The sequence below is a fragment of the Massilia niastensis DSM 21313 genome, assembly GCF_000382345.1.
Classification (GTDB): Bacteria; Pseudomonadota; Gammaproteobacteria; order Burkholderiales; family Burkholderiaceae_D; genus Telluria; species Telluria niastensis.
In genome coordinates this window covers 57,523-112,879 of sequence record NZ_KB908080.1, presented here as the reverse complement: position 1 = coordinate 112,879, position 55,357 = coordinate 57,523, and the positions used below count along the sequence as shown (strand labels likewise).

Genomic DNA, 55,357 nt, shown 5'->3' with positions numbered 1-55,357 from the left:
CCTCGAGCTTGAGCTGCTCGATCTCCATCGGGAACATCTCGGCCAGCTTCGGGTTGTCGATGCCCTTGACGATCTCGAAGGCGCCGTCGGCCTTTTCCTCGCCCGCCTTGAACAGCATGATCTCGTCCTTCAGCAGGTGGTAGACACCGCGGAAGTTCTTGCCCATGCCGATCGGCCAGGTCACCGGCGCGCATTCGATCTTCAGCACCGACTCGACCTCGTCGAGCAGCTCGAGCGGATCGCGGGTTTCGCGGTCCATCTTGTTCATGAAGGTCACGATCGGGGTGGCGCGCATGCGGCACACGTCGAGCAGCTTGATGGTCTGCTCTTCCACGCCCTTGGCGGCGTCGATCACCATCAGCGCCGAGTCGACCGCGGTCAGCACCCGGTAGGTGTCTTCCGAGAAATCCTGGTGGCCAGGGGTGTCGAGCAGGTTGACCACGTGGTCGCGGAACTCGAACTGCATCACCGAGCTGGCGACCGAGATGCCGCGCTGCTTCTCGATGTCCATCCAGTCCGAGGTCGCGTGGCGGCCGCTCTTGCGGCCCTTGACGGTGCCGGCGAGCTGGATCGCGCCCGAGAACAGCAGCAGCTTCTCGGTCAGCGTGGTCTTGCCGGCGTCCGGGTGGGAAATGATGCCGAAGGTACGGCGGCGCGCGACTTCGCGCACGATCGCGCCGGCCTCGCGGCTGGTGGTGGTGCCGGGGTCGGACGTGCCGTCCGCGGCGGAGATATCGGTGTCGTTGGCCATAGTCGAGCCCTTCAAGCGGCCCTCGGAAGAAAACCCTCGATTTTACCGTTTCCGCGCCACTCCGTGTGAACAGAATGGCGTGTGCGGGCGCCGGAGCGCCCGCACTGCCCGGCGGCGGCTCAACGACGGCGCATCAGTTGCGCACCCGGCGCCAGCCGGCGCGGCGCGCCTCCTGGGTCTTGGCCGGCTTGACCTCGGACGTGATGGTCTTGCCGTCGGCGGTGGTGGTGATCATCTTCAGGGCGCCCGAGGGCAGGCGCACGATGATGAAGCCGACCGCGGCCGAGTTGTTCGACAGCGTATGGCCGGCCAGGCCGTTGTCGAGCACCGCGCGGCCGTTGCAGACGTCGAGCTGGTAGACATTGCTGGTACCGCCCACCGAGCAGGCCGACGAGGAGCTCGGCAGGTTGGTGACCATGCTCAGGGTGCCGGACACGATCTTCGGATCCAGGTTGATGCGCTCGCCGGCATTGCGGTCGAAGTCGACGAACCAGCCGGCCTGGGTCGACAGGTCGACCGCGGCGCCGGAGATGGTGAACTCGTCGCGGCCGTTGTTCTCGAGCTTGGCAAGCTGGCGCTTGGCCATCGCCGACGCATTGCGCCAGTCCGCCACGCCGATGGTCTTGCCGCTGTCCTTCAGCACGTAGGCGCTCTGCATCGCGGTGGCGCTGACATCGGGCAGGTCGAGCAGGCGGCCGGATCCGAACACGACCACGCGCTGGGCCGAGGGCTCGGTCTCGCCGTCGACCACGGTGTCGACCTGGCACAGGGCCACGTCGGGACGGGTGGTGATCGGCTGGCCGGCGCCGGCGTCGCCCATCTTCAGGACCTCTACCTTGCCCTTGGTGGTGAAGTCGAAGCGCCACATCTGGCCCTGGTTGTCGCCGCCGTAGACATAGGTCACCAGCGGATCGGTATTCGGGTTGACCGTGATGGCCGTGATCCTGGCCAGGCCGGACGGCGTGGCGGTGTCGCCCGCGCCGGTCGTGACCAGGGTCGGCGTGCTGCCGGCGGCCACCGGGGCCAGGTTACGGTCGAGCACACGTCCGGTCGCCACGTCGACCACGAACAGGTAGCCCCTGCCGTCGCCGCCCGCCACGCCGTCGGTGCCCGGGATGTTGTTGTAGCCCGAGGTCAGGAACACCACCCAGCGCTCGGTGCCGGCGCCATCCTTCACGATGCCGAACTGCGGGTTGCCGAACGAGTAACCGATCTGCGGCTCGAGGTTGGCGCCGCTGCACACCGCCGGGTCGGCGCACAGTTCCCACAGCGCCTTCGGATCGTGCGGATCGGTCACGTCGAGCGCATAGTAGCCGCGCCCGCCCCCGTTCAGGCCGGCCACCAGGACCGTCTTCCAGACGCCGTTGATCTGGACGTCGGCCAGCTCGGGCGAGCCGTCGGTGGTGAACTGGTGGCTGGTGCCGTAGGTCGTGCCGGCCTGCTTGTGCAGCTTCTTCATCGTGATGCGCGGCGCGTAGGCCCACAGTTCCTCGCCGGTGCTGGCGTCGAACGCATGCAGCATGCCGTCGTTGGCGGCCGCGAACACCGTGCCCGGGCGATCCTCGTTCTCGACCTTGTAGTCGTTGTAGCCCTCGCGGTGGTAGCTCTTGCGCGGATCGCGCAGGTAGGCCGGCTTGGACGAGGCGATATCGCCCAGCACGATCGGCAGCGGACCTTCCGGGCCCGATTTCTCGGGATCGGTGCGCGTATAGGTGCGCAGCACCGTGTCGTTGGCGTACTGCTGGTGGCCGCGCAGCCAGTTGACGATGGTCTCGCCGCGGTTGACGATGGCCTGGTTGGCCGCCGACAGGTTGGAGCACTGGGCCAGCGCGCCGCACTTGTTGTCGAACCACGCCCGCTCGGCGGTGCTCAGGTCCTCGTAGAGGAAGTCCTTCAGGCCGCCGGTCGCGGTGTCGAGCATCTTGATGACGCGGGTATCGCTGCCGGCCGCCACCTTGCCGCCCACCTTGCGCGACGAGTTCCAGGTGTCGGTCGTGCTCACCTCGCCGGTCACGGTGTCGATCTTGCGGTTGGCCAGTTCGCCGTACCACTTCACGGTGGTGAAGGTGGCCGAGAAGATGTCGTTGTCCTGCTGCGAGATGTTGGGCGTGGAGGTCGCCGCGGCCGCCGCGGCGCCGACCTTGACTTCGATGTTCGACAGCGCCGAGCGCAGGCCGTCCACCACCTGGCGCGGGTCCGAGGCCGAGAAGTACTTGCCGTGGCCGTTGATGGCGGCATGCCAGAGGTCGTCCACGCGCGACTGGTAGGCGGCCGAACCGCTGTTGTCGCCCGTCTTCGGGTCGGGCCAGACATAGGCGCCGCCATTGTTCCATGGGCAGCCCGTGGTCATGCCGGTCACCAGCTTGTAGAAGTCGCCGGTCTGCGAGGGCGCGGTGTCGTAGTTCGCCTCGTAGTTCATGACCCCGTCCACGCCCAGGCCGAGCGCGTAGGTCTTCATGTGCAGGCGGGTGTTCTCGCCCGAGGCGGCGGGCACCACGCCGGGCTTGGTCCAGTCCTCCAGCGTCGGCCGCAGCGAGGTGGTCTTGTCGCTCGCGCCGCCGTTGTACCAGTACAGCGCCACGTCGGCCAGCGAGTTCGCGCTCTGCGTGCTGGTGTCGACGCAGCCGGTCGAGCGCAGGCAGAAGCGGCCGGCGTTCTCGCGGTTGTCGTTGTTGACGACATCGGCGGCGGCATTGCCGTTCCAGTAGCCGTCGGTGGTCACGAAGGTGAAGTTCTGCTGGCAGGGATACTGCACCACTTCCGAGCCCTTCGCGTAGTTGTACGGCGACAGGTTGGCGTACATCTTGCCGATCGCATGCAGGGCCTGGCGGATCGGGGTCGACTGGCTGCCGTTCATCGCGTACAGCGAGGTGTACCAGTCCGAGCGGTTGGTGCCCGAGAACGGTTTCGGGCGGTTCATCGTGCCCTCGGCGGCGGCGGTGGACAGCGACACCAGGCCGACGTTGTAGTTGTCGGTGATCGGCTGGAAAGCCTGGCCCACCGCGGTCTTCATCATCTGGTTGCGGGTCTTGTAGTAGCCGTGCCAGTTGGCGAAGTTGGTCATCTCCTCGTCGTAGGTGCAGGTCGACCCGGCGCAGTCGCTGCGGCTCGGATCCTTCGGATAGCTGTCGCGGGCCGGCACGATGTCGGTGCGCACGAATACCGAGGCGCCCATGGCGGTGGTGGCGGTGGGAACGCCGTCGCTGACGGCGACGCTGACGCTGAAGTCCAGGTAGGTCGACTTGCTGCCGTTGTTGCTGAGCGAACCGAGCGCGATGTTCTGCCCTTCGCTGTCGAGATTGGTGTTCACCAGGCAGACGGTGGCCCGTTCGCTGTCGTTGCTGGTGGCGGCGGCGCAGATCGGCGACACCGCATTCCCGCCCAGGTAGGCGGTGATGGTTTCCTTGGTGCCGATCTTGTCGCGGATCGCGATCGCCACCTTGCTGGCGGTCACGCCGCGCGCCAGCGCCAGCTTGCTCGAGAACAGCTGGGTCGTGCCGAGCGTTATGCCGCCCAGTTCCTGGGTCTTGCTGCTGTTGGTGCTGCCCTCGATGGTCAGCAGCGCGGTCGTGGTGGAACCCGAGGTCACCACCAGGTCGTCGCCGGCGCGCGCGCCATCCTTCACCGGCACGCAGGTGGCATTCGTCTTGGTCGAGGTAGGCGCCTCGCAGCTGATCGGGACCACGGCGACCACGTTGGTCGCGCTCAGGGTGATGCCGAAGCTCGAGCAGGCCGGCACGCTGGACAAGGTCGGGGTGCGCACGCAGGCGGTGAACGGCCGGGCCAGGCCGGTCCTGGCGATGATCGATGCCGCCAGCGCATTGGCCAGCGCGGCCTGCCTGGTCGCGGTATTGGTGCCGCTGGCCGCCTGCACCGCGCCGTTGGTGATGGTAAACGTGCCCGCGGTGCCGACCGCCTTCACGCTGTTGATCGTCGTCGCATTCGAGGTGCTCGACTGGCCGATCACGATGGTGCCGTACCATTCGCCGACCCGGTTCGGGTCGCCGTAGCGCGGATACTTGAAGTCGCCGACGTACTTGGCCTGGCAGTTGTCGAGCTTGCGCGAATCGCACCAGCGCACCCGGGCCGGCTCCGGATAGCCGGCCGGCGCCGGCGCGTTGACCGCGGTCGAGACGCAGGTGCGCAAGCTGGCGTCGGTGCAGTACTCGGCGACGTTGATGCTGTAGTAGTAGGGATTGGCCGTGAAGCTCTGCGGCGAGTAGCGCTCGTTGGTCGGGTAGACGTAGCCGGTGGTGTTGTAGCCGCACGCGCCGTTGCCGTCGCACCAGCGCAGGTCGGGGAAGCCGGTCACCAGGTTGGTGTTCTTGACGTCGTTGCCGAGCAGGTCGCTGTCGTTCACGCCGAAGCCGTCGGTCGTGACCGAGGTCCAGTTGGTGGTCGCGCCGCGGTTCAGGTTCGGGAACGAACTGCCGTCGGCCCGCACGGGCGGGCTGTAGCGCACCTTCGGGTTGTAGTACTGGCGGTTGAAGTCGCCGCTGTTGAAGGGCGGATCGCCCGGGCGGCAGCCGCGGGTGCCGCCCTCCAGGGTCGCGCGCGAGCGGCAGGTGCCGGTGTCGTCGACGTAGTCGGGCGTGAAGGCGCTGGCCATCGAGCCCGAGTTATCGAACAGGAGCATCAGGTTGGGCTTGACCGTGCCGCTGCCGGTGATGTTCAGCAGCGGCAGCTGGGAAATGCTGGTCGGGTCGGCCCAGGCTGGAAGCGCCGCCAGCGCCAGGGCGAAGGAAATGAGGATGCGATTCATGCGCTCTCCGTTGAACAATCAATCATTCGGGTCAGGCGCCGATCAGGACGACCAGCTGGTTGACCACGTTGCCGCCGCGGACGCCGACGATCCGGGCGGTGATCACGTAATGCACCTGCGGGGTGCCGGCAAAGGCCGGCGCATCCGAGGCCAGGCTCTCGCCGATGCCGATGGTGGTGCCCAGCTTCGCCGTGTTCGCGGCGGTCTGGACGCAGGCGTTCTTCTTGTCGTCGTAGGCCAGTTCGGCCCGGCACAGGCGGTGGATCACGTACTCGATCTGGCGCCCGGCGGGATCGGAAGGGTCGGCGATGGTGCGCGAGTTGGTCCAGAAGTCCCCGTCGCGCGGGGTGTATTGCGGGACCATCACCGCGTTGTAGCCCGCGTCCTGCTGCGCCGTGTTGAGCAGGCTGCGGTTGGTCGTCGCGGTCTCGCTCAGCCACTGGAAGCCGGTATGCAGGCCGAGGTCGACCGCGCGGCTGAGCGAGGCGTCATAGGCCAGGTTGGATGCGGACAGGGTGGTCGAATTGCTCGACTTGAGCAGGTAGATGCTGGTCACCAGCATCACCAGCATCATGATGAGCATGACGGGCAGCGCGATGCCGCGCTGGCGGCGCAGGGATGGTCGGATCATGCGGACGGCCTCCAGCCCGCGTTACGCAGCGGGACGATGGTTTCGAAAACGCGGTAGCGGTAGCAGCTCCAGGCGATTGGATCGTCCTCCACCTCGACCTCGACCTCCACCGGCGCCGCCGCCACGCCCTGCGGCTGTTCGCTGGCGAACACCGTCGGCTGCTCGAGCGTCGCGCTGCAGGCTCCCTTGGCGTCGGGACGCTCGGGATTCCTGGCGCGCGCCACCACGGCGATGCGCAGGGCCGCGATGCGCTGGTAGTCGCCCGCGCCGCCGGACACGCCATCGCCGTCGGCGTCGAGCATGTCGGACGACCAGCGCCCCACCTGCACGCCCTCTTCCGGCACGAAGTCCGCCTCGGCGCGCGTGTCGAAGCCGTACTGGGCCTTCAGCGACACGATGTTGTCCGCCACCGCCTGCGAAGCCGCGCCGGCGCCGGCCATGTTGGTGGCGCGCAGGCGCAGGTAGCCGTCCTCGACCGACCAGGTATGGAAGGCCAGGCCGGCCTCGGGGCCCAGGTTGAACAGGCGCGCGGCGCCGCCGGTGAACGCGGCGCCGAGCGAGCCGCTGTTGTAGCGCAGGCCGGCGCCGCCGATCATCAGGTACTGCAGCGCCGGCGGACCGGGCAGGTCTTCCGGCGTGTTCGAGATCTGGGCCAGCGCGCAGCCGGCCCCGGTGGTCTTTTCCGGCACCACGGCGATGACGTCGCCGCGCCGGAAGCCGAACGGCACGCGGTCGACGTCGATGCGGGTGCCGCCGATGTAGTCGGCGGTCAGGCGCAGGGTGGCGGTGCCGCTGGACGCGCTGCCGGCATACAGGGTCACGCGGTCGGACCCGGCGCCGCCCGGCTCGATGACGGCCGGCGCCAGCGGACGCACCGCGACGCCGCCGCGCTGCGCCGGGGCCAGCTGGTAGCCGTTGGCATCGGTCATCCGGGTGTCGCAGCCGTTGATCAGGGGGTCGTTCAGGCCATAGCCGGCCTGCTCGGCGTCGGCGCTGATCGAGAACATCGCCAGCATCCCGTTCTGCATCGAGTCGGAGCTGCCCAGGGCCGCGTCCTTGGTCTGCTCGGAACCGGTCATGATGCGGGTGGCGAACAGCACCGCCAGCAGGCCGATGACGACGCTGACCATCAGCTCGACCAGCGAGAAACCGGCGGCGCGGGAATTCAGGATGGGACCACGCTTCATGTCGACTCCGCCAGGTAGGCCGTCACGCGATGGGTGTTGCGCTGGCTCGCGGCGCTGCGCTGCCAGCCGATCGCGATGGTCACGGCGGTGCGGGTGGTGCCGCCCGCCCGGGCGAGCGTGACGGTGACCTCGGCGCCCGGGATGCGCGCGCGCGTGTCCTCGAGCCAGGTGGCCAGCTTCTCGTCCGGCTGGGCGCCCTTGGCGACGGCGTAGTCGTCCAGGTTGGCCAGGTCGGTGTTCATCATGCCGAGCAGCTGGTTGACCGCGATGGTCGCCTCGGCCCGCATGCCGGCTTCCGACAGCGCCGAGTAGGAACGGGCCTGCAGGCCGATGGTGCCGAGCAGGCCGATCGCCAGGATCACGGCCGCCAGCAGGGCTTCGAGCAGCGCGATGCCGCCCTGGCGCCGGATGGTCATGGGACGGCGCCTCATTGGGGGCACCTGCGCGAGTCGCCGGCCTCGGCGTCCGGCTTGCACCTGCTCGCCACGCCCGCCAGGGTCAGCACGATGCTGGAGGCCTGGAAGCCGGCATCGTGGCCGTCGGCCGGTTCGAGGTCGAGCCGGGTGAGCGGCAGCGCGCGGGCGCTGTCGACCCAGCCGAGCGCAGTGAAATACACGGAGCTGGCGCCGTTCACGGCCGGGGTCACGGTCAGCACGCCGGTGCCGGGCAGCGCGGCGGCGCTGCGCCGCACCGAGCGGAAACCGGTCTCCCCTTCGGGATCGTCCTCGGCGATCTCGTCGACGGTCGACCAGCGTGCGCTGCCGGGATCGCACGGCAGGCCGGCTTCCTCGAAGCAGATGTCGACCTGCCAGTCGAGCTGGCCGTTCCCCGCGTTGCGCGTGAAGACCACGCGGCTCAGGCTATTGTGCGACAGCGCCTGGGCGCGCGCCACCGCATACGCCTCGGTATAGAACTGGGTGGCGCCGGCGGCCTTGGTCGCCGACAGCCAGCCCGTGAGGTTGGGGACGCCGACCGCCAGCAGGATCGCCAGCACCACCAGCGCGATCATCGCCTCGACGACCGTGAAACCGCCCGCGGCCCGCATGCCCGGTGTGCTTACTCGGTGCACAGGCCCCCCTTGCGGTCGACCCAGCAGTTGTCATTCTTGGCCCAGCCTTCCGGCACCTTGGTGGTGGCGCGGTTGCCGGCCTGGTCGATCGTGTAGACGAAATCGGCCGCCGCCGCGCGCCCGGTGGCGATCACGGTGTAGCCGGAGGCGCTGGCGTCTTCCAGCGTGTAGGCGAAATTCTCCGTATCCGCCGGCATCTGGTTCACGCCTTCGGCGTCGAAATCCGCGAAGCTGCGGTTGTTCGACCAGAACTGCTCCAGGCGCGGCTGGACCGCGGCCAGCGCGCTGTGCGCCTCGGCCAGGCGGGCGCGCATCACGTAGTTGGTGTAGGACGGCAAGGCCACCGCCGTCAGGATGCCGATGATGACCACGCCGATCATGATCTCGATGAGGCTGAAGCCGGACTGACGCTGTTGCATGGAGTTCTCCCTGGGGGCGGAATGCCGCCAACATATGTTTCCACCAGGAATAATATCTCATGAACCTGTCATTTCCCTGAGGAAATCCTGACAAATCCCTGACAGTGGCGCGAATGCCTCGTCAGGATGACAAGGGAAAGCGCACCGCGAACACCGAACCGCCGCCCGGGCGGTCCCCGAGCTCGACCCGGGCGCCGTGGGCGGCCGCGATGTCGCGCACGATCGCCAGGCCCAGGCCGCTGCCGGCCACCTTGTCGTCCAGGCGCACGAAGCGCTCGAACACCAGCGCGCGCTTGGCCGGCGGGATGCCCGGCCCGGTATCCTCGACCGCGAACAGCGCACCCGGCCCCTCCTTGCGCACGATCACGGTGACGCTGCCGCCGCCCGGGGTGTAGCGCAGCGCGTTGTCGACCAGGTTGTCCAGCAGGTCGCGCAGCTGGAAGGGGTCGCCGCGCACCCGGGCGCTGGCCAGCTCGAAGCCGAGGTCGATGCGCCGGCGCGCCGCTTCCTCGACCAGGTATTGCACCGATTCCTGCACCAGGGCGGCCAGGTCGACCCGTTCCGCCGCCATGCCCGGCTGCCCCTGGCGCGCGCGCGCCAGCGCCAGCAGCTGGTTGACCTGGCGGATCATGCGTTCGTTGGCCAGCCGCATCAGGCCGAGCGAGCGCCGGGTGTCGGCATCGGCCGCATGGCGCGCGCCCATCCATTCGAGCTGGAGCTGCATGCCGGCCAGCGGCGTGCGCAGCTGGTGCGCCATGTCGGCCAGGAAGTCGCGCTGGGCGCGTGCGCCGGCTTCGGCCTTGTCGAGCAGTTCGTTGAAACCGGTCACGACCGGGGCGATTTCGTAAGGGACCTGTTCGGTCGGAATCGGCGCCAGGTCGCCGGCGCCGCGTCCCTTGATGTCGGCGCGGATGCGCGCCAGCGGCCTCAGTCCGTTGCTGACGGATAGCCAGACGATTCCTACAAGAGTCAGGGTGGCGAGCGTGACCAGGGAGCCCAGGGAACGCAGGATGGCCGAGCGCACTTCGGTCCGCTGGCGCAGGGTGCGCGCCACGCCGACCAGGCGCTCGCTCTCGCCCGTCGCCACCGCCAGCGCGGCCACCCGCACCGGTTCGCCGGCGATGCTGGCGTCGTAGGCGGAGACGCCGGGGCGCAGCAGGGGAAATCCGGCACTGCCGGCCAGGTGGTCGCCGTGGGCGTCGCGCACCACGAACCACAGGCGGTCGCGCCCCGGTGGACGCGGCGGCAGGCCGGCCGTGTCGCCGTCGGCCAGGCGCGCCGCGAGTTCGCCGGCGGTGTCGAGCAGGCCCTGGTCGAACGCGACCTGGGCCGGGGTCCAGGCCAGCAGGTAGACCAGGCCCGCCAGCACCAGGTTGACCAGCAGGATGGGGCCCAGCAGCCACTTGAGCAGCCGCAGGCGGATGCTCGTCATGCGCCCGCTTCGAGCAGGTAGCCGAAGCCCCGGATGGTGCGGATCGCCACGCCGGCGCCGTCGAGCTTGAGGCGCAGGCGCGAGACGTAGACTTCGACCGCGTTCTGGGTCAGGTCCTCGCCCCAGGGGAGGATGGCGTCGATGATCTGCTGCTTCGATACCACCCGCCCGGCGTGCTGCAGCAGGTATTCGAGCACGCCCCATTCGCGCACCGACAGCTCCAGGCTGCGCTCGCCGACGCGCGCGCGCCGGGTCGTATTGTCGAGGGAAAGCCGGCCCAGCCCGAGCACGGCCGGCCTGGGCGCGTTGCGCCGCGCCAGCGCGCGGATGCGCGCGATCAGCTCGGCGGTGGCGAAGGGTTTGACGAGGTAGTCGTCGGCGCCGGTTTCCAGGCCGCGCACGCGGTCCTCGACCGCGTCGCGCGCGGTCAGGAGCAGGACGGGAGTGGCGCCGCCGCGTGCGCGCAGGCGGCGCACGACCTCGAAGCCGTCGATGCCCGGCAGGCCGATGTCGAGCACCGCGACGTCCGGGCTGGCGCCCTGCAGCAGCCCATCGGCCGCCAGGCCGTCGCCCGCCAGGGTGACCGCCATGCCCTGCGCCTGCAGGGCGCGCATCAAGCCGTCGGCAAGGACGGTGTCGTCTTCAACCAGTAGAACCTGCAGGGCCATGTCATCCTGTATGCACGCAAAGGCCCATTATGCGGCATTTCAGTTGCTCGAACAAAAGAAAAGGCATGCACAGGGGCATCCTGTCCAGTAGGACTGGGATTACAAAAGACGATGCATACAGCCTACACTGGTGCGACTGCTAATCTTATGTTCGGCACCGGACTATAGCTTTAATGTACACACATCGCGATGAGGCAACGAAATAAGAGCCTCGAATCATCGCCCCCCGGAAGTACGTTAGATAAGAGGACAGAAAATGAACAACACTCAACTTGGTGGTGCCACGCAAAAAGCGAAGAACCAGATCCCAGCCACGAGTGAGGATATGAAATCTGCGTCCCGCCCCGTTGTCAGCTACAGCGGCACCCAGCAGAACGAACTGCTGGCCGCCCTCCCCCGTCAAGACCTGGAAACCCTGTTCGAGCACCTGGAACTGGTCCCGCTGCCTTTCGGGAAGGAGTTGTTCGAGTATGGCAGCAAACTGGAATACGTGTATTTTCCGACCACGGCAATCGTGTCGCTGCTGTATGTGATGGAAGACGGCGCCACCACCGAGATCGCCGTGGTGGGCCATGAAGGCGTGGTCGGCGTGTCGCTGTTCATGGGCGAACGTGCGATGTGCAGCGCCGTGGTCCAGAGCGCCGGCTATGGCTACCGCCTGAAGACGCAATACCTGCGCGATGCCTTCAACCGCGGCGGCGCCCTGCCCCAGCTGCTCATGCGCTACACCAATGCCCTGTTCGCCCAGATGGCCCAGAACGCCGTCGGCGGCCGCCACAGCTCGATCGAACAGAAGCTGTGCCGCTGGCTGCTCGACCGCCTCGACCGCTCGCCGAGCAATGAACTGAAAGTGACCCAGGAACTGATCTCGATCATGCTGGGTGTGCGCCGCGAAAGCATCACGGCCGCCGCCGGCAAGCTGCAGGACGAAGGCCTGATCCAGTACCGCCGCGGGAATATCACTGTCCTCGACCGCGCTGGCCTGGAAGAGTATGCCGGTGAATGCTACAAGGTCGCCAAGTCGGAATACGACCGCCTGCTCATGGATGTGGCGCGTTGATCCTGACCGGATCCGCTTCCGCCAGGACGGGAGGCGGATCCGGTGGCGCCTGGCCCGCGAATTGCGACAGGGCCGAGGCCGTATTCCCTTCCCCGCCTGGGGCCGTCGCCGGAATGGTGGCGCGCACGCAAGTCCCGATCCCGTTCACTCCCCTTTCCACCACCAGGGTGCCGCCCAGCAGCAAGGCGCGCTCGCGCATGCCCAGCAGGCCGTGCGATTTCGACTTGGTCATTGCATCCGGTGAGATGCCGATGCCGTCGTCGGTGATTTCCAGGTCCCAGCCCTCGGGCTCGCGCGTCAGGTTGACGATCACGCTGCGCGCCTTGGCGTATTTGGCAATGTTGTTCAGTGCTTCCTGGGTGATGCGGAACAGCGCGATGGCCTGCATCGGACCGGCCGTATCGGCCTGGTTGTCGATCAGCGCATCGCAGTCGAGTGCGGTGACCCGCGCATAATCGGCGCAATAACTCTGCAGCGCGGCCGACAGGCCCATGTTGTCCAGCAGGCTGGGACGCAGGTTCTCGATGATGCGGCGCTTGAGCTGCACCGTGTCGACCAGGGTGCGGCGCGCGCGGCCCAGCATCGACGCCAGTTCCGGCTGGGTGGCGCGCAGCCTTTCGCCGACCGTGGTCAGGTCCATCCCGATCGCGGTCAGGTTGGCGCCCATCTCGTCGTGCAGTTCACGCGCCAGGCGCGATTTTTCTTCCTCGGACACCCGGATCAGGTGGCGCGACAGCACCGACAGCTGCTCGGTGCGCTCGGCCACCATTTCCTCGAGCTGGTCGTTCGATTGCTGGAGCGCGCGCTCGGCTTCCCAGCGCTTGTGGAAGGCGCGCTGGATCAGCTTGTAGAACAGCAGCAGCACGACGATCGCGGCGGCGTTGATGCCCAGGCCCAGCAAGACCGTGTGGTGGTACTGCTTGTAGTAGGCGGCGGTGCGCGCGGTCAGCAGTTCGCTCTGTTCGCGCGACATGATGACCACCTGCAGGCGGATCTCGTCCATGTTGGCGCGCTCGTCGGGCGCCGCCGAGATGGCGACGATATCGACCAGGCCGCCCTGGCGGTAGACCTCGAGCGCCTGGTGCATCAGGCCGAGTTTTTTCTGTACCAGTGCGCGCAGCTGGGCGAGATTGCGGGATTGCGAAGGATTATCGGCGAGCAATACGCCGAGGGCGCGCAACTGGCCATCGATCTGCTGCGGCGCCGCATGCAGCGGTCCCAGGTGGACTTCGGAGCCGGACAGGAAATAGCCGCGCAGGCCGCTTTCGGCGTCGGTGACGAGCAGGTTCAGGTACTGGAGTTCATCGGACACCCGGGCGCTCTGGGTCTGCAGCGCATTGGCGGCACTCAGGTCGTCGAGATTACGTAGAAGGAAGACCCCGTTCACGACCAGCAGCACCACGCAGACGAGGCAAAGCAGGGTCTTGTGGAGCGGCAGACTACGTGCCGACTTGCCGGCCGGGGTGGTTGAAAAGTACATCCTGGGCTTCCTTTCGCGCAACTTATGCCGTCGGCCGATTATAGACCGACGGGGGGAATGTTGCATCGCGAAATTCCCTGGTGTAACGAATTCTTACCAACTGGTTGCGCAAGGGCTACATGGCTTGCGCTAGGGAAGCGCGCCGAAGCGCGCGGTCGCGAATCAATCGAGCAGATTGTTCTTCATTGCATAGTAAGTCAGGTCGCTGTTCGACTGCAAGCCCATCTTTTCCATGATGCGGGTGCGGTAGGTGGACACGGTCTTGATCGACAGCGACAGCGCGTTGCCGATATCGGACACGGTCGCACCCTTGGCAAGCCGCAGGAAAACCTGGAACTCACGGTCGGACAGTTCGGTGTGCAGCGCCGTGTTGGGGTCGCGGTCGAAGCTCTGGGCCAGCAGTTCGCCGACGGTCGAACTGACGTAGCGGCGCCCCTGGAACACGGTGCGGACGGCGGTCTTGAGCTCGTCGGCCTCGCACTCCTTGTTCAGGTAACCGTTGGCGCCCATCTTGAACAGGTTGAGCGCATATTGCTGCGCCGGATAACCGGACAGGATCAGCACCGGCAGATTCGGCTGGCCCTGGCGGATGGTGCGCAGGATGTCGATGCCGCTCTGGTCTGGCATCGCGATATCGAGCAGGAGCACATCGCAGATTTCGCGACGTGCGATGTCGAGGGCCTCGCGCCCGGTGGCGCCTTCGGCAACGACGTCGAATTCGCCCGACGACGAGAAAATCTGCTTGAATCCAGCTCGAACTATTTGGTGATCGTCACAAATGGCAACGCGTATCATTGTCTTCCCTTAAATTTTCCTTGCGCAGGAAAGTGCCGGGTCTGCAATGCCCGGCTTTGCATGCGTTGATTCAGCATTCCGCAAGTGACATTCTATCACTCCAGCGCAGACCTTCAACAGGAGCACGAATGCTTGAGCTACCTGGCGTCGCATGGGCGCCGGCATCGAGGGCGAGTGGCGGCGTCGCGGACGCCTCAGGCAGGCTGGGAACCGTACTTCAGCAGGTCGAGGATGCCCCGCAGGTCCGCGCGCAGCTTCTCGACATCGATCGCCGGCACGGGTTCGGGCAACTCCTGCTCTTCCAGCTCGACGCGGCCGCTGGCGCGGCTGTCGAGGCGGTTACGGGCGCCGCTGATGGTGAAGCCCTGCTCGTACAACAACTCGCGGATACGCCGGATCAGCAGCACTTCGTGGTGCTGGTAATACCGGCGGTTGCCGCGGCGTTTGACGGGCTTCAGCTGGGTAAATTCCTGTTCCCAATAGCGCAGCACATGGGGCTTGACCCCGCACAGATCACTCACTTCACCGATTGTGAAATAACGCTTGGCCGGAATCGGCGGCAGCACGGTCAGTTCGTTCTTGTTCGGACGGTCGTTCATCTACTCGCTCAAGCAGCGCGTGCCAGCGGTCCCGGAGGGTTGGTCTCTTCGACCATGCCCTTGAGCTTCTGGCTCGCGTGGAAAGTCACGACGCGCCGCGCCGTGATGGGGATCTCTTCCCCGGTTTTCGGATTGCGTCCCGGCCGCTGGGGCTTGTCGCGCAACTGGAAGTTGCCGAAGCCCGACAGCTTGACCGCTTCGCCTCTTTCGAGCGCATTACGGATTTCGTCGAAAAAGGTCTCGACCATGTCCTTGGCCTCGCGCTTGTTCAGCCCGACCTGCTCGAACAGCAGCTCGGCAAGCTCGGCCTTGGTCAAGGTCGGCAATGCCTGTTCCGCTTCCTTCCGCACCCGCGCCACATGCATCGCGCGATCCAGGTCGGCCGCGAGGGCCTCCTGGAATACGGCCGAATCAACGTCGTTGTTATTAATTTTGAAGCCCTGCCTTCAAGTCAAACGATGTTCTGGAGATGTTACGCACGCTGTTTCGCGTTGTGTTTTTGTAGCGCGGCACCCGCGACGGCGCCCATGATGGCGTCGACCGCCTCATCGTGCAGCGTCGATTGAGTATCTTGCAAGCTAAAGCGGAAAGCAAGACTTTTTTCATCCGTCTCCAGCCCTTTGCCGCGGTATTCATCAAACAAAACAACGGCTTGCACGATCTTACCACCTGGATTCGAAGCAATTTCGGCCTGGAATGCATCGAGCACATCCTGGGCCGCGACGTCCTGCTTGACGACCAGCGCCAGGTCGCGCGTGGCGCCCGGGAACTTCGAAATCTCGGCGTAGGCCGGCACGGCGCGCTGGCGCAGCGCTTCGGCATCGACCTCGAACAGCACCGGCGCCTGCGGCAGGTCGTACTTCTGCAGCCAGCGCGGATGCAGTTCGCCGATGAAGCCGATCTGCTTGCCGTCCAGTTCGACGATCGCGGACCGGCCCGGGTGCAGCGCCGGGTGGTCGCCCTTGGCGAAGCGCAGGCTGCGCGGGGCGAACAGCGCCTCGAGGTCGGCCTTGACGTCGAAGAAATCGACCGCGCGGGTCGGAGCGCCCCACTGCTCGTCGAGCGCCGGGCCGTAGGCGATGGCGGCGACGCGCTTGGGCTGGTCGAAGCCGGCCACGGTCAGCGGACCGTCCACGACCTGCGGATTGCGCTTGAATACGGCGCCGACCTCGAAGGCGCGCACGCGGCCGGCCTTGCGGTTGACGTTGTAGCGCACGTTGGCGACCAGGCTGCCGATCAGGTTCGAGCGCATCACGCTCATCTGGCTGGCGATCGGGTTCTGCAGGCGGATCGGCTCAGGGTTGGCAGCGAAATCCTGCTCCCAGGCCGCTTCCACGAAGCTCATGTTGACCACTTCCTGGTAACCCAGGTCGGCCAGCTGGTGGCGGATCGCGAACAGCGAGCGGGTGTCTTCCGGCTCGATCAGCATCGCCGATGGCGCGACCGGCGGCAGCGCCGGGATGTTCTCGAAGCCGTACACGCGCGCGACTTCCTCGATCAGGTCTTCCTCGATCTCGATGTCGAAACGGTAGGACGGAGCGGTCACCTGGAATACGCCGGCCTCGAGCGTGAACGGCAGCTGCAGGCGGCTGAAGATGTCGGCCACGACCTCGTCGGTGAGCGGCACGCCGATCACCTTCTGCGCGCGCGCGGTGCGCATCGCCACCGGGGCGCGCTGCGGCAGGTTGACGACCTGGTCGTCGACCGGACCGACCTTGGTATCGCCGGTGCCGCAGATTTCCACGATCAGGGAAGTGATGCGCTCGATGTGCTCGGGCACGGTGGCGTAGTCGACGCCGCGCTCGAAGCGGTGCGCCGCGTCGGTCGAGAAGTTGTAGCGGCGCGCGCGGCCCTGGATGGCGTTCGGCCACCAGAAGGCGGCTTCCAGGTAGATATCGGTGGTGTCGAGCGTGACGGCGGTGGAATCGCCGCCCATGATGCCGGCCAGCGATTCGATTTCCTTGTCGTCGGCGATCACGCCGACCCATTCGTCGATCTCGATGGTGTTGCCGTTCAGGAGCTTGAGGGTCTCGCCCTTGCGCCCCCAGCGCACATCCAGGCCGCCGTGGATCCTGGCCAGATCGAACACGTGCGACGGACGGCCGACTTCGAGCATCACGTAGTTCGAGATGTCGACCAGGGCCGACACCGAGCGCTGGCCGCTGCGTTCCAGGCGGCGCTTCATCCATTCCGGGGTGGCGGCGCGCGCGTTCAGGCCGCGGATCACGCGGCCGGCGAAACGGCCGCACAGGTCCGGCGCCGAGATCCGGGCCGGCAGGATTTCGTCGGTGCTGACCGGGACCACGCGGGCCGCCGGCAGGCTCAGTTCGGAGCCGGTCAGGGCCGCGACTTCGCGCGCCACGCCCAGCACCGACAGGCAGTCCGCCTTGTTCGGGGTCAGCTTGATGGTGAACTTCAGGTCGTTCAGGGCCAGGTAGTCGCGGATGTTGGCGCCGACCGGCGCGTCTTCCGGCAGCTCCATCAGGCCGTTGCTCTCTTCCGAGATCCCGAGCTCCCTGGCCGAGCACATCATGCCCTGCGACTCGATGCCGCGCAGCTTGCCGACCTTGATCTCGAAGGGCTTGCCGTCCGCGCCGGGCGGCAGCAGCGCGCCGGCCTTGGCGCAGATCGCCTTCATGCCGACGCGCACATTGGGCGCGCCGCACACGATGTTCAGCAGGGTGCCGGTGCCGACGTCGACCTGGCAGACGCGCAGGCGGTCGGCGTCCGGGTGCTTGACGACTTCCTTGACTTCCGCGACGACCACGTTCGAGAACGGCGGCGCGACCGCTTCGACCTCTTCCACTTCGAGGCCGGACATGGTGAGCAGGTGGGCCAGTTCGTCCGAATTCATCTTCGGATCGACCATGGAGCGGAGCCAGTTTTCGGAGAATTGCATATTCGTTTGCCTTCTTGTTGCTACGAGGGTTTAGTTGAACTGCTTCAGGAAACGCAGGTCGCCTTCATAGAACAGGCGCAGGTCGTTGATCCCGTAACGCAGCATCGTCAGGCGCTCGAGGCCGGAGCCGAACGCGAAGCCGATGAACTTTTCCGGATCCAGCCCGAAGTTGCGCACCACGGTCGGGTGCACCTGGCCGGCGCCCGAGACTTCCAGCCAGCGGCCCTTGAGCGGACCGCTGCCGAACGCGATGTCGATCTCGGCCGACGGTTCGGTGAACGGGAAGTAGGACGGACGGAAACGCACCTGCAGGTCGTCGGTCTCGAAGAAGGCCTTGACGAAGTTCAGGTACACACCCTTGAGGTCGGCAAAGCTGATGTCTTCGCCGATCCACAGGCCTTCGACCTGGTGGAACATCGGCGAGTGGGTGGCGTCGCTGTCGACGCGGTAGGTGCGGCCCGGCGCGATCACCTTGATCGGCGGGGTATGGGTGCGCGCATAGCGCACCTGCATCGGGCTGGTGTGGGTGCGCAGCAGCAGCGGCTTGCCGGTGCTGTCGTCGCCCTCGATATAGAAGGTGTCCTGCATCGAACGCGCGGGGTGGTTTTCCGGGCTGTTCAGTGCGGTGAAATTGGTCCAGTCGGTCTCGATCTCGGGGCCGTCGGCCACGTCGAAGCCGATGGAGCGGAAGATCTGCTCGACGCGCTCCCAGGTGCGCATCACCGGGTGGAGGCCGCCCTTCGAGCGGCCGCGGCCCGGCAGGGTGACGTCGATCGCTTCGAGGTTGAGGCGCGCCTGCAGCTGGGCATCGGCCAGCGCATCGCGGCGGGCGGTCAAGGCCTGTTCGATTTTTTCTTTGGCGGCATTGATCAACGCGCCCTGCGCCTTGCGCTGTTCGGGGTCGAGCTTGCCGAGGCCCTTCATGAGGTCGGTCACCTGGCCGGTCTTGCCCAGGTAGCGGGCTTTTGCATTTTCGAGCGCGGCGGCGTCCGCTGCGGCGGCAAAGTCAGCCTGGGCCGCGACGACGAGTTCTTCCAGCGAGTTCATGCTTATTCTTTTCCTGTTTTACGTTGGCGGGAGACGCCACAATCAAAAACGGGGCACAGGTGTGACCCTTGCCCCGCTTCTCTCGCGCCGCCGTATTGCTACCGCGGCGCCGGTCTTGCCTGCAGACTGCTATTAGGCAGCCAGCTTGGCCTTGACGGTGTTGACAATCGCGGCGAATGCCGGCTTGTCATGCACAGCCATGTCGGCCAGGACTTTACGGTCCAGTTCAATCGCGGCTTTCTTCAGGCCGTTCATGAATGCGCTGTAGGTCATGCCGTGCGAACGCGAAGCCGCGTTGATACGGGTGATCCACAGTGCGCGGAAGACGCGCTTCTTGTTGCGGCGATCGCGGTAGGCGTACTGGCCAGCGCGCATGACTGCTTGCTTGGCAATACGGAATACCTTGCTGCGACGGCCACGGTAGCCTTTGGCAAGTTCAAGAACCTTCTTGTGACGGGCACGTGCAGTAACCCCACGTTTTACTCGAGGCATATTAGCTCCTTAGTGTGAGATTAAGCAGATGGCATCATGCGGTAGACGCTCGTCACGTCCGACGCATTGATGTTGCGGGTGCCGCGCAGCTGGCGCTTGTTCTTGGTGGTCTTCTTGGTCAGGATGTGACGCTTGAACGCCATGCCCGACTTCACGGTACCGCCCGGACGCACGCGAAAACGTTTCTTCGCGGAGCTCTTGGTTTTCATTTTTGGCATAGTCTTCTGTCTTTTTACAAGACAGCTCCATATGTTTAACAGGATTGCAGGTGGCAGCAACGCTGCTCTTAGATGCCTGCTTTCACTTGTTTTGCAGCGGAAGCGAGTCCACTACAGCCTGTTTCTAAAAACAGGAACCGCAGATTGTAGCACAGGTTTGGGGAAATGGATGGGTGGCGGAGGCGCCGGAGGGAAGAGCCTTGCACGGCGGCGGGCCCCAGCCCTGCGCGAAACCGAACCGCACGGACGAACGGAAGCCGGGCCGGCTCGCAGGGATTATCTGCAAGCCAGACCCGGCCATCACCATCCTGACGCGAAGAATTACTTCTTCTTCTTCGGCGCGACCACCATGATCATCTGGCGACCTTCGAGCTTCGGGAACTGTTCGACCTGGCCGTACGGCTCCAGGTCGCCCCGCAGCCGCTCGAGCATGCGCATGCCGATGTCCTGGTGCGCCATTTCGCGGCCACGGAAACGCAGGGTGATCTTGGTCTTGTCGCCCTCTTCCAGGAACTTGATGAGGTTGCGCAGCTTGATGCTGTAGTCGCCTTCATCGGTGCCCGGACGGAACTTGATTTCCTTGACCTGGATGATCTTCTGCTTCAGTTTGGCTTCGTGCGCCTTCTTCTGCTCCGAATACTTGAACTTGCCGTAGTCCATCAGGCGGCAGACCGGCGGGACCGCGTTCGGCGCGATCTCGACCAGGTCGACGTTCTTTTCTTCAGCCAGACGAAACGCCTCGGCCAGGGTCACAATACCCAGCGGCTCGTTGTCCACCCCATTCAAACGCATTTCGGGGTGGGTGATTTCGCCATTGATGCGGTTCTGCTTGTCAGTAGCTATGTTGTTTCCTTTTGAGGTTATTGAAGGTTCGGCCGGGATTACTTCGCCTTGGCAGCGACTTCGCCTACCAGGCGCTCCACGATCGCGTCGACGGACATTACGCCCAGGTCGACATTGCCGCGGGCTCGGACGGCCACCGTATTGGCGTCCCGCTCTTTATCCCCAACAACGAGGATATAAGGGAGCTTCTGGACGGAGTGCTCGCGTATTTTATAAGTTATCTTCTCGTTCCGCAAATCAGCGTGGACGCGCAGGCCCGCCTTCTTCAGCTTCGCCTCGACTTCCTTCACGTAATCGGCCTGCGCATCCGAGATGTTCAGGATGGCAACCTGCACCGGGGCCAGCCACAGCGGCAGCGCGCCGGCGTAGTTCTCGATCAGGATGCCGATGAAGCGCTCCATCGAGCCCACGATCGCACGGTGCAGCATGACCGGCACCTTGCGGGTATTGTCTTCGGCAACGTACTCGGAGCCGAGGCGGCCCGGCATCGAGAAGTCGACCTGCATGGTGCCGACCTGCCATGGACGGCCGAGGCTATCCTTCAGGTGGTACTCGATCTTCGGGCCGTAGAAGGCGCCCTCGCCCGGCAGCTCGGTCCAGTTCACGCCGCAGGCGCGCAGCGCCGAGCGCAGCGCTTCCTCGGCCTGGTCCCACACCTCGTCCGAGCCGATGCGGCTGTCCGGGCGCAGGGCGATCTTGACGTCGATGTTGGCGAAGCCGAAGTCGTCGTACACTTCCATCGCCTGGGCGTGGAAGGCGGTCACTTCGCCCTCGATCTGCGCCTCGGTGCAGAACACGTGGCCGTCGTCCTGGGTGAAGCCGCGCACGCGCATCAGTCCGTGCAGCGCGCCGGAAGGCTCGTTGCGGTGGCACTGGCCGAACTCGCCGAAGCGCAGCGGCAGCTCGCGGTAGGAACGCATGCCGGCGTTATAGATCTGCACGTGGCCCGGGCAGTTCATCGGCTTGAGCGCGTACGAACGGTTCTCCGACTCGGTGGTGAACATGTTGTCGCGGTAGTTTTCCCAGTGGCCGGTCTTTTCCCACAGGCTGCGGTCGAGGATCTGCGGCGCCTTGACTTCGCTGTAGCCGTTCACCTGGTACTTGTGGCGCATGTACTGCTCGACCTGCTGCCACACGGTCCAGCCCTTCGGATGCCAGAACACCAGGCCCGGGGCTTCTTCCTGGAAGTGGAACAGGTCGAGCGCCTTGCCCAGCTTGCGGTGGTCGCGCTTCTCGGCTTCTTCCAGCATGTGCAGGTACTGCTCCTGCTCTTCCTTCCTGGCCCAGGCGGTGCCGTAGACACGCTGCAGCATCTCGTTCTTCGAGTCGCCGCGCCAGTAGGCGCCGGCCAGCTTCATCAGCTTGAAGACCTTCAGCTTGCCGGTCGAGGGCACGTGCGGGCCGCGGCACAGGTCGGTGAACTTGCCTTCCGAGTACAGCGACACGTCCTCGTTGGACGGGATCGAGGCGATGATCTCGGCCTTGTAGGCTTCGCCGATCGAGGTGAAATAGGCCACGGCCTCGTCGCGCGGCAGCACCTTGCGGGTGACCGGCTCGTCCTTCTTGGCCAGCTCGACCATTTTCCTCTCGATCGCCACCAGGTCTTCCGGGGTGAACGGGCGCTTGTACGAGAAGTCGTAGTAGAAGCCGTTCTCGATGACCGGGCCGATGGTGACCTGGGCTTCCGGGAACAGTTCCTTGACCGCATAGGCCAGCAGGTGGGCGGTCGAGTGGCGGATGACGTCCAGGCCGTCCGGATCCTTGTCGGTGACGATGGCCAGCTCGGCGTCGTCCTCGATCAGGAAGGAAGTGTCGACGACCTTGCCGTTGACCTTGCCGGCGAGCGCCGCCTTGGCAAGGCTCGGGGCGATGTTTTGCGCCACCTGGGCGACCGTGACGGGACCGTCGAACTGGCGACTGGAACCATCGGGAAGTCGAACGTTGAGCATGCTGTTCTCCAATGTGGCGCACGGCGCCGTTGAGTAAAAGGAAAGATCAAAAGTATGGACGAAAAAAAACGCGGACTAGCCGCGTTTTTCCGTTGTGTTGAGCAAAAGCACACCCCTTCGCGCCTAGCGATTCCCCCACAACCAGGTTGTAGTTCGCGGTGTCATAACCGTCGGTGCCTTTCTCGCTCTTACATGCATTGTGGGACTCGAAAAACCTGCTGCGACACTGCTGCCGCTCGCCACGGTTTTTCGAACCCCATATTCTGGTGGGCGGTGCAGAATTCGAATCTGCGACCCCTTGGATGTCGACCAAGTATTCTAACCAGCTGAACTAACCGCCCAATACGGCCATTATAGGGACCAGGCTCCCGATAAGCAACCCTCCTACCCCAAAAAAGTTGCCGGCAAGCCCAGTTCTCGTCCGCCGCCGGCATTTGCTTTACACTGCCGACTTGACCAGACAACCACGTTCACGATGACTTCCCGGCCCGTCGATCCCGCCCACCTGCACGCCCACCTCGATGGCGACGCCCGCCATTCGCACTTCATCGAGGCGCGCAGCCAGACCGCGCTGTCGGTCGCGCTGTGCCTGACCCTGCTGTTCGCGGTGATCGAGGTCGTCACCGGTTTCATCTCGAATTCGCTGGCCCTGATCTCGGACGCCGGCCACATGGTGACCGACGCCGCCGCGCTCGGCCTGGCCCTGCTGGCCCAGCTGATCGCCAAGCGCCCTCCTTCGGCCCGCCACTCCTTCGGCTTCGTGCGCGCCGAGGCCCTGGCCGCCTTCGTCAACAGCCTGGCGATGCTGGCCCTGGTGGCCTGGATCGGCTGGGAAGCGACGCAGCGCCTGCTGCATCCGGAACCGGTGCAAGGCGGCATCGTGCTGGTGGTGGCGGCCATCGGCGCCGGCATCAACATCCTCGTCGCCTGGGTCTTGTCGCGCGACAACACCAGCATCAACACCCGCGCCGCCCTGGTGAATGTCATGGGCGACCTGCTGGGCTCGCTCGCGGCGATCGCGGCCGGCGCCATCATCTATTTCACCGGCTGGGTGCGGGTCGACCCCATCCTGTCGATCTTCGTGTCGCTGCTGATCCTCAAGTCCACGCTGGGCGTCCTGCGCGAGTCCTACCATTTCCTGATGGAAGGCGTGCCGCAGCACATCGACTACGTCCAGGTCGGCGCCGACATGGCCGACGTCGAGGGCGTGCTGGCGGTGCACGACCTGCACGTCTGGGACATGTCGCCCGGCGAGCCGGCCCTGATCGGCCACCTCGAGATCCGCAGCCTGGAGGAATGGCCTCCGGTACTGGAAGCGGTGCGCGCCATGCTGCGCGCGCGCCACGGCATCGACCATGTCACCCTGCAGCCGGAAGCGGCGGGCGGCAAGTCGCTGTAAGCCGCCTCTTACCCGGCACTGGCGCGCACGCCGATAGGTGCGGCGGCGCCGGGTCCGGATAATCGGCGCATGGATACCAACCTGACCATCTACGACACCCTCATCATCGGCGGCGGCCCGGGCGGGCTGACGGCCGCCATCTACCTGCAGCGCTTCACGCGCACCGTCGCCCTGGTCGACAAGGGCCGCAGCCGGCTCGGCTGGATTCCCGTCTCCCACAACTATCCCGGCTTCCCCGAGGGCATCAATGGCGCGGAGCTGCTGGACAGGCTGCGCGCCCAGCTCGCCAATTACGGCGGGCGCGTCATCGCGGGAGAGATTACCGGCTTGCGCATCGAGGATGGCCTGTTCGTCGGCGATTTCCTGAGTCCCGCGGGCGACACCGGACAACTGCGCGCCCACACCGTGCTGCTCGCGACCGGCGTGGCCGATGCCGGCATGCCGGTGGAGCGCTGGGATGAAGCGGTGGCGGCCGGCGCGGTGCGGCTGTGCCCCGTGTGCGACGGCTTCGACGTGATCGACCGGCGGATCGGGGTCGTGACCTCGGAAGTCAATCCGGTCGGGCACGCGCTGTTCATGCGCAGTTTCAGCACCGAGGTGCTGCTGTTCGAGCGCAGCGCGGAATCCACCCTGACCGACGAAGACCGGCGCCAGCTGGCCGCAGCGAACGTGCGCCATGTGTTGTCGCCCCTGGTCGGGGTGTCGATGAGCGCCGACCTCAAGCCGATCCTGCACACGGCCGACGGCGAGGCTTATCCCTGCGATGTGTTCTATCCGATGCTGGGCGAAACCGCGCGCTCGGACCTGGCCGCCGCGCTCGGGGCGGAGACCGTGGAGTGCCAGAAGCTGCTGGTGGACGAACGCCTGCGCACCACGGTGCCGGGCCTGTATGCGATCGGCGATGTGACGCGCGGCCTGAACCAGATCGCGGTGGCGGCCGGGCAGGCGGCGATTGCGGCCACCTGCATCCACAATACCCTGCCGTGGAGCTTGCGGCAGCGGCCTTGATGCGGCGCGCAGGCGGCGCTAGCCCACCGTGTCGAGCAGAAAATCGCGCAACAGCCGCGCACTCGGGCCGATGCGTTGTGAATGGACGAGGTAGATCTCCAGCGGCCCCGTCTCGACCTCGGGCAGCAGCCGGATCAGCTCACCCGACGCAAGCAGCGCGGCGGCGTCATAGGCAGGCAGGCGCGCCACGCCGTCCCCGGCCAGGACGAACGCCAGCCGCGAGGCCGCGCTGTCGGTCACCACATCGCCCCGCACCGGCACCTGGATGTCCCGGCCGTCCGCATGGACGGTGAGCCTGCGCTGGCCCGGCGGGTAGATGACCCAGCGATGCTGTTCGAGCTCCGCCACGCCGGCCGGCGCGCGATGGCGGCGCAGGTAGGCCGGCGCCGCGCACAGCATGGTCGGCTCGCTGACCAGCCGGCGCGCGACCAGGTCGGAGTCGGCCAGCGGCCCGGCGCGCACGGCCAGCTCCATCCCGTGGTGAACCAGATCCACATTCGCGTCGTTCATCGCGACGTGCAGCCGGATCGCCGGGTAGCGCAGCCGGAAATCGAGCAGCGCGGGGAGGATGCGCTTGCTGCCGAAATGATGCGAGCAGGTGATCCGCACTTCGCCACGCGGTTCCGCGCGCAGCAGTTCCATGCCGCGGATCCCGTCGCGCGCCTCGTCCAGCAGGCGCTCGCAGTGCACGCGGAAGGCTTCCCCGGCCGGCGTCAGGCTGAAGCTGCGCGTGCTGCGCTGGGCCTGGCGCGCAGCCGCAAGCTGTCGGACCTCGACGTCCTCGACTACGACGCGATCTTCTTCCCCGGCGGCCTCGGCCCGATGGTGGACATCGCCACCGATCCGGAGGTGAAGCGCGCCGTCGCCCGCGCCTGGGATGCCGGCAGGATCGTGGCCGCCGTCTGCCATGGCCCCGCGGCCCTGCTGGGCGTGACCCTCGAGGACGGCGCCCCACTCGTCCGTGGCCGCAAACTGACCGCGTTCTCGAACGAGGAAGAAGCCGGCTACGCGCAGGCCGACGTGCCCTTCAACCTGGAGGACGCGTTGCGGGCCGAGGGGGCGGACTATGCGGCGGCGGCGGCCTGGCAGGAGAAAGTCGTGGTCGACGGGCGCCTGCTGACCGGACAGAACCCGGCATCGGGCGGTCCGCTCGCGGAGGCGATCGTCGATGCACTGCGCAAGGAAGCGCAGTGAGCGCGCCCGGCCCGGTCACCGTGCTCGCCCACTGGCAGCCCAGGGAAGGCGCGCTCGGCGAGGTGCTCGCCATGCTCGCCGAGCTGCGCCCGACCTCGCTGGCCGAGCCGGGTTGCCTCGGATACGAGGTGTATCACGGACCGGGGGCGCCCGCCAGCCTGCTGCTGCTGGAACGGTACCGCGACATGGAGGCGCTGGCCGCGCACAGGGAGTCGGGGCACTATCGCACGCTGGTGACGGAACGCATCCTGCCGCTGCTGGCGCAAAGGCGGGTCGAACTTCTCCAGGCGCGGGCCGCGGCCTGAGCCGGCCGATGATGCGAAGCCCGCAGCTGGCGGGCTTCCTTTGTGGAGCCAGGCGAAAAGCCGCTCCGGCGGGAGGCCTAGCGCTGCCCGGACGCCAGCGCGATCCTGCGCCGGATCTGCTGCGCAGCCCCCGCATCCCCGGCCGCCTCCGCACGCTGCGCCTGCACCCCGAGCCAGGTCAGCAGCGGCCGCCGCCAGCCCTGCTCCGACGCCGTATCGACCGCCAGCGCGATGCCTTCCGGCGTCATGCGCCCCGCCTTGAACAGCGCCCCGGCGGCCACCATGCGCGCCAGCGGATCGGCGACGCCGGCGAGCTGGCCGCCCGCCAGCACCGGCCGGTGCTGCTCCGGCAGCAGCGATGCATCCAGCCCCTGCCAGCGTCCGGCGAGGTAATCGGCATAGGCGCGCTGGGCCGGCGTGGCGTCCGCGGCCAGCACCGCGTAGCCGGGACATTCCTCGAACACCAGGCTGGCCGCCTGCGCCGCGCAGCGCACCAGCTCGACCTGGGCCACCAGGTCGGCGCGGCCGGTGGCGGCCGTCTCGCGCCTGGCTTCGCGGAACTGGGCTTGCGCCGCCGGCGTATTGCCTTTCAGGTAGTCGTCGGTGAAGCCTTCCAGCGCACTCCGGGCGTTGCCCTGCCAGTCGGGCGCCGGCGGCTTGCTGGCGCAGCCGGCCAGCAGCGCGGCGACGATCAGGGATGGAATTCTCATGGCAGCTTGATCTCCTGGTTGCTGCGGGCAAACGGCCACTTGCGGTTGATCTCGTCGACCAGGCGGTTCACCTTGCGCAGGCTGGCGTCGACCTCGCCGCGCAGCGCGCCCAGGTCCTCGGTGGCGGTGCGCGCATTCGAGCCGACCGCCTGGGCCTCGACCAGCACCGCATCGACCTTCTTGAGGGTGGCGCTGGCGTCCTTCAGCACCACGTTCAGCTGCACCACGGCGGCCTGGGCATCGTCCATCACGCCCTGCTTGCCGAACACGCGCTGGTCGGCCTTGGCCAGCAGCACGTTGACCCGCTCCAGCGATTCGAGCAGCTTGCGCGCCTCGTCGTCGCCGCCGAGCGCCCCGCCCAGCACGCCGTAGCGGCCGGACATGCGCCCGGTCAGGGTCTCGATGTTGCCCAGGCTCGAATTGATGTCGGAACCGGCGGCCGTCATGGTCTCGAGGTTCTCCAGCAGCGCGCGCGCGGTGGCGACGATGCGCGGGATCTCGGCCGAGGCGTCGCCGCGCAGCACCATGCGGGTGGCGTTCGGCGGCAGCGCCGGATCGGTCAGCACGCCGCTATAGGCGCGCAGGCGGGTCTCGCCGACGATGCTGCTCTCCAGGGTGAACACGCTGGAGGTGCGCAGCCACCGGGCGTCCTTGCTCTGCACGTCGACCAGGATCTGCACCTTGCCGTCCTGGCCCAGGTCGACCTGGCGCACGCGCCCGATCGGGAAGCCGGCGAAGCTCATGTCCATGCCCGGGATCACGCCCGAGGAGTCGTCGGTGACCAGGGTCAGGCGCTGGGTCGGCTCGAACACGCCGCGCGCATACATCACATACAGCACGAAGCCGGCGATCAGTGCGCCCATCAGCACCAGCAGGATCACTGCCTTGGCCTCCACATGGGCGGGTTCGTCGGGTAGCGGTTCCGTCATGAATATCCTTCTTTACTTGCAGGGTCAGATGTATTTGAGCGCCAGCGAGGCCGCCTCGATCACCAATAGCACGAACAGCAGGCGCAGTGCGCCCGGCTGGACGGTGAAGAAGATGCGGCGCGGGTAGCGCTGCAGCTCGAGGATGGCGGCGGTCGGGATGACCGCCACCGCGAGGCCGAACAGCACGGTCTTGAGCACGAAGCCGGCCGTGACCACCGGCGCGAACACGCGCCCGACGGTGCGGGTATAGTCGCCCAGCCCCCAGGGCGACACGCCGTAGACGTTCAGGTAGGCCAGCACCAGCACGATGGTGCTGGTGACCATGGCCAGGCTGAGCACCGAGACCGCGTTGGCGATCAGCTGCGGCACGATGTCGCGCCGCAGCCGGTTCAGGGCTTCCTCGTTGGCCGCCTGCGGCGACAGCCCGGCGCGCGCCAGGCCGAGGGCCGAGGCGTCGAAGGCCATGCTGGCGCGCAGGGCGACGAACATGGCGGCCGACAGCGGGATCAGCTCCAGCACCAGCACCCGGACCACCATCTCGAGCGCGTAGTTCGACAGGCCGTAGCTCTTGGCCGTGACCAGCACGATGCGGATGATGACCAGGCTGATGAGGGCCGAGGCGAGCGTGAACCAGGGCAGCACCTGCCAGGTGCTGGCATAGATGTAGCGGGAGGTCGCAAGCCGGTTGGCGCGGTGGTAGGTCGAGGGCGAGAGCGCCATCACGATGGCGACGGCGCCCAGGTGGATCATGTACCACCAGCTGCGCACGTAGCGCAGCAGCGCGAGGCCCCACAGGCTCGGGCGGGCATAGAGATTGATGGTTCGGCGCATGGGGGTGAATGATACCGGGTTGGAGCGATTGTTACGAGGGCGAAGACATATGGATACGTTTTTGGACTGCCGGAAAAACTGGCGGGAACGATGCCGGGCATCGTTCCCGCCAGCGCAGGACCCAGGTTCGCATGCACGGCGCAGGCGCGCCTACTGCCTGCGCGCCTCCATCACTCCCGACACTTCCCCGATCGCCGCCAGCGCCTTCTGCAGCTGTCCGGTCGACCCGATCTCCGCCGTGAACACCATGCGCGCCTGTCCCCTGGCGCTCTGGGTGTTCACCCCGGTCACGTTGATCTTCTCGCGCGAGAACACCTCCGAGATATCGCGCAGCAGCCCCTGGCGGTCGCCGGCCAGGATGAACAGGTCGACCGGATACACGGTATCGATGCCGGCCGCGCCCCATTCGGTCTGGATCACGCGCTCCGGCGCCTTGGCGCGCATCTCGGCGAAGTTCTTGCAGCTCAGGCGGTGGATCGACACCCCCTTGCCGCGCGTGACGAAGCCGACGATCGGATCCGGCGGCGCCGGCTTGCAGCACTTGGCCAGCATGGTCATCAGGCCCTCGGTGCCGACCACCAGCACTCCGCTCTTGGCGCCCTGCTCCACGCTCGACGCGCGGCTCTTGTTGACCACCGCGGTGTCGTCCGGCGGCGGCGGCTCGGGCGCCTCGTGCAGGGCCGCTTCCACGTGGCGCAGGCTGAACTTCTCCTTGCCGACCTGGATGAACAGCTCGTCCACCTTGGCGAAGCCCAGCTTGTGCGCCAGCGCTTCCAGGTTCACCGCGGTCTTGCCTTCGCGCTGCAGCGACTTCTCGACCAGCGCCCTACCCTGGGCCAGGGTCTCGGCCTGGTCCAGCGCATGGAACCAGGCGCGGATCTTGGAGCGGGTGCGGCTGCTGACCGTGTAGCCGGCGCTGAGCCAGTCGCGCGACGGCCCCTGGCTGCCGGCCGGTCCCTTGGCGGTGATGACCTCGCAGGTCTGCCCGTTCTTCAGCGGGGTGTTCAGCGGCACCATCACGCCGTCGATCTTGGCCCCGCGGCAGCGGTGCCCGACCTCGCTGTGCAGGTGGTAGGCGAAGTCGATCGGCGTCGCCCCGACCGGCAGCTCCAGCACCCGCGCCTGCGGCGTGAGCACGAAGATGCGGTCGTCCAGGGTGGTGGCCTTGAGCTTTTCCACCCACTCGCGCTGCACTTCCTCCTGCCCGGCCACGACGTCGGCGACGTCGCTCTTCCACGCCAGCAGCTGGCGCAGCCAGGCGATCTTCTCGTCGTATTTCTGGCTCTTGAAGTTGGAGCCGCCCTCTTCCTTGTAGCGCCAGTGCGCGGCGATCCCGTACTCGGCGAAGTTGTGCATCTCCTGGGTGCGGATCTGCACTTCGAGCGGACGGCCGTCCTCCGCCGTCACCACCGTGTGCAGCGACTGGTAGCCGTTCGGCTTGGGACGCGAGATGTAGTCGTCGAATTCCTTCGGGATCGGGGTCCAGATGTTGTGGACCACGCCCAGCACGGTGTAGCAGGTCTTGACGTCGGCCACGATCACGCGGAAGGCGCGCACGTCGTACAGTTCGCTGAAATCGAGCTCCTTGCCGCGCATCTTGTTCCAGATGCTGAAGATGTGCTTCGGCCGTCCGGACACCTCGGCCCGGATCCCGGCCGTCGACAGCTCGTGCTGCAGGCGCTCGATCGAGAAGGCGACGAAGCTCTCGCGCAGCATGCGCTTTTCCTCGAGCATCTTGGCGATGCGCTTGTAGGTCTCGGGTTCGATGAAGCGGAACGAGAGATCCTCGAGCTCCCACTTGAGCTGCCAGATGCCGAGCCGGTTGGCCAGCGGCGCGTAGAAGTCGAGCACCTCGCGCCCGTAGGCGCGGGTGACCTCGTCGAAGCGCTTCTGCTCGGCGAAGTAGCGCAGCATGGCCGCGCACGAGGCCAGGCGCATCAGCACCACGCGCATGTCGGAGGCCATCGCCAGCAGCATCTTGCGCAGGGTCTCGACCTGGGCCGCGGCCTGCTGGGCCGCGTTCTTGCCGCTGCCGACCGGCGCCTGGCCGACGGTCAGGTCGCGCAGCCGGATCAGCTGGTAGACGCCGCGCACCAGGTCGGACACTTCCTTGCCGAATCTTTCCTCCAGCCTGCCGGCCGCGGCCGGCTCCATCATCGCCAGCTCGAACAGCAGTCCGGCGATGCGGGTCTCGGTGTCGGTGTTCAGGTAGGCCAGCGTGCCGGCCACGCCGAGCGAGAACTCGAAGGCGTTCTGGCCCGAGGCCGCGGCGCGCTCGCCATAGGCCTCGGCGGCGTAGTCGAGCGCGGCGTTCACGCGCGCGCAGTCTTCGGCGCCCAGCCCCTGGACGAGCTGGGTCCGGGCGTCGCCGAGTACGGCGGTAGATACCATCGGATTAACGCAGGGCGGCGGTGATGCAGACCTCCACCAGGCATGCGGGATTGGCCAGCTTGGCCTCGACGGTGGCGCGCGGCGGGGTGTGGCCCTGGGCGACCCACTCGTCCCAGACGGTGTTCATGGCGGGGAAATTCGCCATGTCGGTGATGAAGATCTGGCACATCAGGATGCAGGACTTGTCGCTGCCGGCATCGGCCAGCAGGCGGTCGACGTGGCCGAGCACCTCGCGCATCTGGTCCTCGATGCCTTTCGAGGTGTCTTCGGCGATCTGGCCTGCCAGGTAGACGGTATCGTTGTAAATAGCGACCTCGGACATGCGTTTGCCTACGTGGAGTCGTTTGATTTCCATGGGTGTCTTTCTAAAAAAAATGGCTGTTCAGCCGATCAAAAATTCTCGCGCGATGGCGATCTGGTGGGCCTGGATGAAGGTCGGCGCGTGGCCGACACCCGGGATCTCGACGACGCGCGGGCGCGGCCCGCGGGTGGCCATCAGGGCCGCGGTCTCGCGCGACAGCAGGTCGGAGTGCTCGCCGCGCACCAGCAGGGTCGGGCAGCGGATCGCGTCGAAGGCGGTCCACAGCGAGGCCTCGTCGGCGCTGGCGCGCTCCGGCGTGAGGGCGCGGAACGGCTGGGCCAGGCCGAGGTCGTAGTGGCGCACCCACCGGCCGTCCGCATCCTGGCGCAGCACGTCGCTGCACAGCTTGTGCCACTCTTCCTCGGTGTGCGGCCCGAAGGACATCGACACCGTCTTCACGTACTCCGCCCCGGTGGCGAAGTCGGGAAAGCGCAGGTCCTGGCCGATGTACTCGGCGATGCGCTGCATCGCCGTCCCATCGAGCACGGGTCCGATATCGTTCAGCACCAGCCTCTGGATCGGGCTGTTGTCGAGCGAAGCCAGCACCATGCCGATCAGGCCGCCCATCGAGGTGCCGAACCAGTGCACCCCGTCGGCGTCGCCCGGCGCGGTGACCCGCGCCACCAGGGTCACCATGTCGGCCACGTATTGCGGGATGGTGTAGAACTCCGGATTGCGCAGCCGGTCGGACCGGCCGCGGCCGACCACGTCCGGGCACACCACCCGGTATTCGTCGCACAGGGCGCGCGCCAGATGGTCGAAGTCGTCGCCCACGCGGGTCACGCCGTGGACGCACACCAGCACCTTCGGATTGGCGGGATCGCCCCATTCCTTGTAGGCGACGCGATGCAGGCCCGCGGGCGAGCTGCATTGTACGGTTTTTAACCTGGCGTCAAACATCCTGCACTCCGTCATCACAAAATTGGGGTCTCTTCATCGCAGCGCACCATTTTACCGGGCGTTGCGATTACAATTCTACCAATTCCGAGGCAAGCTCTCCGATCACCTTCACAAGAGGACCCAATGAAATCCAGCATGTTAAGCGGCAAAACGGCTCTCGTCACCGGTTCGACCTCGGGCATCGGCCTCGGGATCGCCCGTACCCTGGCGGAACAGGGCGCCAATATCGTGTTCAACGGCTTCGGCGACGCCCAGCAGATCGAGAAGCTCTACACCGACATCGGCGCCGAATTCGGCATCCAGACCGCCTACCACAACGCCGACATGTCGAAGCCGGAGCAGATCGAGGCCATGATGCAGTTCGCCACCGACAAGTTCGGCGGCGTCGACATCCTGGTCAACAATGCCGGCATCCAGCACGTGGCCGCGGTCGAGGATTTCCCGGTCGAGCGCTGGGACGCGATCATCGCGATCAACCTGACCTCGGCCTTCCACACCACCCGCCTCGCGCTGCCGGGCATGAAGCAGAAGAACTGGGGCCGCATCATCAACCTGGCTTCGGTCCACGGCCTGGTCGGCTCGGCGCAGAAATCGGCCTATGTCGCGGCCAAGCACGGCCTGGTCGGCTTCACCAAGGTCACCGCGCTCGAAACCGCGCACACCGGCGTGACCTGCAACGCGATCTGCCCGGGCTGGGTCCTGACCCCGCTGGTCCAGAAGCAGGTCGACGACCGCGCCGCGCGCGAGAACCTGAGCAACGACGCGGCGCGCAAGGCGCTGCTGGCCGAAAAGCAGCCTTCGGGCGAATTCGTCACGCCGGAAGAACTCGGCGCGCTGGCGGTGTTCTTCTGCAGCCCGGCCGGCAACCAGGTGCGCGGCGTGGCCTGGAACATGGACGGCGGCTGGGCCGCCCAGTAAGACTCGCAGGATGGGCGCACCAGCCGCCCATCCAACCGGCATGACAAGCACGAGGAGGACATCCATGCGCACCCGGGCCAAGACCTTCGCACTGAGCACCCTCGCGCTGCTTGCGTCCCTCGCCCATGCGGCGGACGTCCCTCCCGCGCAGCGCAAGCCGGTCCTCCTGACGGCCGACCGGGTCTGGACCGGCGAAGGCGCGCCGCAGCGCGGATGGGCGGTGCTGGTCGCGGACGGCCGCATCGCGGCGGTCGGCCCGCTCGACAAGGTGCAGGCGCCGCCGGACGCGCAGCGCATCGACCTGCCCGGCAAGACCCTGATCCCGGGCCTGATCGACCTCCATTCCCACGTCCTGCTGCATCCCTATAACGAAACCGTCTGGGACGACCAGGTGCTCAAGGAGCCGGTCGCCTACCGCATCATGCTGGCCGGAAAGCACGCTGCGGCCACCCTGCAGGCGGGCTTCACGACCCTGCGCGACCTCGGTACCGAAGGCGCGGGCTATGCCGACGTCGGCATCAAGCGCGCCATCGACGAGGGCGTGGCGCCGGGACCGCGCCTGTTCGTCGCCACCCGCGCCATCGTGGCCAGCTACAGCTACGGGCCGTCCGAACGCGACTACCGTCCCGACATCGAACTGCCCTACGGCGCCCAGCCCGCGACCGGCATCGACGAAGCCGTGAAAGCGGTGCGCGAGCAGTCGGCGCGCGGCGCGGACTGGATCAAGATCTATGCCGACTACAGCACCGGCATCGGCGGCGCCACGCGCCCCACCTTCACGCTCGAGGAACTGAAGGCGATGGTGGCCGCCAGCCGCGTCACCGGCCGCAAGGTGGCGATGCACGCGACCAGCGACGAGGCGATCCGGATGGCCGTGCTGGCGGGCGCCGACACCATCGAGCATGGCTATGGCGCGTCGGAGGCGACGCTCAGGCTGATGAAGGAGCGCGGTACGGCCTACGTCCCGACCCTGACGGCGCCCGAGGCGATGGGCGAATACTTCGAGAAGCACGTGCGCGGCGGCGCCCCGACGCCGTCGATGCAGCAGTCGCAGCGCGCCTTCCGGCTGGCGCTGCGCGCCGGCGTCAGGATCGGCAACGGCAGCGACGTGGGCGTGTTCACGCATGGCGACAACGTGCGCGAGCTGGCCTGGATGGTCCGCCTCGGCATGACGCCGCTCGAGGCCTTGCGCGCGGCGACCTCGGTGGCGGCCGACATCCTGGGAAAGTCGAAGGAACTGGGACAGCTCAGGCCGGGGTTGCTGGCCGACGTGGTCGCGGTGGACGGCGACCCGACCGCGGACATCCAGGCCGTCGCCAGGGTCGCCTTCGTGATGAAAGGCGGCGCGATCCACCGGCAACCTTAGCGTTTTCTCATCCTTATGCGGGAACCCGCCCTCTCCACGGCGGGCGATTGGTGTTTACCCGCATGCGGATTTCCACAATAGCTGCCCTGCAGTGATTCAGCGAAGATGGCATCACCACCAACCTCGTTGAAGAGTTGTCATGAAAAAGCCATTCTATAAAATCCTGTATGTCCAGGTGCTGTTCGCCATCTTCGTTGGCGTGCTGCTCGGGGTGTTCTACCCCGAACTGGGTACGGCGATGAAACCTTTGGGAGACGGTTTCATCAAACTGATCAAGATGATCATCGCCCCCGTGATCTTCTGTACCGTCGTCGCCGGCATTGCCGGGATGCAGGACATGAAGAAGATCGGCCGCGTCGGCGGCAAGGCGCTGTTGTATTTCGAAGTCGTCTCGACCTTCGCCCTGGCCATCGGCCTGGTCGTCGCCAACCTGGTCAAGCCGGGCGCCGGCTTCAACGTCGACGCCGCCCACCTCGACGCCAGCTCGATCGCGCAGTACACCGCCAAGGCCCACAGCCAGAGCACGACCGACTTCCTCATGAACATCATCCCGAACACCTTCGTGGACGCGTTCGCCAAGGGCGACATCCTGCAGGTGCTCCTGATCGCCATCCTGTTCGGCTTCTCGCTGTCGCTGATGGGCGAGCGCGGCCGTCCGATCACCAAGCTGATCGACGACTTCTCGCACGTGATCTTCGGCGTCGTGAACATCGTCATGAAGGTCGCCCCGATCGGCGCATTCGGCGCGATGGCCTTCACCATCGGCAAATACGGCCTCGACTCGCTGCTGCCGCTGGCCAAGCTGATGGGTTCGTTCTACCTGACCTGCGCGCTGTTCGTGTTCGTCGTGCTGGGCTTCATCGCCAAGATGACCGGCTTCTCGATCGTCCGCTTCATCAGCTACATCAAGGAAGAACTGCTGATCGTGCTCGGCACCTCTTCGTCCGAAAGCGCCCTGCCGGCCCTGATGCGCAAGCTGGAAAAGCTGGGTTGCTCGAAGCCGGTGGTCGGCCTCGTGGTCCCGACCGGCTACTCGTTCAACCTGGACGGCACCAACATCTACATGACGATGGCGGCCCTGTTCGTGGCCCAGGCAACCAACACCGACCTGACCCTGACCCAGGAACTGACCATCCTGGCGGTGGCGATGCTGACCTCGAAAGGCGCATCGGGCATCACCGGCGCCGGCTTCATCACCCTGGCCGCGACCCTGGCCGTGGTGCCGACCATCCCGGTCGCCGGCATGGCCCTGATCCTCGGTATCGACCGCTTCATGAGCGAAGCCCGCGCCCTGACCAACTTCATCGGCAACGGTGTGGCGACGGTCGTGGTGTCGAAGTGGGAAAAGGAACTCGACACCAAGCGCATGGACGATGTCCTCCACGGCCGCGCACCGGTCGATGGCGACAAGGGCCTGCACGAAGTGCGCGAAGCTGCCTGATCCGACCTGCTCCCCAAAGAGACCGCGCTACGGCGCGGTTTTTTTTCGCCCCTCCCCCGATTAGACACCAAAGTCTAATCCCCCCTTCAGGGTCAGGTCTGTCATTCGGACACCGATCACACACCTTTGATCCATATCAAAACCTGATTTGTCTAATCCAATGCGTCAGCTGCTCGGCTCGTCGTTGTTTCGAGCAGATGGAGAGAGCCTGGACGGGAAAACGAGTGTCAGCAAATTCAACGACGTTCTGAAATATCGCAAGGCTTGGGCGTCCATGTCCGAATGACAGACCTGACCCTGAATGGTTGCCCCTGAATGGTAGGTGCGCGATACCAATCAGAATTTAGTAGACACATCTGTCTAGACCGATTAATCTAGAGGCTGGCCAAGACCAAGGAGGATGCCATGCCCCGCCCCACCGACGCCCCCAAGCCCACTCCGGCCGAACTCGACCTGCTGCAGGTCCTGTGGCCGCTCGGCTCCGCCACCGCCAAGCAGGCCCACGAAGAGATGCTGAAACAGCGTCCGGACGTGACCTACGCCACCGTGCTGCGCCTGATGCAGGTGATGCACGGCAAGGGCCTGCTGATCCGCGACGAGAGCGAACGCTCCCATGTCTACGCCCCGGCCCACGCCCGCGACGCCCTGCAGGGCAACCTGCTGAAGGACCTGATGCAGCGCGCCTTCGCCGGTTCCGCCAAGGCGCTGGTGCTGGCGGCGCTGAAGAGCGGCATCTCGAAGAAGGAGCGCGACGAGATCGAGCAGTTGCTGCGCGACGACAAGGACAAGCAATGAGCGCCGCCGGGGTGATCGCCGCACTGGGCTGGACCCTGCTGCACTTCCTCTGGCAGGGCGTGCTGGTCGGCTGCGCCACCGCGGTCTGCCTGGCGCTGCTGCGCAACGCCCGCGCCGAACAGCGCTACCTGGTGGCCTGCGCCGGCCTGTTCCTGTGCCTGGCCTGGCCGGCGCTCGACCTGGTCCTGCGCCTGCGGGACGGCGCGGCGGCGACAGGGGCCGCCGGCCTGTTCGCAGCCCAGGCCGAGGCCGCCGGCACGGCGGACGACGGGATCTGGACCACGCTGCTGCGCGAGCACCTGGCCGGCATCGTGCTGTGCTGGGCGCTGTGCGCGCTGCTGCTGGCGCTGCGCATGGCGATGGGGCTGCTGTGGATCAGGCGCGCCGCCAGGGACGAGGCCAGCGATCCGGCCTGGCAGGCGCGGCTGGATCGGCTGGCCGTCCGCTTCGACCTGACCAGGACGGTGCGGCTGCGCGTGGTCGCCGGCCTGGCCAGCCCGGTCACGGCCGGCTGGTGGCGCCCGGTCGTGCTGGTGCCGGCGGCGCTGGTGTCCGGCATGCCGGCCCACCTGCTGGAAGCCCTGCTGGCGCATGAACTGGCGCATATCCGGCGCCACGATTACCTGGTCAACCTGGCGCAGAACCTGGTCGAGACCCTGCTGTTCTACCACCCGGCGGTGTGGTGGATCTCGGGTCAGGTGCGTCAGGAACGTGAACACATTGCAGACGATTTCGCAGCAAGGATACTCGGCGAACCGCGGCGCCTGGCCCTTGCCCTTTCCGAGCTGGAGCGCATCCAGTTCTCAACCCACCACCTGGCGGTTCCCGCCAACGGAGGAGATCTTATGTTCCGCATCAAACGATTGGTTCGTCCCGATACGCAAGCATTGAACTGGAAAGCCGCGATTCCCCTGCTGGGTATCGCCGTGATGAGCACCGCGCTGTTTGCCCATGCCGCACCTGCACCGCAAACGACTGCCGAGCCCGATACCTATGCCAGCGTCGACTTCCCGAGCTGCAAGAAGCCGGTCTATCCGCACGAGGCACTCAAGTTGAAGCAGCAAGGCACGGTCGCCTTCGACTTCCTGGTCGGTACCGACGGCAAGGTCAAGGATTCGAAGGTCCTGGATTCGAGCGGTCATCCGGCGCTGGACGACGCGGCACTCACGGCGATCAGCAAATGCAGCTTCTATCCGGGACGCAAGGCCGGCCTGCCAGTGCAGTCCTGGGCCAAGGTCAAGTACGTCTGGTCGGTGGATTAAAAAAAAGCCCGGCAGGGACGCCTGCCGGGCTTGTCGAGCGGCCCCGGGCGGGCCGTCTTGTCGTTTACACCGCCGAGGTATCGAGTTCGCAGCCGGTCGCGGCCACGATCTGTTCCTTGTTCACGCCCGGCGCCAGTTCCACCAGCTTCAGGCCGGTCTCGGTCACGTCCATCACGCCCAGGTCGGTGATGATGCGGTCGACCACGCCCACGCCGGTCAGCGGCAGGTCGCATTTCTTGAGGATCTTGTGCGAGGTCGAGCCATCCTTGGCGGTGGCGACGTGTTCCATCACGACCACGACGCGCTTGACGCCCGCCACCAGGTCCATCGCGCCGCCCATGCCCTTGACCATTTTGCCGGGAATCATCCAGTTGGCCAGGTCGCCGCGTTCGGACACCTGCATCGCACCCAGGATCGCCAGGTTGATCTTGCCGCCGCGGATCATGCCGAAGGAATCGGCCGAGCTGAAGTAGGCTGAGCCCGGCAGTGCGGTGACGGTCTGCTTGCCGGCGTTGATCAGGTCGGCGTCGACCTCCTCCTCGGTCGGGAACGGGCCGATGCCGAGCAGGCCGTTCTCGGACTGCAGGAACACCTCGATATCCTGCGGTACGTAGTTGGCGACCAGGGTCGGCAGGCCGATCCCCAGGTTCACGTAGAAGCCGTCCTGCAGCTCCCGTGCCGCGCGCGCGGCCATTTCATCACGAGTCCATGCCATGTTCTGTCTCCGAATCGGTCTTGGTTAGGTGCGCACGGTGCGCTGTTCGATGCGCTTTTCCGGCGTCGGATTGTGGACGATGCGGTGCACGAAGATGCTCGCGGTGTGCACCTGGTCCGGATCGATCTCGCCGATCTCGACCAGCTTCTCGACTTCGACGATGCAGACCTTGCCTGCCATGGCCACGTTCGGATTGAAGTTGCGGGCCGTCTTGCGGAACACCAGGTTGCCGGCGCGGTCGGCCATGTAGGCCTTGACCAGCGAGACGTCCGGCACCAGGCTGCGTTCCATCACATAGTGTTCGCCGTCGAACTCACGGGTTTCCTTGCCTTCGGCGACAATGGTGCCGTAGCCGGTCTTGGTGAAGAAGGCCGGGATGCCGGCGCCGCCGGCGCGCAGCTTCTCGGCCAGGGTGCCCTGCGGGGTGAATTCGAGTTCCAGTTCGCCGGCCAGGAACTGGCGCGCGAACTCCTTGTTCTCGCCCACGTAGGACGAGATCATCTTCTTGATCTGGCGCGTTTCCAGCAGCTGGCCGAGGCCGAAGCCGTCGACGCCGGCGTTGTTCGAAATCGCGGTGAGGTTCTTCACGCCGGAATCGCGCAGCGCTTCGATCAGCGCCTCCGGAATGCCGCACAGGCCGAAGCCGCCCACGGCGATGGTCTGGCCGTCTTGGACGATGCCGGCCAGGGCCGACCGCGCATCAGGATAAACTTTATTCATACCCGTCCCTTTTATAGTTAAGCCCAAAAGCTCTTCTGTACCCCAGAAACCTCGAACAAGCTGCTGCGCGTTGCACTGTCGGCCTGCGAGGCTCGCTGTACTTCTCGTACAGCTGCGCTTCTCGGCCAACATTGCTGCCGCTCGCGACGCTTGTCCAAGCTTTCCTACAAGAGTAGATTCTCAGCATAAAATACAGGGCACCGAAGCACAATACCGTAGAACTACGGCCCCCACCTCGATGAACACAGCAGTCGATCTCCCCCAGATGAACCCATCATACGCCATCGATTACCAGATGATCTTCCAGCATGCCCCGGTCGGCATGTGCATCTCGGTCAACCGCGTGATCCAGGCCTGCAACGAGGCGCTGGCCGCGATGTTCGGCTACGAGCGCGGCCACCTGGACGGAAAATCGTTCTGCGTGCTCTATCCGACGATGGATGAATTCCTCAGGACCGGCGACCGGATCATCCCGATCATGAATGCCAGGGGGCGCTATTCGGACGAGCGCATCATGCGCCGCGCCAGCGGGGAACTGTTCTGGTGCCACGTGACGGGACGGGCGCTGAATCCGGCCGAGCCGCTGGGCGCGGGGGTGTGGACCTTCGAGGACGTGAGCGAGAAAAGGCCGGTGACGGCGGAGCTGACGCCGCGCGAACGCGAGATCGCGGCGCTGCTGGTGGAGGGCAAGACCAGCAAGGTGATCGCGCGCGAGACCGACCTGTCGCCGCGCACGGTGGAGATGCACCGGGCCAGCCTGATGCGCAAGTTCTCGGCATCGACCTCGTCGGAGCTGGTGCACAAGCTGGTGGGCGTGGCGAGGTAGCCCGCGCCTGCGGCTGCGAATGGGCAGCCGCGAACCCCGCTCTACTCAGCCGAAAGCAGCACCGCCCGCAAGGCCTCCGGCAAGGGCGCCGACTTCTCCGCCGCGAAATTCACCCACACCACCTTGGCCGCCCCTTCGGCATGCAGCGCCCCCGCCTGCCCGTCCGGCCCCACGAGACGGATCTCGTGCGACACCTCGACACTCGAGCGCCCCGGCGGCGCCACGAAGGTGCGCACCTCGATCTCGCCCGGATAGGTCAGCTGCTTCAGGAAACTCATCGAGGCATGCACGATCACCGGGCCTTCGCCGCGCGGATCGGGCATGCCGCCCACCTGCTCCAGCCACGCGATGCGGGCCGACTCGATATAGCGGAAATAATTGGTGTTGTTGACGTGACCCATCGCATCCATGTCACCCCAACGGATAGGCATGCGGATCGCATGCACGAACTTCCTGCTGCTCATTGCTTCCTTCTTGACTGCGTCTTTACTGCGCCGTCATGCCGTCGTCGGCAGTGATGATGGCGCCATTGATAAAATGGGCTTCCTCCGCCGCCAGCAGCAGCAGCAGCCCGTCGAGGTCTTCCGGCCTGCCCGGGCGTTTGCGCGGCAGCATCTCGATCAGCTTGCGCCCCTGCTCGGTATCGAAGTAATCCTCGTTCATCTCGGTCGCGATGTAGCCGGGGCAGATGGCGTTGACGTTGATGCCGTAGCGGCCCCACTCCACCGCCATCGCCTTGGTCATCTGCACCACGCCCGCCTTGCTGATGCAGTACACGCCGATCTGCGGCAGCACGCGCAGGCCCGCCACCGAGGCGATGTTGACGATCCGGTGCTGCTTGCGCGGGTCGCCCTTGGCGCGCGCGATCATGCGCTTGGCGGTCTGCTGCGCCATGAAGAAGGCGCCGCGCAGGTTGGTGTCCATGATGTAGCCATAGTCGTCCTCGGACACGTCCAGCAGGCGCTGGGTGCTCGAGACCCCCGAATTGTTCACCAGGATGTCGATCGGCCCGGCCTCGGTCTCGGCATGCGCGATCGCCGACTTGATACTGTCCAGGTCGGTCACGTCGAGCCGCACCACGTGCGCCGCGCCGCCGTCGGCTTCGATCTCGGCGCGCAGCTCCTTGAGCCGCTCGACGCGGCGCGAGGCCAGCACCACCTGCGCGCCCGCACCGGCCAGCGCTTTTGCAAACCGTGCCCCGAGACCGCTCGAGGCCCCCGTGACCATCGCAATCTTTCCTTCGAAATTGACTTCAATACCCACGTCGGCTCCCCACGTTGTCCCACGCATCGCTGTTGCGAAAGCATAATGATGTCACAAAAGCCCAGTATTAGATTGCCGCATCTAATATTGCCCGTAAAATGGCGGCAATAGTTGCAAACAGCGTTAAAAAACCGCACACTCGTGCTTAAATTTTTCTATCCTTATAAAAATTATGACTGAGGCAATCAACATTCTCGAACAATACGGACCGCGCGAAGCCATGGAATACGACGTGGTGATCGTCGGTGGCGGTCCCGCAGGCTTGTCCAGCGCGATCCGCCTCAAGCAGCTGGCCGCCGAAAAAGGCCAGGACGTGTCGGTCTGTGTGCTGGAGAAAGGCGGGGAACTGGGCGCCCACATCCTGTCGGGCGCCGTGATGGATCCGCGCGCAATCAGCGAACTGATCCCGGACTGGAAGGAAAAAGGCGCGCCTTTGACCACCGCGGTGACGGAAGACCGCGTGCTGTTCCTGACCGAGACCAAGTCCTACGCCACGCCCGGGTTCGCGATTCCGCCCGCGCTGAAGAACCACGGCAACTACGTGATCTCGCTGGCCAATGTGGTGCGCTGGCTGGGCCAGCAGGCCGAGAGCCTGGGCGTCGAGATCTTTCCCGGCTTCGCCGCCGCCGAGATCCTGTACCACGACGATGGTTCCGTGAAGGGTGTCGCCACCGGCAACATGGGCGTCAATCGCGAGGGAGAACCGACCGACGCCTTCCAGCTCGGCATGGAGCTGCACGCCAGGTACACGCTGTTCGCCGAAGGTTCGCGCGGCCACCTCGGCAAGCAGCTGATGGCGAAGTACGACCTGAACAAGGGCAAGGATCCGCAGACCTACGGCATCGGCATCAAGGAACTGTGGGAGATCGATCCCGCCAAGCACCAGCCCGGCCTGGTGATCCACACCGCCGGCTGGCCGCTCGACAACGCCACCTATGGCGGCTCCTTCCTGTACCACCTGGAGAACAACCTGGTGGCGGTCGGCTTCGTGGTGGGCCTGTCGTATGAAAACCCCTACCTGTCGCCGTACGAGGAATTCCAGCGCTATAAAACCCACCCGGCGATCCGCGGCACCTTCGAAGGCGGCAAGCGCATTTCGTATGGCGCACGTGCGATCACTGCAGGGGGTTTGCAATCCCTGCCGAAGACCGTGTTCCCGGGCGGCGCCCTGATCGGCGACGACGCCGGCTTCCTGAACACCAGCCGCATCAAGGGCAGCCATGCCGCGATCAAGACCGGCATGCTGGCGGCCGACGCCGCCTTCGAGGCGCTGGCTGCGGGCCGCCAGGGCGACGAGCTGACGGCCTACCCGGCCGCCTTCGAGAAGTCGTGGCTGCACGAGGAGCTGCACATCGCGCGCAACTTCAAGCCCTGGATGAGCAAAGGCCTGGTGCTGGGCACGATCATGGTCGGCATCGACCAGATCGTCTTCCGCGGCAAGGCGCCGTGGACCCTGCGCCACCATCACGCCGACCACGAATGCCTGAAGCCGGCCGCGCAGTTCAAGCCGATCGTGTATCCGAAGCCGGACGGCAAGCTGACCTTCGACCGCCTGTCGTCGGTATTCATCTCGAACACCAACCACAGCGAAGACCAGCCGGTGCACCTGACCCTGAAGAACCCGAGCATCCCGGTGGACGTCAACCTGGCGAAGTTCGCGGGACCGGAACAGCGCTACTGCCCGGCCGGGGTGTACGAGTTCGTGAAGACGGATGCGGGCCAGGACCGCCTGCAGATCAACGCCCAGAACTGCGTGCACTGCAAGACCTGCGACATCAAGGATCCGACCCAGAACATCGTCTGGGTGACGCCGGAAGGCGGCGGCGGCCCGAACTACCCGAACATGTGAGGCCGGGATGCGCAAACCGACGTCCCGTGCCTGCCACGCACTGCTGGCCTGCGCGCTGGCGGCCACAGCCCTTTCCGCGGCGGCGCAGGACGACCTGCGCACCGCCGTGCTGCTCAGCCATACCCAGACGGTCGAGCCGAATGTCACTTACCTCACCGCCAGCGGGCAGGCGCTGAAGCTGGACCTCTACCGGCCGGTCGCGCCAGGCGGGCAGCCGCTGCCGGTGGTGCTCCATTTCCATGGCGGCGGCTGGGTCGCCGGCAGCCGCGAGGGCACGGTGCTGGACGTGCTGCCCTGGCTGCGCATGGGCTTCGCGGTGCTCAATGTCGAGTACCGGCTGGCCCGGACCGCGCTGGCGCCGGCAGCGGTCGAGGACACGCTGTGCGCGCTGCAGTGGGTCGGCCTCAATGCCAAACGCTACAACCTCGACCTGGCCAGGGTCGTCACCACGGGTGGTTCGGCCGGCGGCCACCTGGCGCTGGCGACGGCCATGCTGCCGCCCGACTCGCCGTTCGCCAGCCAGTGCGCGGCCAACGAGCCGGCATGGAGCGGCCCGTACGTCAATCCCGCGCCGAAGGTCGCCGCCGTGGTCAACTGGTTCGGCATCACCGACGTGGCCGACATGCTGGAAGGGCCGAACATCCGCTCCTATGCGGTCGCCTGGTTCGGCAGCATGGCCGGACGCGCCGCGCTGGCGCGCTCGCTGTCGCCACTAACCTACGTGCGTCCTGGCGGCCCGCCGGTCTTCACGATCCACGGCGATGCCGATCCCATGGTGCCATACGCGCATGCGATGCGCCTGAAGATCGCCCTGGACAAGGCCGGCGTGCGCAACGCGCTGCATACCATCAAGGGCGGCGACCACGGCGGGTTCAGCCTGGACCAGCAGGTCGCCGCGTTCGAGGCTGCGCGCGATTTCCTGCGCGGTCTCGGCATCGTCCCCGCGCCGGGCGCGCCGCAGGCCAGCCGCTGACTTTGTCCGACTGATCCTACGGCAAGGGCGTCCGTGCTCCGATAGCCCTTGCACGCAGGAGGATTACCATCGAGTTTCCGTTTCAACAGCAAAGGAGACGAGTATGGCTGAAAACAAGGGCAAAGGCACGAAAGGCCGTAGTTACGATGAGCTGGGCGGCGTCGGCACCAGCGCGGCTGGCATCCATGGCGTGAGCGGCAACCTGAGCGACGACGTGCAGGACGACGTCGGCAATCGCCAGTCTGTCAGCCAGGGCAACCAGCAAAGCGACAGCGGACAACGCCAGCAACCAGGCCAGCAGCAACCGGGCCAGAGCCAGCAATCCGACCAGAGCCAGCAGTCGGGCAAGAAGCAGCAACCCGGCCAGAAGCAGCAGCCGGGCCAGAAACAACCGGGCCAGAACCAGCAGTCCGGCCAACAGAGCGGTAACCGCTAGCGGGCGCCGCAACCTAGACGTTCCAGCTCGGCGGCCGTCATCGGGCCGCCGAGCATGTATCCCTGCGCGTAATCGCAGCCCGACTCGCGCAGCAGCGCGCGCTGGACTTCGGTTTCCACGCCCTCCGCCACCACTTCCAGTCCCAGCTTGTGCGCCATCGCGATGATGGCCTCGCACAGCGCCAGTCCGTTCGCTTCGTGTTCGAGCGCCTCGACGAAGGCGTGGTCGATCTTCACGTAGTCCAGCTCGTAGCGCACCAGGTGGGCCAGCGACGAGTAGCCGGAGCCGAAGTGGTCGAGCGCCACCTGCAGCCCCATCGCGCGGTACGGACGCAGGCGCTCGATGACGGCGTCCATGCCGTCCAGCAGCACGCTTTCGCCGATCTCGATCACGATGCTGCGCGGCGCCAGTTCGAGCTGGCGCAGGAAATCCAGCCAGCCCTGGTACAGCTCCGGGTCGCGCCGGAACTGCACCGGCGACTTGTTGACGCTGACCTGGAAGGCCGGGTCGAAGGCCTGCTGCCAGCGCTGGACCTGGAGCGCCGCCTCGCGCAGCACCCAGTCGCCGATTTCCACGATCAGGCCGTTCGACTCGGCGAAGGGCATGAATTCGGCCGGCCGCAGCAGCCCGCGGCGCGGATGGCGCCAGCGCAGCAGCGCCTCGGCCTTGCGCACCGCGCCATCGCGCAGCGAGACGATCGGCTGGTACAGCAGCTCGAACTGGCCCTCGGCCAGCGCCACGCGCAGGTCGGCGGCGATCGCCTGGCGCGCCAGCGAAGCCTGCTGCGCGCCGCTGGTGTAGTAGCTGTAGCGGTTGCGCCCGGCATGCTTGGCGACGTACATCGCCTGGTCGGCGCGCGCCATCAGGTCGCCGATCGCGGTGGCGTCCGCCGGGTACAGGGAAATGCCGATCGAGGCCGAGACCTCGGCCTGCTGCCCGCCCAGCTCGAAGGGCGCGACCAGGGCGTCGACGATGTCCTGGGCGATCCGGTCGACCGCCGCGATCCGGTCCAGCCCGGACAGCACCACGGTGAATTCGTCGCCGCCGAGCCGGCCGATGCTGTCGGAGCCGCGCACGCAGGCGCCGATGCGCTGGGCCGCCTCGGTCAGCAGGAGGTCGCCGGCGGCGTGCCCGAGGCGGTCGTTCACTTCCTTGAAGCGGTCGAGGTCGATGAACAGCAGCGCCAGGAAGGCGGCGCCGCGGTCGGCGCGCCGGATCTCCTGGCCCAGGCGGTCCATGAACATGTGCCGGTTCGGCAAGCCGGTCAGGTCGTCGTAGTTGGCCTGGTGCCAGATGCGCGCGGCCGCCGCGCGCTGGCGCGTGACGTCGTGGATCAGGGCCAGGGCGCCCAGGTAGCGGCCGGCGGCGTCGAACAGGGGATTGATCGCCACGCAGGCCCATAGTTCGTCGCCGTCGCTGCGGATGAACTTGAAGTCGTAGCGCCGCACCTCGCCCTGGCGACGGCGGCTGATGTTCCGTTCGAGCAGGGTCCTGCCCTCGTCGTCCATGAAGCGCGCCACCGGCTGCTCGATCATCTCCTCGATCGCATAGCCCAGCAGGGCCGCCATGCGCGGATTGACGAAGGTGGTGCGCCCGAACGCGTCGACTTCCCACACGCCCTCGTCGGCGCAGTGCACGATGCGGCGGAAGCGCTCCTCGCTGCGCGCCAGCGCGTCGATGGGGTCGCCCGCCAGTTCGCCGACCACGCGGCAGGCCCGGGTGCCGACATCGAAACTGCCGCGCAGGCTGACCTCGGTGAGCGCGCCGCCGGCGCCGCACAGGCTGAGCTCGCAACGCGCGCCGGGCAGGCCGGCCATGGTCCCGGCGACGAAGCCGTCGAAGCGTTCGCGGTGCGCCTCGAGCACGAAGCCGCGCAAGGCCTGGCCGGTCGCCACGCTGCGCGAGACGCCCAGCAGCCGCGCGGCGGCCAGGTTGAGGTGCTGGATCGTGCCGTCGGGAGCGAGCAGGAAGAAGCCGAAGGGGGCGAGCAGGAACAGGTCGTTGTAACCGGCGGTGGGTTGCGCCGGCGGCGAAAATACGGCGCCGCCGCCCGGCAGGCGGGGCGCCATGGTGGCAAAACCTGGTTCTTCCCCTGAAACGGTAGCAGGAAGGTGCAGCCGACCCGGGCCGAATTCCATTACTCCTCCGCCGTTTATTTCCAACAGTCAGTATTTAGAAAAGACTAACACTGGCTGTTGCCGCTGTCGAGTACTGTTGTAACAATGCAATGACAAATTCCTGCAACAGGGGACAGCTCAGCGGCTCAGGTGGGCGCGGTTCAGGCGCTGCTCGGCGCGCCGCTGGAGGAATTCGAAGAACAGGCTCAGGCACCAGTAGATCACGGCCGCCGCGATATACAGCGGCAAGGGCTGGAAGGTGGTCGCGATCACTTCCTTGGTGGCGAGCATCAGCTCGGTCATCGTGATGACCGAGACCAGCGAGGTGTCCTTGATCAGGCTGATCAGGGTATTGCTCATCGAGGGCACCGCCACCCGCAACGCCTGCGGCATGACGATGTAGCCCAGGGTCTGCCAGTAGCCCAGCCCGAGGCTGAAGCTGGCGCGCCACTGCCCTTCGCTGATGCTGCGGATCGCGCCGCGCAGGCTCTCGGACAGGTAGGCGCCGGCGTTGAGCGACAGCGCCAGCACGCCGGCGGTCACCGGGGTGAATTCGATGCCGACGCTGGGCAGGCCATAGTAGATCACGAAGATCTGCACCAGCAAGGGCGTGCCGCGCATGACGCTGACATACAGCGAGGCCGGCAGCCGCAGCAGGCGCCATGGAGCGATGCGCATCAGCGCGACCGGCACGCCGAGCGCCAGTCCGCCGATCATCGAGGCGACGGCGAACAGCAGGGTATAGCCGGCGCCCAGGAGCATCACCGGCGCCGCTTCCTGCAGCAGGGCGATCAGCTCCACGGCCCGCCCGCGTCGGGCGTCGGGCGGGCCGCGCTGGCGACGCGCGCCCTCACTTCGGTTCCTGGCTGGCGTCGGTGCCGAACCACTTGATCGAGATCTGCCTGAGCGTGCCGTCGGCGCGCGCATCGTTCAGGATCTTGTCGATGGCGGCCCTGAACTGCGGATTCCCTTTTTTGAAGGCCACGCCCATGCGTTCGACCGCGCCCACGCGCGGACCGGCCTTGATCGGCAGCTGCGAATTCTTCAGCAGGTAGGCCACCATCAGGCTGTCGTTGAGGGCGGCGTCGATGCGCCCGAAGGCCAGGTCCTGCAGGTTCTCGGGCGCGGCCGGATAGCTCTTGACCTGGACGCCCGCCACGGCCTTGGCCTGCTGCTCGAACACGCTGCCCTGCCCCACGCCGACCTTGCGGCCCTTCAGGTCTTCCAGGCTGGCATAGGTGGCGCGCTCGTTCTTGCGCACGATGAGCTGCGGGCTGGAGTAGGTATACGGCACCGAGAAGTCGAAGGCCTGCTGGCGCTTCGGCGTGATGCCGACCTGGCTGACGATGACGTCGTACTTGCCGGCGGCGAGGCCGGCCAGGATGGCCGACCACTCGGTGGTGACGAAGTCCGGCTTCACGCCCAGCTTGCCCGCCACCAGGCGCGCGACATCGACGTCGTAGCCGGCCAGCTGCCCGGTCTTCGGATCCTTGAAGTTGAACGGCGGGTAGGTGCCTTCCATCGCCACGCGCAGGGTGCCGCGCGCCCTGGCGTCCGCCAGCAGCTCCGCATGCGCCGGCGCGGCCAGGGCCGCCATGCTTGCGGCCAGGCCGAGGACGAGCGCGGCGCGCCGTCCTGTGTTCGTCACATGCTTGCCCATCGATTTTCGCTCCGTACAACGTGAAGCTGACTTTATAACCGAAAACCGGCGCGGGTGACTAGGGCCCGTCCGCTTGGCCCCATGCGATCAGCCGCGCAACGCGATCCGCTTCTGCTCGCGCGCCGAGCGGTACACCGCTTCGATGATGCGCATGTCGCGCAGGCCTTCCTCGCCCGGCACGATGGGCTCGCGGTTGTAGAGCACGCACTGCGACAGGTGGTCCAGCTGGGCCGCCCACTGGGTCGCGCCCGGTCCCGGCGCCGGCGTGATCTCGGTGCCGCGCCCGTTGCCGACCCACAGCCGGTTGCCGCGGTAGCCGGTGCCGGGTTCGAGTTCGATCCGCCCCTTGTCCCCCATCAGCAGAATGTGGTTCTGGTTGGCGCTGTACATCGACATGCAGGAACCGATCACGCCCGAGGGGAATTCGAGCTGGAACTCGATCATGTCCTCGACCTCGCGGAAGCGCGGATCGCTGCGGTCGGTCTGCTCGCGGGCGTACACGGCGACCGGCTCCTCGCCCGTCATGTAGCGCGCCGCCTGCAGGGCGTAGATGCCGATGTCCATCAGCGAGCCGCCGCCCGACATCGCTTTCCTGAGGCGCCAGGCGTTCGGATTCCCGGTAGTGAAGCCGTGCTCGGAACGGAAGTAGCGCAGCTTGCCGATCTCGCCGGCGCGCGCGCGGCGGATGGCTTCCAGGTTGTAGGGCTCGAAATGGCAGCGGTAGCCGATCATCAGCTTCTTGCCCGCCCGGCGGCAGGCGTCGATCATGGTCTCGCATTCGCTCGACGACATCGCCATCGGCTTCTCGCACAGCACATGCTTGCCGGCCTTCGCCGCGCGCACCGTGAACTCCGCATGCATGAACACGGGCAGGCAGATGTAGACGATGTCGATCTCCGGGTTGTCGCGGATGCTGTCGAAGTTCTGGTAGTTGTAGATGTTCTTTTCCGGGACCCCGTATTCGCCCGCGACTTTCCTGGCCTTGGCCGCGTCGCCGCTCACCAGCGCGACCAGGCGGCTGTCCTGGCAGTGCTGGAACTGCGGGATGATCACGCCCAGCCCGTAGCCGCCGAGGCCGACGACCGCATACCCCAGCTTGCGCCCGGGCGGCTGCGCCCATGCGGAAGCACCGACCGCGGACGCCCCGATGGCGCCGGCGGCGGCAAGAACAAGACCACGCCGATTCAGATCAATCATCTCCAACTCCTGTCATCCGTTATTGTGTCGTCGCCGGGCACGCGGGGGCTAGTGGGTCACTTGGCTCGGCTCCTTAACAAGGATACAATCCTTTAACATAAAATGATAGCGGTAACACCGAAACTTTTTCCACACCCAAGAAAACGGATTGCGTCCATGACCCGAACTCCCGCCTCCCTGCCCTTGATCCTCGCCGCCCTGCTTGCCCTGGCCACCCAGTCCGCCGCGGCGGGCGCCGTTTCCTGCACCGGCAAGGCGCCGTCGGGCGAGCTCAGCGCGCAGCGGGTGGCCGCCGCGTCGCCGTCGCGCGGCGAGCCCGGACTGTACGAAGGCCCGGTGTGGATCGGCGACGCGCTGTATTTTTCGGACTTCAGCTTCGGCCGGGGCTTCCCGTCGCGGGTGCGCAAGCTGGCCGCCGACGGCAGCGTCAGCACGGCGATCGAGGACAGCGGCAGCAATGGCCTGGCGGTGGACGCCGAAGGCCGGCTGGTGGCCGCCACCCACAAGTACAAGGCCCTGTCGCGCTACACCCTCGACGGCAGGCGCACCACGCTCGCCGCGCGCCATGAGGGCGAGGTGTTCAACTCGCCCAACGACATCGCGATCGCCCGCGATGGCACGATCTACTTCACCGATCCGGACTGGCAGAAGGCGGCGGCGCCGGGCGGCCAGCCGATCACCGGCGTGTACCGCGTCGGGGTCGACGGCAAGGTCACGCTGGTGGATGGCGCGTTGCGCAACCCGAACGGCATCGGCCTGGCGCCGGCCGGCGACGTGCTGTACGTGAACGCGGCCGACGGCGTCCTGCGCGCCTACCCGGTCGCCGGCGGCGTGCCGCGCCAGGGCCGCAGCCTGGTCACCGGGCTGGATGGCGCGGACGGCATGACGCTCGACTGCCACGGCAACCTGTACGTGACCGAGCATGGCGCGCGGCGGGTGCGCGTGTTCTCGCCGCAGGGCCGGCAACTGGCGACGATCCGCGTGGACGCCAATGTCACCAACGCCGCGTTCGGCGGCGCCGACGGCAAGACCCTGTACATCACCGGCGCGGGCGCGCTGTGGCGGGTGGTGCTCGACGTCACCGGCTCGCCCTACTGATATGTATCGAGTTTCCATGGACAGGACTGCCCGGCCTCGCTACGCTGGGGCCTCGATTCCCCACGTCCGGACCTGTCCATGCGCCCTTCCTTGCACCGCCTGCGCGTCGTTGCCGCCCTGATCCTCGCCCTTCCCGCGGCCTGCCTGGCCGCGGCGCCGCCCGCGGCCGACCACCACCAGCACCTGTTCAGCCCGGGCATCATCGCCCTGATCGATGCGGGACCGACGGGACCGCAGACGATCGACGCCAAGGACCTGCTCGGCCACCTCGACAGCGCGGGCATCCGCCGCGCGGCCGTGCTGTCGGTCGCCTACATGTACGGCCGGCCCTCGCGCGTGATCGAGGACGAGTATGCCAGGGTGAAGGCGGAGAACGACTGGACCGGCGCCCAGGCCGCGAAGCACCCGGACCGCCTGCGCGCGTTCTGCGGCTTCAATCCGCTGAAGGAGTACGCGCTGGCCGAACTGGAGCGCTGCGCCGCCGATCCGCATCTGCGCCACGGCATCAAGATGCACTTCGGGAATTCGGACGTCCAGCTCGAGAACCCGGCCCACATCGCGAAGCTGAAGGAAGTGTTCCGGGCCGCCAACCGCCACCGCATGGCGATGGCGATCCACCTGCGCGCCTCGATCTCGCTCAAGCGCCCCTACGGCGAGGCGCAGGCGCGCGCCTTCCTGCAGGAGCTGATGCCGCAGGCGCCGGACGTGGTGGTGCAGATCGCGCACTTCGCCGGCGCCGGGCCGGGCTACGAGGATCCGCCGGCCAACGAGGTGATGCGCGTGTTCGCCGAAGCCGCGGCGCGGCGCGATCCGAACACGCGCCAGCTGTGGTTCGACGTGGCCTCGATCGCCACGCCCGACATCACGCCGGAGCAGGCGCGCGAGATGGTGCAGCGGATCCGCCAGGTGGGCGTGGACAAGGTGCTGTTCGGGTCGGATGCGGCGACGCCGAACAACATGAAACCGAAGGAGGCCTGGGCCGCGTTTGCGGCCTTGCCCTTGACGGAGGAGGAAATCAAGCGGATCGGGGGAAACGTGGCGCCGTATTTGCGGTGAACGCCCGGGCTGACTCGGCGCTGCGTAACCCGGGTTCTCGCGAAGCCGGGAACCCGGGTTCGCCGCGCAGACTTAGCGCAACCGTACAGGCACCACCATCAAGCCTTCCCGCACCACCAGCGCCGCCTCCGCGAAATGCGGCGGTCCGAACCTCCCCCTGGCCTCCCGGCTGAATCCATACTTTTCCTTCGGTATCCCCAGCACATTCCGGTCCAGCTGTTTATTCCCGTTCTCGTCCTGGTAGGCCAGCACCGCCCACGCGCCCGCCGGCACGTCCTCGATCACGATCACGGTCTCGCCCTCCTGCGCCGGCGCCGAGGCGGTGTACAGGCACTGCTTGAGGAAGCGTTCCTTGTCGCATACCGCGACGTTCACCGTCCCCTTGCCGCCCGCGACCGGCGCCACGCGCACCTCGATGCTCGCCGCCGAGGCGGCCGTCAGCGGCAACACCAGCGCGCAGCACAGCGCGCTCCTGGTCAATACGTGCATGGAACCCCCTTTGAACTGGTCTGTCGCGCCCGTCCGAGCCGTGCAGGCGCCCCGCATATGATAGGCTGTATCCATCGTTCTCGTTCTCCATCGGCTCAACGGATCATGCTGCTGAATGCGCTCATCGTCGTGGTCACCGTCGTGATGATGGAACTCGTCTCCATCCTCGCGCACCGGTACGTGATGCATGGTTTCGGCTGGGGCTGGCACCGCTCCCACCACGAACCGCGCACCGGCTGGTTCGAGAAGAACGACCTCTACGCCCTCGTCTTCGCCGCCATCGCCATCGCCCTGATCCACGCCGGCACGCGCGGCCACCACCCGCTCGAATGGATCGGCGCCGGCATGACCGCCTACGGCTTCCTGTACTTCGTGGCGCACGACGGCCTGGTGCACCGCCGCTGGCCGTTCCGCCATACCCCGCGCAGCGGCTACCTGAAGCGCCTGGTCCAGGCGCACCGCATGCACCACGCGGTCGCCGGCAGGGATGGCGCCGTGTCCTTCGGCTTCCTGTATGCGCCGCCGGTGGCCACCCTCAAGCGCCAGCTGCAGGCGCTGCGGCGGGACGCCGCCACAAGCCGGCCGGACGCGCCGGCCTCGCCCGCAGACGCGAACCGAGCGCCGCGATTCCCCCCTTGACGAGCAGCCACAGCTTCATGACGCGCGAGGTGCCGGCCCGCCCGTCCCACGCGCGCGCCCCGCGCCGCATGACCTCGATGCCGATCTGGCGGTACACGTAGCGCGCCGTGGCGATCGCCCATGCCGAGCGCAGGGGCAAGGCGGCGATGCCGACGGCGGCCGACGCGTAGTAGGGTTCCGCATGCGCGACCAGGCGCCCCGCGACCCGCGCCAGCGCCGCGTGGTGCCGGGGCAAGGCCACCTCCGCCAGCGGAATCCCGGCCTCGCGCAGCCATGCGGCCGGCAGGTAGCAGCGCCCGATGCGCGCATCGTCCACGATGTCGCGCGCGATATTCGTCAGCTGGAAGGCCAGCCCCAGGTCGCAGGCCCGGTCCAGCACCGCCTCGTCCTTCACCCCCATGATCCCGGCCATCATCAGGCCCACCACGCCGGCGACATGGTAGCAGTAGCGCAGCGTGTCCTCGATGGTCTCGTAATGCGCCTGCCCGACATCCATGGCGAAACCGGCCAGGTGGTCGTCGGCGTGGCGCGGCGCGATCCCGTGGCGCAGCGCCACTTCCTGGAAGGCGGCGAAGGCCGGGTCGCGCATCGGCTCGCCCGCATAGGCGCGCCGGGTCTGCTCGCGCAGTGCGGCCAGTGCGCGCTCCGGCGCATGGCCGGCCGGGGCGGCGCCGAAGCCCAGCGCCTGGCCGTCGACCGCGTCGTCGCAATGGCGGCACCAGGCATACAGCATCAGCACGCTGCGCCGCGTGGCGGGCGCGAACAGGCGCGCCGCCGCGGCGAAGCTCTTCGAGCCGGCCTGGATGGTGTTCGCCGCATGCTCGAACAGGGCTTCGCTCATGACAGCGCCTCCTCCAGCATCAGGCCGGCCGTCGCCTTGGCCGAGCCGATCACGCCGGGCACGCCGGCGCCCGGATGCGTGCCGGCGCCCACCAGGTAGAGGTTGGCCAGTACGGCGTCGCGGTTGTGCGGGCGGAACCATGCGCTCTGGGTCAGGATGGGTTCGAGCGAGAACGCCGAACCCAGGTGAGCATTCAGTTCGTCGCGGAAGTCGAGCGGCGTGAAGATCCGGCTGGTCACGAGCTGACTGCGCAGGCCGGGCAGGTAGCGCCGCTCCAGGTAGTCGAAGATGCGGTCGCGGTAGCGCGGCCCTTCGGCGCGCCAGTCGATCGGCGCATGGCCCAGGTGCGGCACCGGCGCCAGCACGTAGTGGCTGCCGCAGCCGGGCGGCGCCAGAGAGGGATCGGTGACGCAGGGAGCGTGCAGGTAGAGCGAGAAGTCCTCGGCCAGGTTGGCGCCGCCGAAGATGTCCTGGATCAGCTCCCGGTAGCGCGGGCCGAAGCAGACGGTGTGGTGCCGCAGCCCGTCGTGGCGCCGGTCCAGGCCGAAGTACAGCACGAACAGCGAATTGCTGAAGCGCTTGCGGCGCAGCGCCCCGGCCTGCGCCGCGCCGCGCGGATGCTGCCCCAGCAGCGAGGCATAGGTGTGGACCACGTCGGCGTTCGAGGCTACCGCATCCGCCGGGAACAGGCGCCCGTCCTCGAGCCGCACTCCGCTGACGCGCGCGCCGCCGGTCTCGATGCGCGCCACGGGAGCATTCAGCTCGATCCGGCCGCCGATGTCCTCGAAAAGCTGGACCAGGGCCCGCACCAGGGCGCCGGTCCCGCCGCGCGGGAACCACACGCCCCAGCGCCGCTCGAGCGCATGGATCAGGGTATAGATCGACGAGGTGGCGAACGGGTTGCCGCCGACCAGCAGCGAGTGGAAGGAAAACGCCTGGCGCAGCTGCTCGTCCTGGATGAAGCGCGCCACGATGCCGTAGACGCTGCGCCATGCCTGCAGCCGCGCCAGTTGCGGGCCGGCCTGGATCATGTCGCGGAACGACAGGAAAGGCACGCTGCCGAGCTTCAGGTAGCCCTCTTCGAACACCGCCTTCGAATACGCCAGGAAGCGGCGGTAGCCCGCCACGTCGTCCGGATTGCGGGCATGGATCTGGCGATCCAGCGCCTCCTGGTCGTTGGCGTAGTCGAAGTGGCTGCCGTCTTCCCAGCACAGCCGGTAGAACGGCGCCACCGGCAGCATCTCGACGTAGTCCGCCATGCGCCTGCCCGCAAGCGTGAACAGTTCCTCGATCGCCGACGGGTCGGTGATGACGGTCGGCCCGGCATCGAACACGAAGCCCTGGTCTTCGTACACATAGGCGCGCCC

At 66.8% G+C, this 55,357-nt stretch carries 54 protein-coding genes and 1 tRNA gene (2 of these 55 running past the window's edge); 17 read left to right on the top strand and 38 right to left on the bottom strand.

From position 1 onward, the window contains the following. The 9 genes from H162_RS0104655 to H162_RS0104615 form a co-directional block, all read right to left on the bottom strand. Window positions 1-751, bottom strand: partial view of a peptide chain release factor 3 gene (locus tag H162_RS0104655; RefSeq protein ID WP_020652287.1) — the 5' portion only. Its footprint begins 914 nt before the window's first position; the window shows 751 of its 1,665 coding nt (coding positions 1-751); it begins with the start codon at window positions 749-751; the stop codon falls past the left edge of the window. Between the two features lie 133 nt (window positions 752-884). Continuing rightward, window positions 885-5,513, bottom strand: a complete 4,629-nt coding sequence (locus H162_RS0104650; protein WP_020652286.1) for a pilus assembly protein — start codon at window positions 5,511-5,513, stop codon at window positions 885-887. A 31-nt stretch (window positions 5,514-5,544) separates the two neighbouring features. Continuing rightward, window positions 5,545-6,144, bottom strand: a complete 600-nt coding sequence (locus H162_RS0104645; protein ID WP_020652285.1) for a pilus assembly PilX family protein — start codon at window positions 6,142-6,144, stop codon at window positions 5,545-5,547. Further along, a complete protein-coding gene (locus tag H162_RS0104640; RefSeq protein WP_020652284.1) occupies window positions 6,141-7,331 on the bottom strand; it encodes a PilW family protein in 1,191 nt (396 codons plus the stop codon). The genes H162_RS0104645 and H162_RS0104640 overlap by 4 nt, the downstream gene beginning before the upstream one ends. Further along, window positions 7,328-7,762, bottom strand: coding sequence for a PilV family protein (locus H162_RS0104635; RefSeq protein WP_026354223.1), 435 nt, complete (start codon window positions 7,760-7,762; stop codon window positions 7,328-7,330). Before H162_RS0104635 ends, H162_RS0104640 begins: the two co-directional genes overlap by 4 nt. Next, a complete protein-coding gene (locus H162_RS0104630; protein WP_020652282.1) occupies window positions 7,759-8,376 on the bottom strand; it encodes a type II secretion system protein in 618 nt (205 codons plus the stop codon). The genes H162_RS0104635 and H162_RS0104630 overlap by 4 nt, the downstream gene beginning before the upstream one ends. A gap of 11 nt (window positions 8,377-8,387) precedes the next feature. Then, the gene (locus H162_RS0104625) at window positions 8,388-8,819 is read right to left on the bottom strand and encodes a type IV pilin protein (protein WP_020652281.1); all 432 of its coding nucleotides are present in this window, start codon (window positions 8,817-8,819) and stop codon (window positions 8,388-8,390) included. 121 nt (window positions 8,820-8,940) lie between these two features. After that, window positions 8,941-10,251 (bottom strand): sensor histidine kinase, encoded by a 1,311-nt coding sequence (locus H162_RS0104620; protein ID WP_020652280.1) that lies wholly within the window; start codon window positions 10,249-10,251, stop codon window positions 8,941-8,943. After that, on the bottom strand, window positions 10,248-10,919 hold the full coding sequence (locus H162_RS0104615) for a response regulator transcription factor (protein WP_020652279.1): 672 nt from the start codon (window positions 10,917-10,919) through the stop codon (window positions 10,248-10,250). The genes H162_RS0104620 and H162_RS0104615 overlap by 4 nt, the downstream gene beginning before the upstream one ends. 256 nt (window positions 10,920-11,175) lie before the next feature. On the opposite strand from H162_RS0104615, the gene H162_RS0104610 reads away from it, so the two are divergent. Continuing rightward, window positions 11,176-11,979, top strand: a complete 804-nt coding sequence (locus H162_RS0104610; protein ID WP_026354221.1) for a Crp/Fnr family transcriptional regulator — start codon at window positions 11,176-11,178, stop codon at window positions 11,977-11,979. On the opposite strand, the gene H162_RS0104605 is transcribed toward H162_RS0104610, so the two are convergent. The 11 genes from H162_RS0104605 to H162_RS0104555 all read right to left on the bottom strand — a co-directional run bounded on the left by H162_RS0104605 (window position 11,960) and on the right by H162_RS0104555 (window position 22,642). Beyond that, window positions 11,960-13,459, bottom strand: a complete 1,500-nt coding sequence (locus H162_RS0104605; RefSeq protein ID WP_020652277.1) for a CHASE3 domain-containing protein — start codon at window positions 13,457-13,459, stop codon at window positions 11,960-11,962. The two genes, H162_RS0104610 and H162_RS0104605, sit on opposite strands and share 20 nt — an antisense overlap. Before the next feature lie 162 nt (window positions 13,460-13,621). After that, window positions 13,622-14,254 carry a response regulator gene (locus tag H162_RS0104600; protein WP_026354220.1) on the bottom strand — a complete coding sequence of 211 codons (633 nt, stop codon included), beginning with the start codon at window positions 14,252-14,254 and terminating at the stop codon, window positions 13,622-13,624. 194 nt (window positions 14,255-14,448) lie between these two features. Then, window positions 14,449-14,853, bottom strand: coding sequence for a MerR family transcriptional regulator (locus H162_RS0104595; protein WP_020652275.1), 405 nt, complete (start codon window positions 14,851-14,853; stop codon window positions 14,449-14,451). 8 nt (window positions 14,854-14,861) lie between these two features. Then, on the bottom strand, window positions 14,862-15,218 hold the full coding sequence (locus tag H162_RS0104590) for an integration host factor subunit alpha (RefSeq protein ID WP_020652274.1): 357 nt from the start codon (window positions 15,216-15,218) through the stop codon (window positions 14,862-14,864). Window positions 15,219-15,325: 107 nt separating this feature from the next. Continuing rightward, window positions 15,326-17,752, bottom strand: coding sequence for a phenylalanine--tRNA ligase subunit beta (gene pheT, locus H162_RS0104585; protein ID WP_020652273.1), 2,427 nt, complete (start codon window positions 17,750-17,752; stop codon window positions 15,326-15,328). A gap of 30 nt (window positions 17,753-17,782) precedes the next feature. Beyond that, complete coding sequence (gene pheS / locus H162_RS0104580) at window positions 17,783-18,799, bottom strand: phenylalanine--tRNA ligase subunit alpha (protein ID WP_020652272.1); 1,017 nt, start codon at window positions 18,797-18,799, stop codon at window positions 17,783-17,785. Between the two features lie 132 nt (window positions 18,800-18,931). Then, entirely contained in the window at window positions 18,932-19,291 is a 360-nt protein-coding gene (gene rplT / locus H162_RS0104575; protein WP_026354219.1) for a 50S ribosomal protein L20, read from the bottom strand. A gap of 20 nt (window positions 19,292-19,311) precedes the next feature. Continuing rightward, on the bottom strand, window positions 19,312-19,509 hold the full coding sequence (rpmI, locus tag H162_RS0104570; protein ID WP_026354218.1) for a 50S ribosomal protein L35: 198 nt from the start codon (window positions 19,507-19,509) through the stop codon (window positions 19,312-19,314). A 321-nt stretch (window positions 19,510-19,830) separates the two neighbouring features. Further along, window positions 19,831-20,373, bottom strand: coding sequence for a translation initiation factor IF-3 (gene infC, locus H162_RS0104565; protein ID WP_267872142.1), 543 nt, complete (start codon window positions 20,371-20,373; stop codon window positions 19,831-19,833). Between the two features lie 17 nt (window positions 20,374-20,390). After that, complete coding sequence (gene thrS / locus H162_RS0104560; RefSeq protein ID WP_020652268.1) at window positions 20,391-22,301, bottom strand: threonine--tRNA ligase; 1,911 nt, start codon at window positions 22,299-22,301, stop codon at window positions 20,391-20,393. Window positions 22,302-22,565: 264 nt separating this feature from the next. Further along, window positions 22,566-22,642 (bottom strand) — tRNA-Val (locus H162_RS0104555). A 134-nt stretch (window positions 22,643-22,776) separates the two neighbouring features. Between H162_RS0104555 and H162_RS0104550 the strand changes: the two genes are divergently transcribed. Both H162_RS0104550 and H162_RS0104545 read left to right on the top strand, forming a co-directional pair. Then, a complete protein-coding gene (locus H162_RS0104550; protein WP_020652267.1) occupies window positions 22,777-23,700 on the top strand; it encodes a cation diffusion facilitator family transporter in 924 nt (307 codons plus the stop codon). Between the two features lie 69 nt (window positions 23,701-23,769). Continuing rightward, window positions 23,770-24,708 (top strand): NAD(P)/FAD-dependent oxidoreductase, encoded by a 939-nt coding sequence (locus H162_RS0104545; RefSeq protein ID WP_020652266.1) that lies wholly within the window; start codon window positions 23,770-23,772, stop codon window positions 24,706-24,708. 18 nt (window positions 24,709-24,726) lie between these two features. Here H162_RS0104545 and H162_RS30110 read toward each other — a convergent pair whose 3' ends face one another. Further along, window positions 24,727-25,350 (bottom strand): substrate binding domain-containing protein, encoded by a 624-nt coding sequence (locus H162_RS30110; protein WP_169444439.1) that lies wholly within the window; start codon window positions 25,348-25,350, stop codon window positions 24,727-24,729. 42 nt (window positions 25,351-25,392) lie between these two features. Here H162_RS30110 and H162_RS34690 point away from each other — a divergent pair, with 42 nt between their 5' ends. Next, the gene (locus H162_RS34690) at window positions 25,393-25,902 is read left to right on the top strand and encodes a type 1 glutamine amidotransferase domain-containing protein (protein WP_020652264.1); all 510 of its coding nucleotides are present in this window, start codon (window positions 25,393-25,395) and stop codon (window positions 25,900-25,902) included. Next, entirely contained in the window at window positions 25,899-26,207 is a 309-nt protein-coding gene (locus H162_RS0104530) for a putative quinol monooxygenase (RefSeq protein ID WP_020652263.1), read from the top strand. The genes H162_RS34690 and H162_RS0104530 overlap by 4 nt, the downstream gene beginning before the upstream one ends. 77 nt (window positions 26,208-26,284) lie before the next feature. Here the strand turns inward: H162_RS0104530 and H162_RS0104525 are convergent, their stop codons facing one another. The 6 genes from H162_RS0104525 to H162_RS0104500 form a co-directional block, all read right to left on the bottom strand. Continuing rightward, on the bottom strand, window positions 26,285-26,917 hold the full coding sequence (locus H162_RS0104525; RefSeq protein ID WP_020652262.1) for a hypothetical protein: 633 nt from the start codon (window positions 26,915-26,917) through the stop codon (window positions 26,285-26,287). Beyond that, window positions 26,914-27,846, bottom strand: coding sequence for an MlaD family protein (locus H162_RS0104520; protein ID WP_020652261.1), 933 nt, complete (start codon window positions 27,844-27,846; stop codon window positions 26,914-26,916). Before H162_RS0104520 ends, H162_RS0104525 begins: the two co-directional genes overlap by 4 nt. A gap of 24 nt (window positions 27,847-27,870) precedes the next feature. Then, complete coding sequence (locus H162_RS0104515) at window positions 27,871-28,677, bottom strand: MlaE family ABC transporter permease (RefSeq protein WP_020652260.1); 807 nt, start codon at window positions 28,675-28,677, stop codon at window positions 27,871-27,873. Window positions 28,678-28,827: 150 nt separating this feature from the next. Beyond that, on the bottom strand, window positions 28,828-31,068 hold the full coding sequence (locus H162_RS0104510; protein WP_020652259.1) for a RelA/SpoT family protein: 2,241 nt from the start codon (window positions 31,066-31,068) through the stop codon (window positions 28,828-28,830). 4 nt (window positions 31,069-31,072) lie between these two features. Further along, on the bottom strand, window positions 31,073-31,423 hold the full coding sequence (locus H162_RS0104505; protein ID WP_026354216.1) for a RidA family protein: 351 nt from the start codon (window positions 31,421-31,423) through the stop codon (window positions 31,073-31,075). Between the two features lie 27 nt (window positions 31,424-31,450). After that, a complete protein-coding gene (locus H162_RS0104500; protein ID WP_020652257.1) occupies window positions 31,451-32,329 on the bottom strand; it encodes an alpha/beta fold hydrolase in 879 nt (292 codons plus the stop codon). Between the two features lie 135 nt (window positions 32,330-32,464). Here H162_RS0104500 and H162_RS0104495 point away from each other — a divergent pair, with 135 nt between their 5' ends. The 5 genes from H162_RS0104495 (at window position 32,465) to H162_RS0104475 (ending at window position 38,111) form a co-directional block, all read left to right on the top strand. Further along, complete coding sequence (locus H162_RS0104495) at window positions 32,465-33,247, top strand: 3-hydroxybutyrate dehydrogenase (protein ID WP_020652256.1); 783 nt, start codon at window positions 32,465-32,467, stop codon at window positions 33,245-33,247. Window positions 33,248-33,311: 64 nt separating this feature from the next. Then, window positions 33,312-34,613: a metal-dependent hydrolase family protein gene (locus tag H162_RS0104490; protein WP_020652255.1), complete on the top strand. Its 1,302-nt coding sequence runs from the start codon at window positions 33,312-33,314 to the stop codon at window positions 34,611-34,613. Window positions 34,614-34,752: 139 nt separating this feature from the next. Continuing rightward, window positions 34,753-36,054, top strand: a complete 1,302-nt coding sequence (locus H162_RS0104485; RefSeq protein WP_020652254.1) for a dicarboxylate/amino acid:cation symporter — start codon at window positions 34,753-34,755, stop codon at window positions 36,052-36,054. Window positions 36,055-36,459: 405 nt separating this feature from the next. Continuing rightward, entirely contained in the window at window positions 36,460-36,849 is a 390-nt protein-coding gene (locus tag H162_RS0104480) for a BlaI/MecI/CopY family transcriptional regulator (protein WP_020652253.1), read from the top strand. Further along, window positions 36,846-38,111: a M56 family metallopeptidase gene (locus H162_RS0104475; RefSeq protein ID WP_026354214.1), complete on the top strand. Its 1,266-nt coding sequence runs from the start codon at window positions 36,846-36,848 to the stop codon at window positions 38,109-38,111. Before H162_RS0104480 ends, H162_RS0104475 begins: the two co-directional genes overlap by 4 nt. A 64-nt stretch (window positions 38,112-38,175) precedes the next feature. On the opposite strand, the gene H162_RS0104470 is transcribed toward H162_RS0104475, so the two are convergent. Further along, on the bottom strand, window positions 38,176-38,826 hold the full coding sequence (locus H162_RS0104470) for a 3-oxoacid CoA-transferase subunit B (protein ID WP_084676928.1): 651 nt from the start codon (window positions 38,824-38,826) through the stop codon (window positions 38,176-38,178). Window positions 38,827-38,850: 24 nt separating this feature from the next. Further along, window positions 38,851-39,546 (bottom strand): CoA transferase subunit A, encoded by a 696-nt coding sequence (locus H162_RS0104465; RefSeq protein ID WP_020652251.1) that lies wholly within the window; start codon window positions 39,544-39,546, stop codon window positions 38,851-38,853. Window positions 39,547-39,811: 265 nt separating this feature from the next. On the opposite strand from H162_RS0104465, the gene H162_RS0104460 reads away from it, so the two are divergent. Then, on the top strand, window positions 39,812-40,372 hold the full coding sequence (locus H162_RS0104460) for a PAS and helix-turn-helix domain-containing protein (RefSeq protein WP_020652250.1): 561 nt from the start codon (window positions 39,812-39,814) through the stop codon (window positions 40,370-40,372). A gap of 41 nt (window positions 40,373-40,413) precedes the next feature. On the opposite strand, the gene H162_RS0104455 is transcribed toward H162_RS0104460, so the two are convergent. Both H162_RS0104455 and H162_RS0104450 read right to left on the bottom strand, forming a co-directional pair. Next, a complete protein-coding gene (locus tag H162_RS0104455; RefSeq protein WP_020652249.1) occupies window positions 40,414-40,836 on the bottom strand; it encodes an acyl-CoA thioesterase in 423 nt (140 codons plus the stop codon). Window positions 40,837-40,858: 22 nt separating this feature from the next. Then, a complete protein-coding gene (locus H162_RS0104450) occupies window positions 40,859-41,662 on the bottom strand; it encodes an SDR family oxidoreductase (RefSeq protein WP_371846841.1) in 804 nt (267 codons plus the stop codon). 145 nt (window positions 41,663-41,807) lie between these two features. Here H162_RS0104450 and H162_RS0104445 point away from each other — a divergent pair, with 145 nt between their 5' ends. The 3 genes from H162_RS0104445 (at window position 41,808) to H162_RS0104435 (ending at window position 44,893) form a co-directional block, all read left to right on the top strand. Continuing rightward, the gene (locus tag H162_RS0104445; RefSeq protein ID WP_020652247.1) at window positions 41,808-43,484 is read left to right on the top strand and encodes an electron transfer flavoprotein-ubiquinone oxidoreductase; all 1,677 of its coding nucleotides are present in this window, start codon (window positions 41,808-41,810) and stop codon (window positions 43,482-43,484) included. A 7-nt stretch (window positions 43,485-43,491) separates the two neighbouring features. Further along, window positions 43,492-44,457 carry an alpha/beta hydrolase gene (locus H162_RS0104440; protein ID WP_020652246.1) on the top strand — a complete coding sequence of 322 codons (966 nt, stop codon included), beginning with the start codon at window positions 43,492-43,494 and terminating at the stop codon, window positions 44,455-44,457. Between the two features lie 103 nt (window positions 44,458-44,560). Continuing rightward, window positions 44,561-44,893 carry a hypothetical protein gene (locus H162_RS0104435; protein WP_020652245.1) on the top strand — a complete coding sequence of 111 codons (333 nt, stop codon included), beginning with the start codon at window positions 44,561-44,563 and terminating at the stop codon, window positions 44,891-44,893. Here H162_RS0104435 and H162_RS0104430 read toward each other — a convergent pair. The 4 genes from H162_RS0104430 to H162_RS0104415 all read right to left on the bottom strand — a co-directional run bounded on the left by H162_RS0104430 (window position 44,890) and on the right by H162_RS0104415 (window position 49,867). Then, window positions 44,890-46,962, bottom strand: a complete 2,073-nt coding sequence (locus H162_RS0104430) for a putative bifunctional diguanylate cyclase/phosphodiesterase (RefSeq protein ID WP_020652244.1) — start codon at window positions 46,960-46,962, stop codon at window positions 44,890-44,892. The two genes, H162_RS0104435 and H162_RS0104430, sit on opposite strands and share 4 nt — an antisense overlap. A 186-nt stretch (window positions 46,963-47,148) precedes the next feature. Beyond that, window positions 47,149-47,811: an amino acid ABC transporter permease gene (locus H162_RS0104425; RefSeq protein WP_020652243.1), complete on the bottom strand. Its 663-nt coding sequence runs from the start codon at window positions 47,809-47,811 to the stop codon at window positions 47,149-47,151. A 49-nt stretch (window positions 47,812-47,860) separates the two neighbouring features. Then, on the bottom strand, window positions 47,861-48,670 hold the full coding sequence (locus tag H162_RS0104420; RefSeq protein WP_020652242.1) for a transporter substrate-binding domain-containing protein: 810 nt from the start codon (window positions 48,668-48,670) through the stop codon (window positions 47,861-47,863). 87 nt (window positions 48,671-48,757) lie between these two features. Beyond that, window positions 48,758-49,867: a Gfo/Idh/MocA family protein gene (locus H162_RS0104415; RefSeq protein WP_020652241.1), complete on the bottom strand. Its 1,110-nt coding sequence runs from the start codon at window positions 49,865-49,867 to the stop codon at window positions 48,758-48,760. 156 nt (window positions 49,868-50,023) lie between these two features. Between H162_RS0104415 and H162_RS0104410 the strand changes: the two genes are divergently transcribed. Together H162_RS0104410 and H162_RS0104405 are read left to right on the top strand one after the other, a co-directional pair. Beyond that, complete coding sequence (locus tag H162_RS0104410) at window positions 50,024-50,965, top strand: SMP-30/gluconolactonase/LRE family protein (protein WP_040786398.1); 942 nt, start codon at window positions 50,024-50,026, stop codon at window positions 50,963-50,965. 78 nt (window positions 50,966-51,043) lie between these two features. After that, a complete protein-coding gene (locus H162_RS0104405; RefSeq protein WP_040786396.1) occupies window positions 51,044-52,021 on the top strand; it encodes an amidohydrolase family protein in 978 nt (325 codons plus the stop codon). Between the two features lie 72 nt (window positions 52,022-52,093). On the opposite strand, the gene H162_RS0104400 is transcribed toward H162_RS0104405, so the two are convergent. After that, on the bottom strand, window positions 52,094-52,510 hold the full coding sequence (locus H162_RS0104400; RefSeq protein ID WP_040786395.1) for a DUF2141 domain-containing protein: 417 nt from the start codon (window positions 52,508-52,510) through the stop codon (window positions 52,094-52,096). Window positions 52,511-52,615: 105 nt separating this feature from the next. On the opposite strand from H162_RS0104400, the gene H162_RS0104395 reads away from it, so the two are divergent. Then, a complete protein-coding gene (locus H162_RS0104395; protein WP_020652237.1) occupies window positions 52,616-53,149 on the top strand; it encodes a sterol desaturase family protein in 534 nt (177 codons plus the stop codon). On the opposite strand, the gene crtB is transcribed toward H162_RS0104395, so the two are convergent. Next, entirely contained in the window at window positions 53,046-53,990 is a 945-nt protein-coding gene (gene crtB / locus H162_RS0104390; protein WP_020652236.1) for a 15-cis-phytoene synthase CrtB, read from the bottom strand. The two genes, H162_RS0104395 and crtB, sit on opposite strands and share 104 nt — an antisense overlap. Next, a protein-coding gene (locus tag H162_RS0104385) for a phytoene desaturase (protein ID WP_026354211.1) crosses the window boundary here: on the bottom strand, window positions 53,987-55,357 show its 3' portion. The gene runs 120 nt beyond the window's last position; only the last 1,371 of its 1,491 coding nucleotides appear in the window; its start codon lies off the right edge, out of view; it ends in the stop codon at window positions 53,987-53,989. The genes crtB and H162_RS0104385 overlap by 4 nt, the downstream gene beginning before the upstream one ends.

What these genes read in the sequence shown, in the direction of transcription:
- H162_RS0104595 (WP_020652275.1), bottom strand. Translation starts at nt 14,853, where the DNA reads ATGAACGACCGTCCGAACAAGAACGAACTGACCGTGCTGCCGCCGATT.
- H162_RS0104625 (WP_020652281.1), bottom strand. Translation starts at nt 8,819, where the DNA reads ATGCAACAGCGTCAGTCCGGCTTCAGCCTCATCGAGATCATGATCGGC.
- H162_RS0104475 (WP_026354214.1), top strand. Translation starts at nt 36,846, where the DNA reads ATGAGCGCCGCCGGGGTGATCGCCGCACTGGGCTGGACCCTGCTGCAC.
- H162_RS0104610 (WP_026354221.1), top strand. Translation starts at nt 11,176, where the DNA reads ATGAACAACACTCAACTTGGTGGTGCCACGCAAAAAGCGAAGAACCAG.
- pheT (WP_020652273.1), bottom strand. Translation starts at nt 17,752, where the DNA reads ATGCAATTCTCCGAAAACTGGCTCCGCTCCATGGTCGATCCGAAGATG.
- H162_RS0104455 (WP_020652249.1), bottom strand. Translation starts at nt 40,836, where the DNA reads ATGAGCAGCAGGAAGTTCGTGCATGCGATCCGCATGCCTATCCGTTGG.
- H162_RS0104645 (WP_020652285.1), bottom strand. Translation starts at nt 6,144, where the DNA reads ATGATCCGACCATCCCTGCGCCGCCAGCGCGGCATCGCGCTGCCCGTC.
- H162_RS0104485 (WP_020652254.1), top strand. Translation starts at nt 34,753, where the DNA reads ATGAAAAAGCCATTCTATAAAATCCTGTATGTCCAGGTGCTGTTCGCC.
- H162_RS0104395 (WP_020652237.1), top strand. Translation starts at nt 52,616, where the DNA reads ATGCTGCTGAATGCGCTCATCGTCGTGGTCACCGTCGTGATGATGGAA.
- H162_RS0104605 (WP_020652277.1), bottom strand. Translation starts at nt 13,459, where the DNA reads ATGTACTTTTCAACCACCCCGGCCGGCAAGTCGGCACGTAGTCTGCCG.
- H162_RS0104515 (WP_020652260.1), bottom strand. Translation starts at nt 28,677, where the DNA reads ATGCGCCGAACCATCAATCTCTATGCCCGCCCGAGCCTGTGGGGCCTC.
- H162_RS0104445 (WP_020652247.1), top strand. Translation starts at nt 41,808, where the DNA reads ATGACTGAGGCAATCAACATTCTCGAACAATACGGACCGCGCGAAGCC.
- H162_RS0104510 (WP_020652259.1), bottom strand. Translation starts at nt 31,068, where the DNA reads ATGGTATCTACCGCCGTACTCGGCGACGCCCGGACCCAGCTCGTCCAG.
- H162_RS0104400 (WP_040786395.1), bottom strand. Translation starts at nt 52,510, where the DNA reads ATGCACGTATTGACCAGGAGCGCGCTGTGCTGCGCGCTGGTGTTGCCG.
- H162_RS0104525 (WP_020652262.1), bottom strand. Translation starts at nt 26,917, where the DNA reads ATGAGAATTCCATCCCTGATCGTCGCCGCGCTGCTGGCCGGCTGCGCC.
- H162_RS0104405 (WP_040786396.1), top strand. Translation starts at nt 51,044, where the DNA reads ATGCGCCCTTCCTTGCACCGCCTGCGCGTCGTTGCCGCCCTGATCCTC.
- H162_RS0104465 (WP_020652251.1), bottom strand. Translation starts at nt 39,546, where the DNA reads ATGAATAAAGTTTATCCTGATGCGCGGTCGGCCCTGGCCGGCATCGTC.
- rpmI (WP_026354218.1), bottom strand. Translation starts at nt 19,509, where the DNA reads ATGCCAAAAATGAAAACCAAGAGCTCCGCGAAGAAACGTTTTCGCGTG.
- H162_RS0104505 (WP_026354216.1), bottom strand. Translation starts at nt 31,423, where the DNA reads ATGGAAATCAAACGACTCCACGTAGGCAAACGCATGTCCGAGGTCGCT.
- rplT (WP_026354219.1), bottom strand. Translation starts at nt 19,291, where the DNA reads ATGCCTCGAGTAAAACGTGGGGTTACTGCACGTGCCCGTCACAAGAAG.
- crtB (WP_020652236.1), bottom strand. Translation starts at nt 53,990, where the DNA reads ATGAGCGAAGCCCTGTTCGAGCATGCGGCGAACACCATCCAGGCCGGC.
- H162_RS0104410 (WP_040786398.1), top strand. Translation starts at nt 50,024, where the DNA reads ATGACCCGAACTCCCGCCTCCCTGCCCTTGATCCTCGCCGCCCTGCTT.
- H162_RS0104460 (WP_020652250.1), top strand. Translation starts at nt 39,812, where the DNA reads ATGAACCCATCATACGCCATCGATTACCAGATGATCTTCCAGCATGCC.
- H162_RS0104650 (WP_020652286.1), bottom strand. Translation starts at nt 5,513, where the DNA reads ATGAATCGCATCCTCATTTCCTTCGCCCTGGCGCTGGCGGCGCTTCCA.
- H162_RS0104495 (WP_020652256.1), top strand. Translation starts at nt 32,465, where the DNA reads ATGTTAAGCGGCAAAACGGCTCTCGTCACCGGTTCGACCTCGGGCATC.
- H162_RS0104500 (WP_020652257.1), bottom strand. Translation starts at nt 32,329, where the DNA reads ATGTTTGACGCCAGGTTAAAAACCGTACAATGCAGCTCGCCCGCGGGC.
- pheS (WP_020652272.1), bottom strand. Translation starts at nt 18,799, where the DNA reads ATGAACTCGCTGGAAGAACTCGTCGTCGCGGCCCAGGCTGACTTTGCC.
- H162_RS0104640 (WP_020652284.1), bottom strand. Translation starts at nt 7,331, where the DNA reads ATGAAGCGTGGTCCCATCCTGAATTCCCGCGCCGCCGGTTTCTCGCTG.
- H162_RS0104545 (WP_020652266.1), top strand. Translation starts at nt 23,770, where the DNA reads ATGGATACCAACCTGACCATCTACGACACCCTCATCATCGGCGGCGGC.
- H162_RS0104600 (WP_026354220.1), bottom strand. Translation starts at nt 14,254, where the DNA reads ATGATACGCGTTGCCATTTGTGACGATCACCAAATAGTTCGAGCTGGA.
- H162_RS0104615 (WP_020652279.1), bottom strand. Translation starts at nt 10,919, where the DNA reads ATGGCCCTGCAGGTTCTACTGGTTGAAGACGACACCGTCCTTGCCGAC.
- H162_RS0104620 (WP_020652280.1), bottom strand. Translation starts at nt 10,251, where the DNA reads ATGACGAGCATCCGCCTGCGGCTGCTCAAGTGGCTGCTGGGCCCCATC.
- H162_RS0104635 (WP_026354223.1), bottom strand. Translation starts at nt 7,762, where the DNA reads ATGAGGCGCCGTCCCATGACCATCCGGCGCCAGGGCGGCATCGCGCTG.
- H162_RS0104630 (WP_020652282.1), bottom strand. Translation starts at nt 8,376, where the DNA reads ATGCGGGCCGCGGGCGGTTTCACGGTCGTCGAGGCGATGATCGCGCTG.
- thrS (WP_020652268.1), bottom strand. Translation starts at nt 22,301, where the DNA reads ATGCTCAACGTTCGACTTCCCGATGGTTCCAGTCGCCAGTTCGACGGT.
- H162_RS0104520 (WP_020652261.1), bottom strand. Translation starts at nt 27,846, where the DNA reads ATGACGGAACCGCTACCCGACGAACCCGCCCATGTGGAGGCCAAGGCA.
- H162_RS0104430 (WP_020652244.1), bottom strand. Translation starts at nt 46,962, where the DNA reads ATGGCGCCCCGCCTGCCGGGCGGCGGCGCCGTATTTTCGCCGCCGGCG.
- H162_RS0104590 (WP_020652274.1), bottom strand. Translation starts at nt 15,218, where the DNA reads ATGCATGTGGCGCGGGTGCGGAAGGAAGCGGAACAGGCATTGCCGACC.
- H162_RS0104550 (WP_020652267.1), top strand. Translation starts at nt 22,777, where the DNA reads ATGACTTCCCGGCCCGTCGATCCCGCCCACCTGCACGCCCACCTCGAT.
- H162_RS0104440 (WP_020652246.1), top strand. Translation starts at nt 43,492, where the DNA reads ATGCGCAAACCGACGTCCCGTGCCTGCCACGCACTGCTGGCCTGCGCG.
- H162_RS0104480 (WP_020652253.1), top strand. Translation starts at nt 36,460, where the DNA reads ATGCCCCGCCCCACCGACGCCCCCAAGCCCACTCCGGCCGAACTCGAC.
- H162_RS0104450 (WP_371846841.1), bottom strand. Translation starts at nt 41,662, where the DNA reads ATGCGTGGGACAACGTGGGGAGCCGACGTGGGTATTGAAGTCAATTTC.
- H162_RS0104415 (WP_020652241.1), bottom strand. Translation starts at nt 49,867, where the DNA reads ATGATTGATCTGAATCGGCGTGGTCTTGTTCTTGCCGCCGCCGGCGCC.
- H162_RS0104470 (WP_084676928.1), bottom strand. Translation starts at nt 38,826, where the DNA reads ATGGCATGGACTCGTGATGAAATGGCCGCGCGCGCGGCACGGGAGCTG.
- H162_RS0104490 (WP_020652255.1), top strand. Translation starts at nt 33,312, where the DNA reads ATGCGCACCCGGGCCAAGACCTTCGCACTGAGCACCCTCGCGCTGCTT.
- H162_RS0104435 (WP_020652245.1), top strand. Translation starts at nt 44,561, where the DNA reads ATGGCTGAAAACAAGGGCAAAGGCACGAAAGGCCGTAGTTACGATGAG.
- H162_RS0104420 (WP_020652242.1), bottom strand. Translation starts at nt 48,670, where the DNA reads ATGGGCAAGCATGTGACGAACACAGGACGGCGCGCCGCGCTCGTCCTC.
- H162_RS30110 (WP_169444439.1), bottom strand. Translation starts at nt 25,350, where the DNA reads ATGGAACTGCTGCGCGCGGAACCGCGTGGCGAAGTGCGGATCACCTGC.